Annotated in this window: 54 protein-coding genes, 1 tRNA gene and 1 pseudogene (2 of these 56 only partly in view); 23 read left to right on the plus strand and 33 right to left on the minus strand. The window is 63.4% G+C overall.

Annotated elements, in window-relative coordinates:
* Positions 1-701: the 3' portion of a dihydroorotase gene (locus G4G27_RS23025; protein WP_183110790.1), read on the plus strand. 637 nt of this gene lie to the left of the window's left edge; only the last 701 of its 1,338 coding nucleotides appear in the window; its start codon lies beyond the left edge, outside the window; the stop codon is at positions 699-701.
* On the plus strand, positions 702-1,232 hold the full coding sequence (locus G4G27_RS23030; RefSeq protein ID WP_183110791.1) for an NADAR family protein: 531 nt from the start codon (positions 702-704) through the stop codon (positions 1,230-1,232).
* A gap of 50 nt (positions 1,233-1,282) precedes the next feature.
* On the opposite strand, the gene G4G27_RS23035 is transcribed toward G4G27_RS23030, so the two are convergent.
* From G4G27_RS23035 to G4G27_RS23045, 3 genes are read right to left on the minus strand one after another with little or no spacing between them, the layout of a single operon-like run.
* On the minus strand, positions 1,283-1,438 hold the full coding sequence (locus G4G27_RS23035; protein ID WP_183110792.1) for a hypothetical protein: 156 nt from the start codon (positions 1,436-1,438) through the stop codon (positions 1,283-1,285).
* Positions 1,439-1,440: 2 nt separating this feature from the next.
* Entirely contained in the window at positions 1,441-1,866 is a 426-nt protein-coding gene (locus G4G27_RS23040; RefSeq protein WP_183113979.1) for a DoxX family protein, read from the minus strand.
* Positions 1,867-1,895: 29 nt separating this feature from the next.
* Positions 1,896-2,738 carry a DUF1134 domain-containing protein gene (locus G4G27_RS23045; RefSeq protein WP_183110793.1) on the minus strand — a complete coding sequence of 281 codons (843 nt, stop codon included), beginning with the start codon at positions 2,736-2,738 and terminating at the stop codon, positions 1,896-1,898.
* A 199-nt stretch (positions 2,739-2,937) separates the two neighbouring features.
* Here G4G27_RS23045 and G4G27_RS23050 point away from each other — a divergent pair.
* The 3 genes and pseudogenes from G4G27_RS23050 (at position 2,938) to G4G27_RS24380 (ending at position 3,916) form a co-directional block, all read left to right on the plus strand.
* A tRNA-Ser gene (locus G4G27_RS23050) sits at positions 2,938-3,030 on the plus strand.
* A 313-nt stretch (positions 3,031-3,343) separates the two neighbouring features.
* Positions 3,344-3,678 (plus strand): annotated as a pseudogene (locus G4G27_RS24375) (transposase).
* A 67-nt stretch (positions 3,679-3,745) separates the two neighbouring features.
* Positions 3,746-3,916, plus strand: a complete 171-nt coding sequence (locus G4G27_RS24380; protein WP_267134677.1) for a transposase — start codon at positions 3,746-3,748, stop codon at positions 3,914-3,916.
* Between the two features lie 2 nt (positions 3,917-3,918).
* On the opposite strand, the gene G4G27_RS23060 is transcribed toward G4G27_RS24380, so the two are convergent.
* Genes G4G27_RS23060 through G4G27_RS23070 form a run of 3 tightly spaced genes read right to left on the minus strand, consistent with a single transcriptional unit; the run spans position 3,919 to position 7,005 of the window.
* Positions 3,919-5,034: an amidohydrolase family protein gene (locus G4G27_RS23060; RefSeq protein ID WP_244624474.1), complete on the minus strand. Its 1,116-nt coding sequence runs from the start codon at positions 5,032-5,034 to the stop codon at positions 3,919-3,921.
* A 16-nt stretch (positions 5,035-5,050) separates the two neighbouring features.
* Positions 5,051-5,479, minus strand: coding sequence for a heme-binding protein (locus G4G27_RS23065; protein ID WP_183110794.1), 429 nt, complete (start codon positions 5,477-5,479; stop codon positions 5,051-5,053).
* A 26-nt stretch (positions 5,480-5,505) separates the two neighbouring features.
* On the minus strand, positions 5,506-7,005 hold the full coding sequence (locus G4G27_RS23070) for an FAD-dependent oxidoreductase (RefSeq protein WP_183110795.1): 1,500 nt from the start codon (positions 7,003-7,005) through the stop codon (positions 5,506-5,508).
* Between the two features lie 67 nt (positions 7,006-7,072).
* On the opposite strand from G4G27_RS23070, the gene G4G27_RS23075 reads away from it, so the two are divergent.
* Positions 7,073-8,350 carry a Rieske 2Fe-2S domain-containing protein gene (locus tag G4G27_RS23075; protein ID WP_183110796.1) on the plus strand — a complete coding sequence of 426 codons (1,278 nt, stop codon included), beginning with the start codon at positions 7,073-7,075 and terminating at the stop codon, positions 8,348-8,350.
* A 205-nt stretch (positions 8,351-8,555) separates the two neighbouring features.
* On the opposite strand, the gene G4G27_RS23080 is transcribed toward G4G27_RS23075, so the two are convergent.
* From G4G27_RS23080 to G4G27_RS23090, 3 genes are all read right to left on the minus strand, one after another.
* Positions 8,556-9,395, minus strand: a complete 840-nt coding sequence (locus tag G4G27_RS23080) for a p-hydroxycinnamoyl CoA hydratase/lyase (RefSeq protein WP_183110797.1) — start codon at positions 9,393-9,395, stop codon at positions 8,556-8,558.
* Between the two features lie 3 nt (positions 9,396-9,398).
* Complete coding sequence (locus G4G27_RS23085) at positions 9,399-9,758, minus strand: MarR family transcriptional regulator (RefSeq protein WP_183110798.1); 360 nt, start codon at positions 9,756-9,758, stop codon at positions 9,399-9,401.
* 213 nt (positions 9,759-9,971) lie between these two features.
* Positions 9,972-11,099, minus strand: a complete 1,128-nt coding sequence (locus G4G27_RS23090; protein WP_202049626.1) for a 5-methyltetrahydropteroyltriglutamate--homocysteine S-methyltransferase — start codon at positions 11,097-11,099, stop codon at positions 9,972-9,974.
* A 151-nt stretch (positions 11,100-11,250) separates the two neighbouring features.
* Here G4G27_RS23090 and G4G27_RS23095 point away from each other — a divergent pair, with 151 nt between their 5' ends.
* Complete coding sequence (locus G4G27_RS23095) at positions 11,251-12,960, plus strand: thiamine pyrophosphate-requiring protein (RefSeq protein WP_183110799.1); 1,710 nt, start codon at positions 11,251-11,253, stop codon at positions 12,958-12,960.
* 20 nt (positions 12,961-12,980) lie between these two features.
* On the opposite strand, the gene G4G27_RS23100 is transcribed toward G4G27_RS23095, so the two are convergent.
* Positions 12,981-14,432 (minus strand): aldehyde dehydrogenase family protein, encoded by a 1,452-nt coding sequence (locus G4G27_RS23100; RefSeq protein WP_183110800.1) that lies wholly within the window; start codon positions 14,430-14,432, stop codon positions 12,981-12,983.
* Positions 14,433-14,533: 101 nt separating this feature from the next.
* Complete coding sequence (locus G4G27_RS23105; protein WP_183110801.1) at positions 14,534-15,157, minus strand: MarR family winged helix-turn-helix transcriptional regulator; 624 nt, start codon at positions 15,155-15,157, stop codon at positions 14,534-14,536.
* 184 nt (positions 15,158-15,341) lie between these two features.
* Between G4G27_RS23105 and G4G27_RS23110 the strand changes: the two genes are divergently transcribed.
* The gene (locus tag G4G27_RS23110) at positions 15,342-16,616 is read left to right on the plus strand and encodes an aromatic ring-hydroxylating dioxygenase subunit alpha (protein ID WP_183110802.1); all 1,275 of its coding nucleotides are present in this window, start codon (positions 15,342-15,344) and stop codon (positions 16,614-16,616) included.
* A gap of 90 nt (positions 16,617-16,706) precedes the next feature.
* Here the strand turns inward: G4G27_RS23110 and G4G27_RS23115 are convergent, their stop codons facing one another.
* From G4G27_RS23115 to G4G27_RS23170, 12 genes are all read right to left on the minus strand, one after another.
* Complete coding sequence (locus G4G27_RS23115; RefSeq protein WP_183110803.1) at positions 16,707-17,705, minus strand: amidohydrolase family protein; 999 nt, start codon at positions 17,703-17,705, stop codon at positions 16,707-16,709.
* Between the two features lie 19 nt (positions 17,706-17,724).
* Positions 17,725-18,381 carry an RraA family protein gene (locus G4G27_RS23120; RefSeq protein WP_183110804.1) on the minus strand — a complete coding sequence of 219 codons (657 nt, stop codon included), beginning with the start codon at positions 18,379-18,381 and terminating at the stop codon, positions 17,725-17,727.
* Positions 18,381-19,049, minus strand: coding sequence for an RraA family protein (locus G4G27_RS23125; RefSeq protein WP_183110805.1), 669 nt, complete (start codon positions 19,047-19,049; stop codon positions 18,381-18,383). The genes G4G27_RS23120 and G4G27_RS23125 overlap by 1 nt, the downstream gene beginning before the upstream one ends.
* Positions 19,050-19,059: 10 nt before the next feature.
* Positions 19,060-20,070: a protocatechuate 3,4-dioxygenase gene (locus tag G4G27_RS23130; RefSeq protein ID WP_183110806.1), complete on the minus strand. Its 1,011-nt coding sequence runs from the start codon at positions 20,068-20,070 to the stop codon at positions 19,060-19,062.
* Positions 20,071-20,160: 90 nt separating this feature from the next.
* Positions 20,161-20,919 (minus strand): HD domain-containing protein, encoded by a 759-nt coding sequence (locus tag G4G27_RS23135; protein ID WP_244624475.1) that lies wholly within the window; start codon positions 20,917-20,919, stop codon positions 20,161-20,163.
* Entirely contained in the window at positions 20,916-22,217 is a 1,302-nt protein-coding gene (locus tag G4G27_RS23140; RefSeq protein ID WP_183110807.1) for an MFS transporter, read from the minus strand. The genes G4G27_RS23135 and G4G27_RS23140 overlap by 4 nt, the downstream gene beginning before the upstream one ends.
* A 130-nt stretch (positions 22,218-22,347) precedes the next feature.
* Positions 22,348-22,776 carry an OB-fold domain-containing protein gene (locus G4G27_RS23145; protein WP_183110808.1) on the minus strand — a complete coding sequence of 143 codons (429 nt, stop codon included), beginning with the start codon at positions 22,774-22,776 and terminating at the stop codon, positions 22,348-22,350.
* Positions 22,777-22,783: 7 nt separating this feature from the next.
* Positions 22,784-23,956, minus strand: a complete 1,173-nt coding sequence (locus tag G4G27_RS23150) for a thiolase family protein (RefSeq protein WP_183110809.1) — start codon at positions 23,954-23,956, stop codon at positions 22,784-22,786.
* A gap of 4 nt (positions 23,957-23,960) precedes the next feature.
* Positions 23,961-24,761 (minus strand): crotonase/enoyl-CoA hydratase family protein, encoded by an 801-nt coding sequence (locus tag G4G27_RS23155; RefSeq protein ID WP_183110810.1) that lies wholly within the window; start codon positions 24,759-24,761, stop codon positions 23,961-23,963.
* 28 nt (positions 24,762-24,789) lie between these two features.
* Entirely contained in the window at positions 24,790-26,949 is a 2,160-nt protein-coding gene (locus G4G27_RS23160) for an acetate--CoA ligase family protein (RefSeq protein ID WP_244624476.1), read from the minus strand.
* 100 nt (positions 26,950-27,049) lie between these two features.
* A complete protein-coding gene (locus tag G4G27_RS23165; RefSeq protein ID WP_183110811.1) occupies positions 27,050-29,983 on the minus strand; it encodes a TonB-dependent receptor in 2,934 nt (977 codons plus the stop codon).
* Positions 29,984-30,086: 103 nt separating this feature from the next.
* Positions 30,087-30,824, minus strand: a complete 738-nt coding sequence (locus G4G27_RS23170) for an SDR family oxidoreductase (RefSeq protein WP_183110812.1) — start codon at positions 30,822-30,824, stop codon at positions 30,087-30,089.
* Positions 30,825-30,972: 148 nt separating this feature from the next.
* Here G4G27_RS23170 and G4G27_RS23175 point away from each other — a divergent pair, with 148 nt between their 5' ends.
* Together G4G27_RS23175 and G4G27_RS23180 are read left to right on the plus strand one after the other, a co-directional pair.
* The gene (locus G4G27_RS23175; protein ID WP_183110813.1) at positions 30,973-32,136 is read left to right on the plus strand and encodes an acyl-CoA dehydrogenase family protein; all 1,164 of its coding nucleotides are present in this window, start codon (positions 30,973-30,975) and stop codon (positions 32,134-32,136) included.
* The gene (locus G4G27_RS23180) at positions 32,133-33,290 is read left to right on the plus strand and encodes an acyl-CoA dehydrogenase family protein (RefSeq protein WP_183110814.1); all 1,158 of its coding nucleotides are present in this window, start codon (positions 32,133-32,135) and stop codon (positions 33,288-33,290) included. The genes G4G27_RS23175 and G4G27_RS23180 overlap by 4 nt, the downstream gene beginning before the upstream one ends.
* A gap of 15 nt (positions 33,291-33,305) precedes the next feature.
* Here G4G27_RS23180 and G4G27_RS23185 read toward each other — a convergent pair whose 3' ends face one another.
* Positions 33,306-34,391, minus strand: coding sequence for an aldo/keto reductase (locus G4G27_RS23185; RefSeq protein ID WP_183110815.1), 1,086 nt, complete (start codon positions 34,389-34,391; stop codon positions 33,306-33,308).
* Positions 34,392-34,484: 93 nt separating this feature from the next.
* Here G4G27_RS23185 and G4G27_RS23190 point away from each other — a divergent pair, with 93 nt between their 5' ends.
* Positions 34,485-35,942 carry an aldehyde dehydrogenase family protein gene (locus G4G27_RS23190; protein ID WP_244624477.1) on the plus strand — a complete coding sequence of 486 codons (1,458 nt, stop codon included), beginning with the start codon at positions 34,485-34,487 and terminating at the stop codon, positions 35,940-35,942.
* A gap of 451 nt (positions 35,943-36,393) precedes the next feature.
* Here G4G27_RS23190 and G4G27_RS23195 read toward each other — a convergent pair whose 3' ends face one another.
* The gene (locus G4G27_RS23195) at positions 36,394-37,164 is read right to left on the minus strand and encodes a FadR/GntR family transcriptional regulator (RefSeq protein ID WP_183110816.1); all 771 of its coding nucleotides are present in this window, start codon (positions 37,162-37,164) and stop codon (positions 36,394-36,396) included.
* Between the two features lie 168 nt (positions 37,165-37,332).
* Between G4G27_RS23195 and G4G27_RS23200 the strand changes: the two genes are divergently transcribed.
* From G4G27_RS23200 to G4G27_RS23215, 4 genes are read left to right on the plus strand one after another with little or no spacing between them, the layout of a single operon-like run.
* Positions 37,333-38,682, plus strand: coding sequence for a Rieske 2Fe-2S domain-containing protein (locus G4G27_RS23200; protein WP_183110817.1), 1,350 nt, complete (start codon positions 37,333-37,335; stop codon positions 38,680-38,682).
* A gap of 3 nt (positions 38,683-38,685) precedes the next feature.
* Complete coding sequence (locus G4G27_RS23205) at positions 38,686-39,894, plus strand: aminotransferase class V-fold PLP-dependent enzyme (protein WP_183110818.1); 1,209 nt, start codon at positions 38,686-38,688, stop codon at positions 39,892-39,894.
* Positions 39,895-39,915: 21 nt separating this feature from the next.
* Positions 39,916-41,205, plus strand: a complete 1,290-nt coding sequence (locus G4G27_RS23210; RefSeq protein WP_183110819.1) for an MFS transporter — start codon at positions 39,916-39,918, stop codon at positions 41,203-41,205.
* 22 nt (positions 41,206-41,227) lie between these two features.
* Positions 41,228-42,187, plus strand: coding sequence for a PDR/VanB family oxidoreductase (locus G4G27_RS23215; RefSeq protein ID WP_183110820.1), 960 nt, complete (start codon positions 41,228-41,230; stop codon positions 42,185-42,187).
* Here the strand turns inward: G4G27_RS23215 and G4G27_RS23220 are convergent.
* Entirely contained in the window at positions 42,184-43,383 is a 1,200-nt protein-coding gene (locus G4G27_RS23220) for an FAD-dependent oxidoreductase (protein WP_183110821.1), read from the minus strand. The genes G4G27_RS23215 and G4G27_RS23220 overlap by 4 nt on opposite strands.
* Before the next feature lie 5 nt (positions 43,384-43,388).
* On the minus strand, positions 43,389-44,777 hold the full coding sequence (locus tag G4G27_RS23225; RefSeq protein ID WP_183110822.1) for an FAD-dependent oxidoreductase: 1,389 nt from the start codon (positions 44,775-44,777) through the stop codon (positions 43,389-43,391).
* Positions 44,778-44,854: 77 nt separating this feature from the next.
* Between G4G27_RS23225 and G4G27_RS23230 the strand changes: the two genes are divergently transcribed.
* Together G4G27_RS23230 and G4G27_RS23235 are read left to right on the plus strand one after the other, a co-directional pair.
* Positions 44,855-45,526 carry a 4-carboxy-4-hydroxy-2-oxoadipate aldolase/oxaloacetate decarboxylase gene (locus G4G27_RS23230; RefSeq protein WP_183110823.1) on the plus strand — a complete coding sequence of 224 codons (672 nt, stop codon included), beginning with the start codon at positions 44,855-44,857 and terminating at the stop codon, positions 45,524-45,526.
* A 233-nt stretch (positions 45,527-45,759) separates the two neighbouring features.
* Complete coding sequence (locus tag G4G27_RS23235; protein WP_183110824.1) at positions 45,760-45,948, plus strand: hypothetical protein; 189 nt, start codon at positions 45,760-45,762, stop codon at positions 45,946-45,948.
* Positions 45,949-46,161: 213 nt separating this feature from the next.
* Here the strand turns inward: G4G27_RS23235 and G4G27_RS23240 are convergent, their stop codons facing one another.
* From G4G27_RS23240 to G4G27_RS23255, 4 genes are all read right to left on the minus strand, one after another.
* Entirely contained in the window at positions 46,162-47,913 is a 1,752-nt protein-coding gene (locus G4G27_RS23240) for an amidohydrolase family protein (protein ID WP_183110825.1), read from the minus strand.
* Positions 47,914-48,663: 750 nt separating this feature from the next.
* Positions 48,664-49,914, minus strand: a complete 1,251-nt coding sequence (locus G4G27_RS23245; RefSeq protein WP_183113985.1) for an adenosylmethionine--8-amino-7-oxononanoate transaminase — start codon at positions 49,912-49,914, stop codon at positions 48,664-48,666.
* Entirely contained in the window at positions 49,911-50,540 is a 630-nt protein-coding gene (gene bioD / locus G4G27_RS23250) for a dethiobiotin synthase (RefSeq protein WP_183110826.1), read from the minus strand. The genes G4G27_RS23245 and bioD overlap by 4 nt, the downstream gene beginning before the upstream one ends.
* On the minus strand, positions 50,537-51,655 hold the full coding sequence (locus tag G4G27_RS23255; RefSeq protein ID WP_183113986.1) for an 8-amino-7-oxononanoate synthase: 1,119 nt from the start codon (positions 51,653-51,655) through the stop codon (positions 50,537-50,539). Before G4G27_RS23255 ends, bioD begins: the two co-directional genes overlap by 4 nt.
* A 171-nt stretch (positions 51,656-51,826) precedes the next feature.
* On the opposite strand from G4G27_RS23255, the gene G4G27_RS23260 reads away from it, so the two are divergent.
* The 6 genes from G4G27_RS23260 to G4G27_RS23285 all read left to right on the plus strand — a co-directional run bounded on the left by G4G27_RS23260 (position 51,827) and on the right by G4G27_RS23285 (position 55,742).
* The gene (locus G4G27_RS23260; RefSeq protein ID WP_183110827.1) at positions 51,827-52,783 is read left to right on the plus strand and encodes a hypothetical protein; all 957 of its coding nucleotides are present in this window, start codon (positions 51,827-51,829) and stop codon (positions 52,781-52,783) included.
* Between the two features lie 230 nt (positions 52,784-53,013).
* Positions 53,014-53,583 (plus strand): TetR/AcrR family transcriptional regulator, encoded by a 570-nt coding sequence (locus G4G27_RS23265; protein ID WP_183110828.1) that lies wholly within the window; start codon positions 53,014-53,016, stop codon positions 53,581-53,583.
* A 151-nt stretch (positions 53,584-53,734) separates the two neighbouring features.
* Positions 53,735-54,187: a MaoC family dehydratase gene (locus tag G4G27_RS23270; RefSeq protein WP_183113987.1), complete on the plus strand. Its 453-nt coding sequence runs from the start codon at positions 53,735-53,737 to the stop codon at positions 54,185-54,187.
* Between the two features lie 268 nt (positions 54,188-54,455).
* Positions 54,456-54,785, plus strand: a complete 330-nt coding sequence (locus G4G27_RS23275) for a metalloregulator ArsR/SmtB family transcription factor (protein ID WP_183110829.1) — start codon at positions 54,456-54,458, stop codon at positions 54,783-54,785.
* The gene (locus tag G4G27_RS23280) at positions 54,782-55,228 is read left to right on the plus strand and encodes an SRPBCC domain-containing protein (protein ID WP_183110830.1); all 447 of its coding nucleotides are present in this window, start codon (positions 54,782-54,784) and stop codon (positions 55,226-55,228) included. Before G4G27_RS23275 ends, G4G27_RS23280 begins: the two co-directional genes overlap by 4 nt.
* Positions 55,221-55,742 (plus strand): SRPBCC family protein, encoded by a 522-nt coding sequence (locus tag G4G27_RS23285; RefSeq protein WP_202049627.1) that lies wholly within the window; start codon positions 55,221-55,223, stop codon positions 55,740-55,742. The genes G4G27_RS23280 and G4G27_RS23285 overlap by 8 nt, the downstream gene beginning before the upstream one ends.
* 334 nt (positions 55,743-56,076) lie before the next feature.
* Here G4G27_RS23285 and G4G27_RS23290 read toward each other — a convergent pair whose 3' ends face one another.
* Complete coding sequence (locus G4G27_RS23290) at positions 56,077-57,273, minus strand: acetyl-CoA C-acyltransferase (protein WP_183110831.1); 1,197 nt, start codon at positions 57,271-57,273, stop codon at positions 56,077-56,079.
* Between the two features lie 93 nt (positions 57,274-57,366).
* Positions 57,367-57,451, minus strand: the end of a protein-coding gene (locus G4G27_RS23295; RefSeq protein WP_183110832.1) for a GH1 family beta-glucosidase. Its footprint extends 1,262 nt past the window's final position; the window shows 85 of its 1,347 coding nt (coding positions 1,263-1,347); its start codon lies beyond the right edge, outside the window; the stop codon is at positions 57,367-57,369.

The raw sequence follows: 57,451 nt of genomic DNA on the forward strand, positions 1-57,451 counted from the left end.
CCCTGCTTGCCACGCGGCGCATCCTGAACCTCGCGCGCGCGGCACGGCGACGTATCCATGTGTTGCATGTAACCACGCCGGCGGAACTGGAACTGCTCGGCCAGAACAAGGATATCGCGAGTTGCGAGGTGACGCCGCAGCATCTGACTCTGGCGGGCGAAGAAGCCTATCCCCGGCTCGGCACCTGGGCACAGATGAACCCGCCGATCCGCTCCGGCGTGCATCGCGACGGACTGTGGCACTGGCTCAACCAGGGCGTGCCCGACATTCTCGGTTCCGATCATGCGCCGCATACGCGTGAGGAAAAGGCCAAGCCCTATCCCGACAGCCCCAGCGGCATGCCCGGCGTCCAGACGATGCTGGCGTTGATGCTCGATCATGTCGCGCATGGCCGCACGACGTTACAGCGGGTGATCGATCTCACCAGCGCCGGACCGCAGCGTGTCTTCAATATCATTGGCAAGGGCCGGATCGCCGCCGGCTATGACGCGGATTTCTCGATCGTCGACCTGAAGGCGCGCTGGACGATCACCGACGATTGGCTTGCGTCACGATGCGGCTGGTCGCCCTTCACGGGCATGGAATTGACTGGCCGGCCGATCGGCACGATCGTGCGCGGCCGCCGGGCGATGTGGGACGGCGCGCTGGCCGCAGCGGCGATCGGCGAGCCGATCCGGTTCGAGGCGGTCGAGTTCGGATAGATGGGCGAGGCATTATGGGGGAGCAGGCTTTCACCGGCCGATCTTCCTGATCCAGCGCATTTCGCTACATTTTCGCCCTTCATCCGGGGCGTCTTCAGCCAGTGGCACGCGACTCCCTTTACGGTCGGAGAGCACCGGTTTGTGACCGCGGAGCAATGGATGATGTTCGCCAAGGCAATATTGTTCGACGACGTACAACGCGCGAAAGCGATAATGGCGACCGTCGATCCAGCACAGCAGAAACGGTACGGCCAATTGGTCGAAGGGTTTCGGCAGGATGTCTGGGACGAATGGAAAATTGCTATCGTCTACACCGGCAATCTCGAGAAATTCCGGCAGAACCTCGGTGCCGGGCGTCAACTCAAAGCTACTGCTTCCGCCATGCTTGTTGAAGCAAATGCCCGAGATTGGATTTGGGGCGCCGGATTGGGGATGGACGACCCAGCGGTGCGCAATCCCGCCGAGTGGCGCGGGGCGAATTTACTTGGGCGTATTCTCACCAAGGTTCGAGCCGACGTCGACGAAACCTGAGCGCCGCTCAGGGCACGCAAACCCCTCGCTACGCCTTCTCCGACCCGGCTTTATTTCTTCTCGGTGAAGCGCTTCACCTTGACCGGCAGGTCCTTGCCCTTGGTGCGCCGCGACGGGATTTGCACCGGGTTCTTCTTTTTCCACTCGGCCCAGGTCATCGGGCCTTCGGGTGTGTCGATGATAGTGTCGTCGATCGAATCGGTCATGGTCATACCCTTTCCGGATAAGCGCGCTGCCGGAACGGCCAGTCGATCACCCGGCCGGCGAACAGTGCCCACCAGATGATTACCGGCTGAAACGCAAGACGCGGGATATGGTACCATAAGCCGAGCGTCTTGCCGCCGATCTCGACGCTGTCGATCGCATGTTTGATATTGGCGGGGTACACGCACACCGCATAGGCGGCGAGCATCATGCCCGCGATCCAGCGCAGCTTCGCGGTCAGCAAGGCGAGCGCGCCGGCGATCTCGCATATCCCGGTGAGCAGGATCATCTCTTGCGGAAACGGAACCCAGTCCGGGGTGATCGCCAGGAACGCCTGGGGCGATCGCAGATGCGCGATGCCGGCGATCAGATATGCGGCGGCCAGCAGCCAGCGAAGAGCCGTTCGAGCGCGTTCAGCACCCTGCGACAGAGAAGGCCTGATGTCGGAGAAGACCGCTCTTACAGCGGGAACCACTTCGATTTGTGGCTGAATTTCATATAGCCGACATTGACGCCCTGGCGCCACCCGACGCCCAGACGGATCGGGATGACGACGATATTGCCGCGCCGCAGATAGGTCGCGGCAAGACCACCGACGAAGTAGAGCCGACCCTCGCCTGCGGGGAAGCGCTTGTAGAGATCTTCCGAGTCATGGAGATTGTAGACCAGCGCGAAGACCTTGTTGCCGTCGCCGCCCAGATCGAAGCCGATCGACGGTCCGGTCCAATAGACTTTTTGCTGCCCCTCGACCTTATGGAAGAGCTCGCCCTTGCCATAGCGCAGGCCGACGACGATCGCGCCGGATGCTTCGCTGCCGGCGATATAAGCGTTGGGTTCGCCCTGTTCCTTGAGCAGCTTTTCGAGCATCCCGGCGAGACCCGCGGAGCCCTTGCCGAAGGTGTGCTCGGCGGCGACCAGCAATTCTTCACGCTTGAAAGTAGTGGCAGTTGCAACCTCCGCTTCGGCGCTCGCCCGATTGGCGTCCTGTGCCGGATCCGCGGAGCGGGGCATGTCGGACTGCGGCATGTCGGATTGCTGCGCATTATACTGGGGCGCGCTGTTCTGGGGCGAACTATACTGCGCCTGAGGATTGGCCGAATTTGGATCGGCGGGCGGGGTATATTCCGGATAGGCTGGCGCCTGGTCGAGCGGGACCGGCGCGTCCTGCGGTTGCGCGGACGGGCGGGACAAATCGGAATCGATCGCCTGATTGGGATCAATCGTGCGGACCTGCGCGAATCCCGCAGGCCCGGTACCCAGCATCAGCGTCGCTGCAATGATCGTCGAAATAAACTTGCGCATGGTATCCACTCCCCCGACGCGCCCAATTACAAAGCCTAGCGCGTGTCCTGATTGACCCGCAATGAACGCAGCGGTGACATGAGTCGAATTCGCGCCCAATGGCGGAACTGCGACAATTTGATGCGCAACCATCTAACTTTCATCGCGCTGTTGATCGCCGGGCAGGCCCTCGCTATAGCCGCCGCTTGCCGCCGGGTCCGGAGACGTGGGTGAGTGGCTGAAACCAGCGGTTTGCTAAACCGCCGTACCGGGTTTACTGGTACCGAGGGTTCGAATCCCTCCGTCTCCGCCAAAACCTGTTGAAATCATTGGATTTTTTCTGGTTTTGTTTTGTCCGTCCCGGTCTCCGTCCGGGTTTCTGATACGGATTTCCGCGAACTGCGGCGACCAGCCGTGAACAGACTGCGACGGAACGAGCAGGGCTAGATCGGCGGGGCGGCTTCGCGGGTAGTCATCGGAGATCTTCGGATAAGGTTGGGTTGCGACATCCACCTTGAACGAGGACGCGCCAATGACCAACCACACGATGGACCTGCAGGCGCTTGTGGGAAAGAGCCCGGACCGATTCCCTGCGCGACATGATCGGCTTTGCCACGCAGCGGCTGATGGAGCTGGAAGTGGGCAGCCTGACCGGCGCTGCTTATGGTGAGAAGGACGTCGAGCGCCTCGCCCAGCGCAATGGCTACCGCGATCGCGACTGGGAGACCCGGGCGGGCACGGTTGAACTGCGCATCCCCAAGTTGCGCAAGGGCAGCTTACTTCCCCGGCTTTCCTCGAGCCCCGCCGGCTGGCCGAGAAGGCGCTGACCGCGGTCGTGCAGGAGGCCTATATCCATGGCATCTCGACCCGGTCGGCCGATGATCTGGTCAATGCGATGAGGATGAGCGGCATCTCCAAGAGCCAGGTGAGCCGGCTCCGCGAGGAGATCGAGTGCGCGTGAAGGCGTCCTCGATCGGTCGATCGAAGGCGACTGGCCGTATGTCTGGATCAACGCCACCTACCTCAGGGTGCGCCAGGCCGGCCGCATCGTCTCGGTCGCGGTGACCATCGCGGTCGGCGTCAACAGCGACGGCAGGCGGGAGGTGCTCGATGATTGGATCAGGATGATTCACACCCGATCCAACCCCTTAAATGCCGGGACTGAACATCTGGACTGGCAGTCCCACGCCACAAAGTGAAATCAGATCGCCAGCTTGAAGAGTTTGCGCGCATTGTCCTCAAAAAATGCCTTTTTCGCGGCGGGTTCGATCGTCATCGCGTCGAGCCGGGCGACTTCTTCCACGCTGTATTGGTATGGATAGTCCATCGCGTACATCACCCGGTCGACGCCCATCGTTTCCTGGAGGAAACGGATCGGAGGATCCCATGCCACGCCGCTATTAGTGTAATGGACATTGTCTCGCAGATAGTCGGAAATCGAGCGCTTGAGCGCCGGCATGCCTTCGTAGCGGCCCGATGCGGCACTGGCACGGTGCATGTAATCGAGCCGGTATAGCGTGAATGGCAGCGACTCTCCGACATGGCCGAGCACCAGTTGCAGCTTCGGGAAACGATCAAACACGCCGGCCACGATGATGCGCAATACGTGCAGCCCGGTTTCGACGCTGAATCCCCAAATCGCGCCGTCGAGACCGCGGCCGAGCATGGGCTTGATAAGTCCATCGCTCGGCGAGTTGGGATGAAGGTAGATGGGAACATCGAGCGCCTCGGCCGCCTCGAACACGGCCCAGAACTTCTGGTCGTCGAGATATTCGTGCTGGATGTGCGAGTTGACGATCACGCCCTTGAGACCCAGCTTCGTGACGCCGCGCTCGATCTCCTTCGCGGCTGCCACGGGGTCCTGCGGAGCGCAGGCGGCCAGGCCGTCAAACCGGTCGGGATTGCGCGCGATCGCATCGGCCAGCCAGTCGTTGGCATAGGTGGCGAAGGCGGTCCCGTCCGCCGTCGTCATGACCTGCACGCCTGGTGAAGTGAGCGCGAGCACGGCGAAGTCGATCCCCGCCTCATCCATATGAGACAGGCGCACGTCGCCGACATCGGTCAGGTGATCGCGGATGAATTGGCAACGGTCGCTGCTGGAATTGGCGTAGAAACCCCACATGCCGTTAAAGCCAATGTCGTCCACTGCATTGTCAGCAAGCAGACGACGATAGCGCTCCAACAATTCTGGCGGGCAAAAAGCTTCTTCGGTCGCGATCCGCTTATAGGCGCGTCCTTCGATCGCAGTATCTCCCAGCATGTCCGTCTCCCTTGTGTTGTCGTCAAGCGGCCTGAGCAACTGGCGGCCGCCGTCCATAAATGGCTATGATGGTCTAGATTCGTGCGACCAGTCCGGCCGCAACGACTCCCGCCATCGCGCATTCTTCGTCATTGTCCGACGTGTCACCGGTCACGCCAACTGCGCCCAGCACCGCGCCTGCGGCATCGGTGACGATCAAGCCGCCGGCCGCGGGGATTACGCCATGTTGTGACAACCCGCCGAGCGCCGCGACGAAGGCAGGACGCTCTGCCGCCATCGTGGCGATGATTCGCGAGGACGTGCCGAGTGCGAGTGCGCCGCCCGCCTTGCCACACGCGATCTGCGGTCGCATCGTCGATGCGCCGTCATCGCGCGCGAAAGTGACGAGATGCCCGCCGGGATCAAGCACGGCGACGCTCAGCGGATTGAGTTGCAACTCGGCACCCTTTGCGAGCGCTGCTGCGACGATTGCATTTGCCTGCTCCAGGGAGATGACGGTCATTTCCGATTCCTTATTCAAAGGCCGCGTCAGGCCATCACGACATTGAGGCCGCGGTCGGCGAGCGTTTGGCGAACCTCTTTCAGGCGCACCTGCAAGCGATCGAGGTTCATGCCGCCTTCAACCAGCAGCCGGCGCACCTCGCCGACGTCTACGGTGCGAGGGGATACGCCATCGCGTACCGCCACCGCCGCGGCGGTGCCCGCCGCCTCGCCCATTGCGATGCATTCGGGCATCAGCCGCACGCGCTGGTGCGCTTCGGCATCGAACGACACGGTCTTGCCGGCGACAAGCAGATTTTCCACCTCCGCGGGCAACAGGCAGCGATAGGGAATGCCGAGCAATGCAACCTCGATTGGCAGTTCGGCGAGATCATGGCCTTTGCCGCCCTCGCTGCCATCGGGCTTGTGGCGGACCCAGCCTTTCACATTGGGTCCCCGATGAACCTTGAGCGCAATTTCGTCGTCGAACACCGCGCCATCAAAGATGTCGTCGCGATTGAGCGTATAGTCGCCGACGATGCGGCGACTGTCGCGCACACCGATCTGCGGCGCCATGTCGATCAGGAAGGCATCTTCCATGCCCGGGATGCGTCGCAGAAACGGCAGAAAGTCGCGCGCGCGGCGGCGCCCCTCGATTTCTGCGCCGGACAGGTCGGCAGCGTCGGTCGGATCGCGACCGAGCACTTGCACCGCATAGACATAGCCGATTCCGTTGCGCAGGTTGGCGGATGTCGCGCCGAAGATCGAAATGTGATGGCCAAACGCACCGGGCAGGGCGCCCTCGCGCTTCCCTTCCTCGACCAGCGATTTCCAGCCTGTCAGGTGGACATACTGCGCCCCGTCCAGCGCATTGGCCGGCGTGCCCCATAGCTTGGAGAAGTCGTCAGGATTGGCGCGAGCATGGCCCTGCATCCGCTGCCAGTCGACACCACCCATGCGGCACAGCATCATCATCGGCTGCGGATCAGCCGGCGGATGCATTGCGACCCCGGCACGCGCCGCGACGTCCGCGTCGCCGCTGGCGTCGATCACCACATCGGCGAGGATAGCCTGCCGGCCGGACTTGTTCTCGACGATCACGCCGCGCACCGTGCGGCCGTCCATCACGACGTCGACGACCTGTGTGCCGAGCAGGATGCTGACGCCGGCCTCGACCAGCATGTCGAGCACCGCCAGCTTCATCATCTCTGGATCATAGGCGAGGTTGAAATATTCGGGCAAAAACTCGGACGGCCCGGCGTCGCAGGCCGCCAGCCGCTGCTGCAGTTCGCGCAGGATGCCGCTGATATTCTCGCAGCTGAGGAATTCGGTCACGAACGCCATCGGGCCGGTGCCACCGACCACCGTGTTTCGTTCGATCACCATCACTTCGGCGCCGTTGCGCGCAGCACGGATGGCCGCTGGGTAGCCGCCCGCTCCCGCGCCGACCACGAGCACCTCGACCCGGGCGACCACGGGCGTCTCGCGCGCTGCCTCCAAAAGCATTTCCGGCGTACTTGCACCGGACCGAATCTTGCCTGTATCCATATTACTATCATATAGTTTATTGCTCGGCGATCAACTGGCGTCGGCAGAAAAATCAGGAGGTGAGAAGATGTTGAGCAAGGTGGACAACGAGCTGCTAACGCGCGTCGGTCCCGGTACGCCGATGGGCGAGATGATGCGCGAATACTGGTTTCCGGTCGTACGGTCGGCTAAGCTGGAACCCGGCGGCGCACCGGAACGGGTGCGACTGCTTGGCGAGAACTTCGTCGCATTCCGATCACCGGACGGCAGCGTCGGCTTCATCGACGAAGCGTGTCCGCATCGCTGCGCCTCGATGGCGCTCGCGCGGAACGAGGATGGTGGGCTGCGCTGCATCTTCCACGGGTGGAAGGTCGATGCGACAGGACGGGTTGCGGACTGTCCGACAGAGCCGGAGGCGCGTCGGGACCTGTTCGCCAGCAAGGTGCCGACACGCCGATACCATGCGCGCGAAATGGCAGGAATGCTGTGGGTCCATATCGGCCGACATGAAACACCGCCACCGCTGCCCGACTTCGAATGGTCGGCGCTGCCCGACGACCATATTCAGCCGCAGCGCGGCATACTCCGCTGCAACTGGCTTCAGGCGCTGGAGGCGACGCTCGATTCAGCACATGTGGGTTTCCTCCATTCGCGCGACGGCGCGTTGCGCGGGTCGCAGGGGCAGCGGTCCGAATCCAGCTTCATGCGGACGTACAAGACACCCCGCTTTGAGTTCGAAGTGCGGCCCTATGGCTTTCGCGAAGCGGCGATCCGCGATCTGCCCGACGATGAATGCTATGCGCGCATCCGCGAGGTTGTGTTGCCCAACTACTCGCTGATCCCGCGCCTGCCTGGGCATATCGGCGTGACCGTCATCTCCGTGCCGATCGATGACGAGAACGTGATCCAATGGTATCTGCGCTTCGATCTCGACAGGCCGATCGATACGCAAGCCTATCTCGAATTCGGCACCGATTCGCTTGATCCTGACCATTTCAATTCCGACATGGGGGACGCGAGCAACATGTGGCATCAGGACCGGGCCGCGATGAAGGCCGGGCACTGGAGCGGCATTGTCGGACGGACCAATGCCTATGAGGATTTCGTCGTCCAGGAATCGATGGGACCGATCGTCGATCGCAGCCGCGAATTCCTGGGCGCCGCCGACGTTGTGATCGCGCTGGCACGGCGCCTGTTGTTGCAGGCGGTGAAGGCGCACCGCGACGACAGGACGGTGCCGTTCCTGGGCACCGAGTCCCGATTGACCGCGCTGCGCGCGCTGTCGGCAACTTATCCTCAAGGCGAGAGCTGGAAGTGCATTGATGCGTTCAATCCGCCCGAAATGGCCTGGGCGAGTAGCGGCTGAGCGCGATATTCCAAACTCAGTGAACATCGGCATACGGCTCGACCGGTTATATCTCGCGGCATCAGGCGCCTTCGCGACCATCCCGCTTCCCCGCTGCTGATCGATGCATCGGACCGGTGTTCTGGAAGCAGCGCGCTCCGGTGCCGTCGTTGTCGCAGCTTGACGGCCCGTCCCGATACATCGCCGGGGCGGGCCGGACCGCGGATCAGGCGGTCTCTATCCGACGATAGCCTTCGAGGCCGGGGCGGTAGGATTTCTCGTCAAGGAATTGCGCCATGCCCTTGGCGCGCCCGCGCTCCGGATCGGCCGCGGCGGATGACGCGGCCATCGCGCCGAGCATCGCTTCGGACGTGTCCCAGTCCAGGCTCTCGACGAACTTGAATGCCGACTTGGCATGGCGCAGCACGGTCGGGTTCTTGCCCAGCAGCGTGCGCGCCAGCGTCTCGGTGGCGGCCCGCAGTTCGGCGAGCGGAACCGATCGGTTGACCAGGCCCATCTCCGCCGCCTTGCGCCCGTCGAACGGCTCGCCCGTCATGATGTACCAGAGTGAATCGCGGTGATTCATTACCTGCGCCACGGCACGCGTGACATTGCCGGCCGGGATGATGCCCCAGTTGATTTCCGACAAACCGAAAGTGGCTTCGTCAGCGGCGATCGCCAGGTCGCACGCGACTAGCGGCGTGAACGCACCGCCGAAGCACCAGCCGTTGACCATAGCGATGGTCGGTTTGGGATAATGCATCAGCCGGCGCCACATCCAGTCGGTCGCGGCGCGACGATAGCGCGCCTGAACGACGGGCGACAAATTCTGCGTTTCGCGGAAATATTCCTTCAGATCCATACCGGCAGAAAAGGCTTCGCCCTCGCCTGACAGCACCATGACGCCGATGTCGTCGCGCAGCTCAATCATATCGAGCACCTGCATCATCTCACGATTGACGGTCGGGCTCATCGCGTTGCGCTTGGCCGGCCGGTTCAGCAAGACCCAGGCGATACCGTCTTCGACATCGACCTTCACGGTCTCAAAGGAGAAATCATCGGCCATCAGCTAGGCTCCCTTTCTTTCGAGGATCGCGGCCGAGCGGGCAAGGAAATCGAGGATGACGTCCTGTTCCTTGGGGCTCAGCCCGGCAAGCATTTCGGTTTCGATCTGTCGCGCCTGCGCGCTGATTTCCGCCAGGCCGGTATGACCGAGCGACGTCATGGAGAGCATAGCGATGCGACGGTTCTCGTCGCTTTCGCGGCGGGTCACCAACCCTTTGACGAGCAATGACGCAACCTGTTGCGTCACCGCTTGCGGCGTCACCTTCTGCGCACGCGCCAGATCCGCCGCCGAGCAGGGTTCGAGCCGGCGCAGGAACGACAACATCGTATAGTCGCTCGTCGTTATGCCGTGCGCGCGAGTCATGTCATCAAGCACGACCTTCGCGGCGGCATATGAGCGTTTGATAAGATAGAGGAGGCGCGGGCGCGACGGTGACGAATTTTTTGCCGGCGCTTCATCAGTCGGGGACACTATTTGACCCATAATCAAACCCTATGAAAACCTTATTTATATAAAGCTACTTGATATAGGCAGCGCACAATGTCAATCCGCCGCTGCGGCCGAATCCGGCGCGGATCAGGAAATCGCGCGGGCGGCGCCCCAAACCTCTTCAGCAACCTTGACGACAAGTGAAAGCTTTGCCTTCTCATCCTCGATGCCCATGGTGTTGCCACCGATCCCGCTGGAAAAGCCGCATTGGGGAGATAGCGCCAGCTGCTCGATATCGACGAATTTCGCCGCTTCCTCGATGCGGCGCTTGAGTTCATCCGCGCTTTCCATCTGGCCATGCTTCGTCGTGACAAGGCCAAGCACAACGCGCTTGCCCTTGGGCACGAAGCGCAACGGCTCGAATCCGCCGGCGCGCTCCGAATCATATTCCAGAAAATAGCCGTCGATGTTCAGTTCGTTGAACATCACGTCGGCGACGGGCTCGTAACCGCCCTCCGCTACCCAGCGACCGGCGAAGTTACCGCGGCAGACATGCATGCATACTGCCATATCATCGGGGCGCCCGGCGATTGCCGCGTTGATCAGGCGGGCATAGATGTGTGGCAGTTCTTCCGGATCCTCGCCGATGCTGGTCTGCACCTGCGCCCGCAACGCCGGATCGCACAGATAGGCGAAATTGGTTTCGTCGATCTGAAGGTAACGACAGCCTGCATCGGCCAGGTCGCCGATCTCCTGTGCATAGACCGATGCCAGGTCGGCGTAGAATTCGTCCATCGTCGGGTAGGCCACAGTGTCGATCGCCTCGCGACCACCGCGGAAGTGCATGATCGAGGGCGACGGAATGGTGATTTTCGGCGTTTCGCGAGTGACCGATTTCAGGAATTTGAAATCATCGACGAAGATCTGGTTTGGCCGGCCGAGCTTACCAGTGACGCGCACAGTGTGCGGCTTGTTCTCGATCGTACCCTCGGCGTTGCGAAACGTGCTTTTGTGCGCCGACTGGTGCGGCTCGACATTCTCGAAGCGCAGCAGGAAATCGGTGTGCCAGCTTCCGCGATTATATTCGCCATCGGTGACCGAACATAGTCCGATCGCCTCCTGTAGCGCGACGACCTCACGGATCGCCTCCTCTTGCACGGACTTGAGCTCGTCCGCACCGATCTCGCCCGCCGCACACTGCTGCCGCGCTTCGATCAGATAATCGGGACGGATCAGGCTGCCGACATGGTCCGCACGAAAGGGCGCTGGCTTCAAGTCATCTCTCCTTGATTGATTCTTGGAACGATTTTTGTAGCTTACGACAACTATTTTCAAGCAAAAAGGATATCGAGCACGGCGATCGTCGCGATCGCGCGATGTCGACCGGCACCGGGACCAAAAGGGCGCCGCCAGCGAGGAGAGCAGCATGACCATCACCGCGACAATCGCATCATCGGACGCCACCCCAACCGAAGCGACTGCTGGTGAAATATTCCTCCGCCGTCTTGCCGCGAACGGCGTCGATTATCTCTTTGCGAATGGCGGCACCGATTTCGCACCGGTGATCGAAGGATTTGCGCGCGCCCAGATCGCGCGCTTCGCCGTGCCGACGCCGGTGCTCGTCCCTCATGAGACCGCTGCGCTCGGCATGGCGCATGGCTATTACCTCGCCACCGGCCGGATGCAGGCGGTGATGGTGCACACCAATGTCGGGCTGGCGAACTGCGTGATGGGTGTGCTGAACGCTGCGTCGGATCAGGTTCCCATCATCGTCGCCAGCGGCATTACGCCGGCTACCGAAGCTGGTACCTTCGGGCATCGCAACTCGCCGATCAATTGGGGTCAGAACATGCGCGACCAGACGGCGATGATTCGCGAGCCGGTGAAATGGGATGCGACGCTGACGCATCCGGAACAGATGGCCGACCTGGTCGATCGCGCCGCGGCGGTCGCAACGTCCGCGCCGCGCGGTCCGGTCTATCTCGGATTGCCGCGCGAAACGCTTTGCGGCGTCACCGCATATCAGGATTCGCCGCCGCGCAACGCACCAGCGCGACCCGCACCTCACCCTGATGCGCTGGCGCGAGCTGCGAAGCTGCTCGACGGAGCCGACCGGCCGTTGATCCTCGCCGTCCGGGCCGGCGCGCACCATGGCGCGTTCGACCGGCTGACCGCATTCGCCGAGCGCCATGCCGTTGCGGTGGTCGAGTTCTGGCCGTCACAATTGTCGATCGCCGGGGTGTCGCCGATGCATGCCGGGTTCGATCCGGCCGAGGATCTGGCCGCTGCCGACGTGGTGCTGGTGCTGGATGCGATCGTGCCATGGCTGCCACATCGTCACGCGCTGGCGGAAGATGCGGTGGTGATCCAAACGGGACCTGACCCGCTCCAGTTGGAGGTGCCGTTGCGAGGTTTCGCGTGCGACGTCGCGCTGACCGGATCGACCGCCGACATAGTCGCCGCCCTGGATGGTGCGATGCCGTCGCGTGACCGGACAGCGCGCTTCGACCAGCTTGCAAAGCGTCATCGTCAGCGTCGGGCGACGCTCGACGCGCAGGCCGCCGATCCGGGCCAACCACTCTCGTCGGCCTATGTCTCCCGCATGCTTGCTCAGCTCGTCGGCGCGGAGGGCTGCATCGTGAGCGAGTTGGGCACGAAGCCGGAATATATGCCCGAACTGCGCGCCGACCAGTTTTTCCAGAACCCCATCTCCGGTGGGCTGGGCTGGGGGCTGCCCGCCGCGCTGGGCGTGCAGCTGGCCGACCGGGAACGGCTGGTCCTCGCGACGCTGGGCGATGGCAGCTACATGTTCGCCAATCCGGTCGCTTGCCACCAGATCGCCGAGGCGCATGGCCTGCCGATCCTGACGGTGGTGTTCAACAATGGCATCTGGGGCGCGGTGCGCGGATCGACGCTTGGGCTCTATCCGCAAGGCCACGCTGCGCGCGCCAATGTGATGCCGCTCACCTCGCTCGAGCCTTTACCCGATTTCTGCAAGATCGCCGAGGCGTCGCGCGGTTGGGCAGCGCGTGTCGAGACCGCCGAACAGCTGGACCGCGCGCTCGCGGAGGCCGTCCGGGTCATTCGAGAGGAACGGCGCCAAGCGCTGGTCGAGGTCAGGGTCGCGCGGCGCTGAAGGCCATTGAGCCGGCCGGTTCAGTTCGCGGGCCGGCTGACCACCTGCAGTTCCTGATAGGAACGGATGCCGAGCACGCCGTGCTCGCGCCCATAGCCGGATTCCTTCATCCCGCCGAACGGTACGTCCGATTCGTTCAGGCCGTGGCGGTTGATCCAAACCGTACCTGCCATCAGCCGGTCGGCCACCGCCTTGGCGCGTGCCTCGTCCCGGCTCCACACCGACGCGCCCAGACCAAAGCGTGAATCGTTCGCCCGTGTCACGGCGTCGTCGACGGATGCGAAGGACAGCACCGGCAGGACGGGCCCGAACTGTTCCTCGCAGACCAACGGCGCGTCGTCCGCCAGACCGGCGATCAGTGTCGGTTGGATGAAGTAGCCGTCGCCCTCGGGCACTTGCCCGCCGAGCAATACCTGCGCGCCGGGCCGCGCAACCGCGTCGGTCAAATAGGCCCTGACCTTGTCGTACTGCACACGGTTCTGAATCGGACCCATGTCCATGCCCGGCTGGCTGCCGGGTCCGACCTTAAGTTTGCCGACCGCAATCACCAGCTTGTCCAACAATGCGTCATGAACCGCATCGGCCACGTAAACCCGCTTGATCGCCATGCAGATCTGGCCGCAATTGTAGAAACCACTACGCGCGATCCCTGCTGCGGCGGCATCCAGGTCGGCATCGTCAAGCACCAGCGTGGCGTCGTTGCCGCCGAGTTCGAGCGTGATGCGCTTCAATGTGGCGGCTGCGCTCGCCATCACTTTCTTGCCCGTTGCCACTGATCCGGTGAAAGTGATCTTGTCGATGCCGGGATGGGCGGTCATCCACGCGCCGAGATCGTTTCCACCGGCAACGACATTGAGGACCCCGGCAGGAAGGAGGTTGGCGGCGAGGCGGCCAATCGCCAGCGTCGTCAGCGGCGTGTAGGGTGACGGCTTAAGGACAAGCGTATTCCCGGTATAGAGCGCCTGGGCGACCTTGTGCATCGCCAACGCGACGGGGAAATTCCATGGAGCGATCGCGCCGACTACACCCAAGGGATGGTAGCGCAGTTCGACCCGTCCCTTTTCATCGTCACGCAACACTTCATCCGACAATCCCAGCGCGGCGAGTTGCTTGATGTGATGACCGGAGAGCGACAGTTCCATTCGCGCCTGCTCGATCGGCTTGCCGTGTTCGCGCGTCAGCAGCGGAGCCAATTCATCGGCTGCTGCGGTGATCGCGTCCGCCAGCACATGGAGGTATTCACGCCGCCGCGCGAAACCCAATGCCGCCCAAGCGGGAAATGCACGCCGCGCGGCGGCGACTGCAGCGTCGAGTTGTTCGGCATCGGCGTCCGGACAGGTCGAGAAAGGCTGACCGGTGGCGGGGTCGATGACCTCGAAACTGCGCGTGCTTGCCACGATCCGCCCGTCAATGAGGTGGCCGTCGATCACGTCTTCCGGGTTCGGCCGGTCCTGCACCAAAATGTCGCTCATGCCACGCTCTCCCCGAAATCCTCGGCGGAAAGAATATATGAAATTTGTTGTCTGAGTCTACAACCAAGCTCTCCGGCAGAAGTCGCTCGTCATTCGGGCCGTTAATCCGAGGCGAGGTAACGACCCAGCATATCGTGAAGCTGTCGGGCGAAATGCCTGTCGAGATCAAAGGTTTGACCGAAGGTTTCCTCTCCCGATTCGGGCGGCGGCGGAGCCCCAACACGCGCTGCGGCCGCAATATCCTCCCATTCGATCGATCCAGCCGCTCTGTCGAGCTGTTGCTCGAAGGTCGCCAGGAAAGCGAGAAAGTCGCCCACCTGGGCTTGAGTGAAGGGAAGTTGCAGCAAGTTGTTGAGGGCCAGCGCTAGTTCATAGGTTTGACCATGAATGACATTGCCGTGAGCTGTCAGTTGCAACAGCACGGAGCGGCTGTCCGACGGATTGACCAGCTTCTCCACAATCTTGCGGTCCACAAGAGCGGAAACCACACGGCTGGCGTAGCTTTTTTCCAGATTGGCGGCGGCGGCCACGCGCTTGAACGACACCGATCCATAGCCCGCGGTAATGCCGATCACACGACATTCGGGCAACGAAAGGTCGAGATGCTTTCGGTAAAATTGCTCAGAAATGCGTTCCGATATCCGCGCAACACGGTGCAGGCGAAAGGTCAGCAGGTTTCGAAAGCTCGGCTGCTCAGCCGTCCGCTCGCCGCTCGTTTTAGGCACACGCGTTTTCCCGCTCCGACATCAAAGCACCATAGCGCAGACTGCGCCGCGCACAAGCAAACCGCAGCGGATATCGATGCTCGCATCAACCTCCCTTGACGATAATCGTTGTCTATGACAATCAAATTCCTAATGATCGGACCGTAAGGGTCGGTTTCCTTGACTCCGGAGAGGCGAACCAGGGATGCTTTCGCAGGAACAGAATGATCGGCTGACACGCGTCGGGCCCGGCACACCGATGGGCGAGCTGCTGCGCCGCTACTGGCATCCGATCGCGGGCGTCAGCGAATTCGACGACAAGGCGACCAAGACCGTGCGCCTGATGGGTGAGAACCTGGTTCTGTATAAGGACCTGTCAGGCAATTTCGGGCTGGTGGATCGCCATTGTCCGCATCGTCGCGCCGACATGGCGTACGGCATGGTCGAGGATTGCGGGCTGCGGTGCAGCTACCATGGCTGGATGTTCGACAAGGATGGGCGGTGCGTCGACCAGCCCTATGAGGAGACCGCCAATCCGAGCGGTCGCTACAAGGACCGTGTGACGATCAAGGCCTATCCGGTGCGCGCGCTCGCCGGGTTGCTCTGGGCCTATCTCGGTCCCGCCCCGGCACCCGAATTGCCCGACTGGGAGCCGTTTTCGTGGAAAAACGGCTTCTGCCAGATCGTGATTTCCGAGCTGCCGTGCAACTGGCTGCAGGGCCAGGAAAATTCGATCGACCCGATCCATTTCGAATGGATGCATGCCAATTGGAGCATGCGCCTGCGCGGGGAGACCGGGCCTTATGGTCCGAAACACCTGAAGATCGACTTCCGCGAATACGACTATGGCTTTACCTACAACCGAATTCGCGAGGACACCGACGAAACTCACCCGCTATGGACGATCGGCCGCGCATGCCTGTGGCCAAACGGCATGTTCACCGGTGACCATTTCGAGTTCCGCGTGCCGGTCGATGACGAGAATATGCTGAGCGTCGGCTGGTTCTTCACGCGGGTGCCCAGGGATGCCGAACCATATGTGCAGGAGAGCATTCCCGTGTGGTACGGCCCGACCAAGGACGAGCGCGGCGAATGGATCATCAGCCATGTGATGAACCAGGATTTCGTCGCCTGGATCGGCCAGGGCGCAATCTCGGACCGCACCGAGGAGCATCTGGGACTGAGCGACAAGGGCGTCGGCATGATGCGTCGGCAGTTTCTGCGCGACATGGAAAAGGTCCAGCTCGGCGAAGATCCCAAGGCGATCATCCGCAATCCTGCGATCAACAAGGCCATCCCGCTGCCGACGATCGACCGCGACGCCGTGACCGAAGGAATGACCGCCGAGGAGATCAAGGCCGGTGGCGCGCTGCACCTGAAGCGTTTCATCTTCCAATATGGCCAACCCGAACATGTCCGGCAATTGCAGGAACAGGCGACGGGGATCGCGCAGGACACAAAGGGTTATGTCGACACCTGAGCAATCGGGCGGCGTCGGGAGCAACGGGCCGGCCGAAGCGATCGGCCGGCCTTTTGCGATAAGATTTGTCAGACTATCGGCTGGCGTGCGCTACACGTCCAGGTTGAACACCTTGCGCGCATTGTCTTCGAAGATCAGTTTCTTGTCGGCGTCGGTCAGGAAGTCGAACTTTTGGATGTAAGGCGCGATGTGGTCCATCTGCCGGCCCGTCTGGGGGTCGACGGTCGAGCCGACGCCCGGGCATTCGGACCCGAACAGGCAGCGTTCCGGCCCTACTGTCTCGATCAGCAGACGCAACGCGCCTTCGGTATAGAGCACGGTATCGAAATAGAGCTTCGCCATCCGTTCGGAAAACAGGTGCTTGGTGCGCCGCGACTGCGATTCGAAGCGACCGAACTGATACGGGATCGCGCCGCCGCCGTGACTCACCACCACCTTCAGGTCGGGGAAATCATCGAACACCTGCGAGGTGCACAAATTGTAGGTGGCGATCGTCTCTTCGTTGATGAAGTGCAGCGAATAGGGAGTCCGCTCGGACTGCGATCCTGTCGCGTGGATGTGGGCAGGAAGATCCAGGTCGCACAGCTTCTCATAAAGCGGATACCAGTAGCGATCGCCGAGCGACGGTGCTTCCTCCGCGCCATTCTCGTATGGATCGGGGTTGAGCAGGAAGCCCTTGAACCCCATCGAGACGCAGCGATCCATCTCCGGGAAGACCGCCTCGATCGCTTCGCCCGCGGCCTGCGGCAATCCGGCGACCGGAATGAAGAGATCGGGCAGCAGCGTGCACTGGCGATGGATCAGCGTGTTCACTTCCTCGCAGAACCAATGAACCACCCGGGCGGGTTTTGCCGAATTCATCATCTGAAACGGGCGTGGCGAGATCAGCTGCATGTCGGTGCCATGATTGTGCAGCAGTTCGATATGCCCGTCGGGCCAGGTTTCCTTGTGGTGAGCCGCGGCGACAATCTGTTCGTCAGTGACCTTCACGCTGCCCCGGCCGTGCGATCCGCGATGAGCGAGCAGGGTGGCCTTGTAAGCCCATAGTTCCACCGGCGCGCTCACATGGCCATGGCAATCGATAATCATGCGCAAGATCCCTTGTTCGTTACTTCTGCCGCGTCTGCAGCTGGTGATATTTGAACCGGGCGCGCGCTTCGTCGAGCCGCATGCCGCCTCGGCATGCTTCGCGAATGCGGCCCTCCACTGCATGAATCTCTTCGGCCGCAGCGAGTACCGCTTCTTCGTGCGCCTGCGGGATCACGACGACGCCATCGGCATCGCCGTGCAGGATGTCTCCCGGCGCCACACGTGCGCCGCCGATGTTGACCGGGCAATTGGTCGCTTCGACCTGCACTCGGTCCTTGCCGGTGCGCATCCAGTGGCCGCGGCTGAACACTGGATAACCAAGGCTGCGGCATAGCGCGACGTCGCGGCTGATCCCGTCGATCACCGTTCCCGCCAGACGCCGGCGATGGGCGATCTCGGTCAGGATATCGCCCCAGATCGTCGCGTCGTCGCGCCCGCCATTGTCGATCACGACTACATGCCCCTCCTGCACGTCGTCGATATAGTCGCCGACCGTCCCCGGCGGCGTCGATGCCGGGCCGCACAGCATGGTGAAGGCGCGGCCCGCCATCCGGAAGGACGGGTCACGCCCAGCGATCCGATAACATTGCCCGACGATGCCGAGGCGGTCGAGCGCGTCGCTGATCGTCGCGGTATCCATCGCGCCCGCGCGTGCCACGTTGCGGTCATCGCTCATCACGCCTCGCTTCTCAGCATATATTCGTAGTTCGCGCCCAACACCGCGCTGGCCAGTTCGCCGGTCCCGAGGCGACGCGTCATCTCCGCCTCGCGGCGAGCGATGTCTTCAGCGGCATCGAGAACGCGGTCGATGTCGGTCGGCGCAACGAACACCGCCGCGCTGGAATCGCAGATGACGTAGTAGCCCGCCTCCACCGTGAAGCCGCCCACTGCCACCGGCACGTCGGTCGCATCCTCATAGACGCGGTTGCGCGCGGTGCGGGCGGTGTAACCGCGGCAGAAAACTGGAAAACCGATCTCACGCGCCTCATCCACATCGCGGACCAGCCCCTCGGCGATCACGCCCGCGATCCCCTTGATCAACGCGCCGCGAGACAGGATGCCGCCCCAGCAGCCCGCGTCGATCCCCGTGGACTGTTCGACCACGATCACGTCGTCCGGCCCGCTCGCGTCGATCGCAGCTGCGCCGAGATGGACTGGCGGACGACCGGCGGGCGGGTTGCCGGACTTCAGCTTCACCGTATGCACCCGCCCCGCGATCCGGGATCCGGGAGAGGCCGAGCGCAGCCCGGTGACGCACCCTGTCAAGCCGAGCTTGTCCAGCGCGTCCGAAACCGCGCAGGCATCGAGAGCCCTCAGGCGGACCACCTTCACATCTTCCGTCATGGAATCCTCGTCATTGCCAGGCGACGAAACCGTTCGCCGTTCCGGTGCCGGCTTCCGAGCGGTAACACGCCTCATAGCCGACGACGTCACCGGTCAGGTCCGTATCGAACAACACGCCCGCGGCCGCGATCCAGGTCTTCAGTTCGGATGTGCCGGACTGGAGATGACGGTCCTCGATCGCGCACAGCGTCTCGATGTCCCGCGTGCGCAATGCTTCGAAGAACTTTCGATCGAAAGCCTCATCGATGACGAAATGGCTCATCCCGCCCGATCCGAACACCGCGACGCGCAGGTCCTTGTCCCAGCCGCGGATGACCTGCCCGATCGCCCGTCCCAGATCGAAGCAGCGGCGCGCGGTCGGCTGGTTGGGCGGGAAGAAGGTATTGATGATGACCGGCAGGTTCGGGACGACGCGGTCGCGCATGATTTGGCGGTAGATGAAGCCGAGCGAATGTGGCGCGCCGCTGGACCAATGCCCCACTGGTTCGGGCAGACGCTTCGAGACTGCGAGATCCCAGCCCTGCGGGACAAGCTGGCGGCAGACCTCCGTGCCGAGTTCGGGCAGGGCGGGATATTCGCGACGCTCGGGCGGGCTGTGCCCCCATTCCGCTTCATGGATGCCAGGCGGCATCCGTGCGGCTTGTTCCTCGGTGGCCGGTTGATCCCAGATCGTATCGCCAAGGTAGATCGTCACGGCCGGCGTCACGTCTTCCAGGAATAGTTCGCGCTGGTCGTTGCCCATGATGACGGCGATATCGACCTTGGCCGCTGCGAAGCGATCCGCCATCTCGGCGATGGCGCGTTGGCATGATGCCGAGCGTCGTTCGCGTTCCGCAAGCGACGACGCCTCGGCAAGTCCTTCGTCCTTGCGCAACGTCACCAACGCATCGAAGTCATAAATCTCGCCGCGGAACGGATGCGCGTTGCGCTTGTCGGCGGCGACCCGCAGCAGCCACTGCTCGGGCGTGGTGGATAAAGTCGGCCCATGCGACGTCCACATTCCTAGCACGATCTCGGCCATGTTCTCTTTCCACCTTTCCAGCTGTGACTGCATCGGATTTTGTAGACTCAGTAAACAATATGAACGCCACTTACAACATTGTATCGCTTGTTATAGGAAGCGGGTCGGCATCATGATCGTGCGCCACATATGTGCCGAAGGGCTGTCGTCGAAGCCGAGTCCTTCGGCCGGCTGGCGGAAATTACGGCCGATGAGGTCGGTGAAATCCTCGATATCGACGATCACGTCGGCATCGAATGCGTAAAGGTCGTTCATCGTCACAAGCCGCGCGCTCATGTACCACCGGTGGGCGCGCGCCGCTTGATAGGCGCGGTCGATATGCGGGTCGGGCCGGTAATCCGCACCGAGCATGCGCAGATAGGCCTCGGGATATTCATACCCGACCGATTCATCGGGATAGAAGCGTAGCGCCTGATGCTGGCGAACCGCCCAGGCGACTTCCGGATCGACATAGGGTTCGATCAGCTGCGCGCCCCAATATCCGTGATCGGCGCGGATGAAGCCGATCACCGAAATGTCGTGCAGGAGGCAAGCCAGAACGATCTTTTCATCGTGCCCCGCCCGCAGCGCCAGGCGCGCGCTTTGCAGCAGGTGCGCCGATGGGCCGAACCGACAGCGGAAAAAGTCGATCAGCGTCGGCCGCGCGGGCATCGTCGAAAGGCGCGGGTCGGGGCCCATGAGATATGGGCGCCCGGCTGGATTGGCTGCTACCGGACGCTCCTTCACCGGATCGATCTCGCCCGACACATAGATCACCGACTTGACCGCCAGCGCTTCGAGCTGGCGGCTCATCTCCTCCTCCAACGCGTCGGCACGCTGGTGGAGGTCGTCGAGCCGGTTCATGCTCATCCGGCCCTCGTCGCGGAGTGAAGGCGGTCGCGATACAGCGGGCGGACGCGCGACAGCATCAGCGCCGCCAGCAGTGCCAGCCCGACGAACAGCGCGAAGCCCATCGCGTAGCTGCCGTTCCGGTCGTAGAAGAACGCAAGCAGCGCAGGCCCCGATGCGGACCCAAGCGAAAAGAAGCCGGTGATCACCGGCAGCACCCGGTTCATGTGCTTTGGCCCGTAGACATGCTTGGCGAGCACCGGGCCTTCGCAGACGAGCCCGCCATGCGCGACGCCGAGCGAGAAGCTGAACAACAGTGCCGTCGCATAATTGTCGACCGGAAAGGCCAGGATCACCATCAGCGCGATGAGCAGATACCAGAGCGTCACCCCGCGCACGGAATATTTGTCGAAGAACCAGCCCGCCACGAACTTGGAAAGCATGCCGACCAGGAAGGTGACCGACAGCGCGCTGACTGCGAGTGCCGGGCTCAAGCCCGCCTCACGCGTGAAATAGAGCTGGGAGTTCTGGAATAGTCCCTGATCGACGCCAGCGATGATCATCACGCTGAGCACGATGCCCCAGAACATCGGCCGGCGGATCAGTTGGCCAAAGCTGAGGTCGAGTTCCGCCGCACGCGCCGCGCCAGCCACGCCCGGTGAGGACGCTGCGGCATTGCTGCTCCCGATCTCCGGCAAAAGCTCCTCTTCAGTCGGCTCCGGCCTGGCGGCGAGGATCAGCGGAATCGCGACCACGAAGATGCCGATGCCGATCAACGCGAAAGTGAGCCGCCAGCCGAGCGCCGGCATCGTCGCCAGAATATACCAGGGAAAGACGATACCGCCGATGCTCGATCCGGCCAATGCCATCGCACCGGCCAGCCCGACATTGCGGACGAACCAGCGCGACACCATCAGCTTGATGCACAACAACACCGCGCCTTGGCCAAGTCCGATCAGGAAGCCTGTCAGATAATAGGTCCAGACCGAATGCACCGCGAGGAATGCCGCGAATCCGATCGCCTGAAGCGTGACAACGGTGAGGAATACAGGCTTGAGCCCGAAGCGTTCGACCAGGGGGCCGATCAGGAAGATCGCGACAACCGCCCCGGTGATGCCCTTCCACGTATAGATCAGCGTCGCGGTGGTGCGCGACCAGCCGAATTCGTGGATGACCTCGTTGTACAACAGCGGCATGCTGGCGGTCGGGCCGCCGAATGCGAAGAAGAAGATGAGGAAGCCCGCGGCCACCACCCTCCACCCCGGATAGTCGAGGTTCACACCGAACAGGCTTTTTTGAACAAGCGCCCCGGTCGCCATGTCAGCTCCCTATCCTACGCGCCGCCGCGCATGGCGGCGCCCATATGTTATGGCCGCCGGTATCTGACTGCGTAGTGTGCGAGTCAATCATTCTGTTGCTTATGACAACATCTTCGTTGCATTTCCCCGGTCATCGATCGGGTTCGAACAGGAGGAGGTGACGACCGTCGGGGAGCGGGTGCCAATAGGGCTTCAGCGGGAGATCCGCAGCCAGGTCTTCCTCGGCGCACCCGATGAGATTGCTCATGACGTTGACGCCCTCGTCGAGCGTCACCATCGCGACAACATAGGGTTCATGGTCGCGGAACGGCGGTCGTGCGCGGCGCACGATCGTGTAGCTGAACAGCTTCCCGCGGCCCGAGACTTCGCGCCATTCGAGCGTGTCGCGCCGGCCGGTGAAGATGCTCGTCGGGCGAGGGTAGAATTGAAATGCGTCCGCGATGCGATCATATTGGATCACAAGCCGCTTCTCGCGCGTCGCATCCCAGAAAGGCGCGGAAAAGCTGCGCGCGGGCGGCAGCGGCCGTTCGATGTCGAGCAAGTCGTTCAGTCGGGTCATGCCGCCCTCAAGCGTTAGGTGTGAGGATCAGGACGGTGCTGGTGTTCCAGTTGCGGCCGTAGGGAATACCGCCGATCCCGGTCACCAGTGCGCTGGCGCTGTTCCGCACCTGTCGTGGCCCGCCGTCCCCGAATAGCTGGCGCACCGCCTCTACCAGGTTGGTGCCGCCACCCGCCAAACCGCATTGGCCCGCGGAAATCTGGCCGCCGCCGGTGTTGAGCGGCAGATCGCCGGAGAACTGAAAATCGGTCTCGTGGATGAAGGCGGCACCTTGGCCATGCGGACAGAAGTCCAGCATCTCCAACTGCATCATGATCGCGATGATGAAGTCGTCATAGGGATGGAAGGAACCGATGTCGGCCGGCGTTAGCCCGGCTTGGGCGAAGGCGCGTTCGCCGGCGACGCGGTGGCCGGTCAAGGTCGGATCGACGATCGAACTGCGCGCGCCGACATTGGTGCGCTCACCATAACCGACCGGCACGACGCAGCGGGTGAGACCACGCTTCTCCGCCGCCTTGCGTCCCGTCACGAGTACGCCACTCGCGCCGTCGCATGGCATCACGCAGTCGAGCAAGCGGATCGGATCGTTTATCATCCGCGAGTTGACATAATCGTCGACGGTGATCGGCGTGCGCAGCTTTTCGCAGGCATTGTCGTTTCGCAGGGCGTGCTCACGTTGCGCCACCGCCAGCTTGCCGAGCGCATGAGGATCGAGTCCGAAGCGATCGTCATAATAACGGCTGAGCATGCCAAAGGCAGCCGGCGCGCCGAGATAGCCGAACGGCGTCGTCCATTCCGCGCCATAGGATCGCGGCCGGCCGTTATTCTCCGCCACCGCCGTGTCGGCGAACAGGCACAGCACCGTCGCCGCCAGCCCTGCATCGATCGCGGCGCAGGCGCGCGCGACCGCGCCGAGCGGCGAGCTGCCGCCGATATCAACCGTCTGGCAGAAGTTGAGCTCCAGCCCCAGCTGATCGGCCATGGTCTGCGACCAGAAATTGTTGCCCGCCCCGGTCGAGGACGACGACAGGATCAGCCCGTCGATCTCGTCATTGGCGATCCCGGTCTGCCCGATGATGTCGTCAAGGATTTCAGCGGCGAGCTCCCATATGTCGACCTCGCTGCGCGGGACGATCTTGGTCTCCGCATAACCGATGATGGCATTGTCGCTGAGCGCCATGATCTCAATCCTCTCGCGTAATTTCGTCCGGGGCGACCACCTTGTTCTCGCCGCGCTCGATAAAGGCCGCGATGCGGCTGGTGTCCGTTGCGCCCCGCGAGGCGCCCCCGATCAGGCCTTCGAAGAACAGTCCATCGCCGTGGCCCATCTCGGCGATGCGGGGCAGCGCCGCGCAGATCGCCCAGTTGGTGGTCGGCGCATTGCTCGCGATCGACAGCGCCAGGTCCTTCGCCTTGCTCAGCGCCTCGCCGGCGGGGACGACATATTGGCACAGGTTGGCGCGTTCGCCCTCAGCCGCGCTCAGGACACGACCCGTCAGCATCATGTCGGACATGCGGGCATAACCGATCAGCCGTTGAATCCGCACCGCGCCACCGCCGCCGACGAAGATGCCGCGTTTGGCTTCGGGCAGCGCGAAGAAGCCGGTTTCGTCGGCCACGCGGATTTGACACGCTGCGGCGATTTCCAGCCCACCGCCGATACAAGCACCTTGGATTGCGGCGATCCACGGTATGGGGCCGCGTGCGACAAGTTCGAGTGGCACCGTCCAGCGCCCTCGCTCCCAGGGCTTGAAGGGCGCGCCGCCGCTCATCCGCGCTGCCGCTTCCGTCAAATCAAGACCGGCGGAGAAATTGCCGCCATGGCCGAACAGCACGCCTACCCGTGCCTCGCCCGCCGCCCGCTCGAACGCGGCGTGCATCTGCTCCATTACGGCGATGTTGACGGCGTTGCGCTTGGCGGGGCGATCGATGCCGACGATCGCGATGTCGCCTTCCAGCTCGTAGGTCACCAGGGTCTCGCTCATCTCGACTTCCTTTCGATGGGCGCGTCGCTCAACCCTGGCCTGTAATGACTAGCGCATCCACCGCGGTGAGGCCCTGTCCTTCGGCATGAACGAAGACGGGATTGAGATCGATCTCCTCGATCTCGGGCACGGTCATCATCAGCCTGCCGATCAGCGACGCCGTCGCCGCGACGGACTGTATGTCGACCGGGGGTGCACCACGCACGCCATGCAACAATTTGGCGCTGCGCAGCTTGTCGAGTTCGGCAATGATATCCTTGACCGCCATGTCCGCCGGCACCAGCCGCACGTCTCCCAACGCTTCCACCCAGATGCCGCCGAGACCGATCAGCACCACCGGACCCCATTTCGGATCGCGCTTCGCACCGATCATCAGCTCCAGCCCCTTGTCAGCCATGCGTTCGATCAGCACGCCATCGAGCATGAGACCCGGCGCCGCGCGCGCGATATTGTCGTGCAGCGTCTGCCAGGCGGTGCGCAGGGCGTCGGCGTTGCGGATGCTCAGCATCACGCCACCCGCCTCCGTCTTGTGCGCGAGCGCGCCCGCCTGCGCCTTGATCGCGACCGGGAAACCAACACGTTCAGCGATCGCTACTCCCTCGTCCAGCGTGCGGGCAAGGTCGCCATCGGGGATCCGGATACCGATCGCCGAAAGCAAACGCTTGCCCACCCATTCAGGCTGCGGGCCGCGGCCCAGCACGCCCAGATCTTCGAACGGCGCGTGGATGACCGAACGAGCATTGCGTTCCAGCGCGCGTCCATAGTGCGTGACGCGAGAGATCGCCCGCATCGACCGCTCAATCGACCGGCTGAGTATCAGCCCGTTGTCGAGCACTGCCTGCGCGAAATCTGGATCGAGCTCCGGGGCAGGAAAACTGAGGATCGCGGGCTTGGAGCGGCCCTTCAGCGCCTCGACGAAATAAGGACCATAGGTGTGCTGCGACCGCGCGGTGCCGCTGTTGATCGCAACGATCACGCTGCCCAGGTTCGGATCGCTCATCAACGCTTCGGTGCCGATCTGCGTCAGCTCGGGCTGCCAGATAGCCTGGGTGCCGAGATCCAGCGGGTTCTTGGGCGGAATATATGACGGCAGCTTAGGCTCCAGAGCAGCGCGGACGTCCTCGGTCAGCGCCGGCATCTCCAGCCCTTCTTCCTCCAGGAAATCGTGCGCGATCGCACAGAAGCCCCCCGAAAATGTCAATATGCCCGGTCCGGCCACCGGCGGCTGCGGATAGCGCGCGAGGATTTCGGCGACATCGACCAGCTCTTCCAATGTCTCGACAAGCGTCACGCCCGCGCGGGAAAGATGGACTTGCATAGACACATAGTCGCCGGCGAGCGCACCGGTATGCGACTGGATCGCCGCTTTGCCCTTCTCGCCGCGTCCGGGGTGGATCGCGATGACGGGCTTGCCGGCAGCACGCGCCCGACGGGCGGCGGCGAGGAACTCCTGGGGTTTGCGCACCTCCTCCAGATAGAGCGCGATGACCGTGGTGGCGGGGTCGAGCGTGAAGAAATTGATGAAGTCGGCGAGCCCGATGCCGGCCTCGTTGCCGGTCGAGACCGTGTACGACATCGGCAGTCCGCGAGAAGCTAGTGTCGAACTGACATATGCCATCAGTCCTCCGCTTTGCGACACCATCGCGACCGCTGGCCGGGTGCCGTCGGATGGCGTGCGCGCGACCTTGCGCGCATTGGCGAAGCCGACCGGCATGCCGTCGACCAGGTTGGTATAGCCGAGACAATTGGGGCCGAGCATCGCGATGCCGCCGTCGTGGGCGATGGCCGCCAGTTCCTCCTGCGCGGAATGGTTGCCGATCTCCGCGAAGCCCGAGGAAAATACGGTCACCGCCCGCACGCCGCGCCGCACGCACGCCTCCATTGCATCTTTCACCGCCACGGCGGGGAGGGCGAACACGGCAAGATCGACGCCCTTGGGCAGATCGTCGATGCTTTGCGAAACCGGGACGCCATCGATCTCGCCGTCGGCGCGGCCGACGATATGCACGTCGCCCGCAAATTCGTTGAGCTTCAGGTTGGTCAGCACGGTGCGCCCAGCGGTTGCCGCCTTCGACGACACGCCGACGATCGCGACCGAACGGGGCCGCATGAACAACTCGACCGCTGCGGCGCTGGCGCCGGCTGCGATCAACGATTCATGGGTGTCGGGCACAATCGTGGTGTTCATGTCGTTTCCGTTCGCGAAATTATGGCTCCGGCAATGCCGAAAGCCAGTATGGCATGGTCAGGACCGGATCGGCCGGCGCATAGGCCGGCCGATCCGGCGATCAGAATTCGAACCGCATGCCGATTTTATAGCTGCGTCCGATACGGTCGTAGAACCCTGCGAGCTGGGTTGCCGGGAACGGCGGATCGACACCCAGCAGGTTGTTGACCACACCGTACAGCTGGACGCGCTTTTTGCCGTCGTTGATGATGTTCACCGACCCGCTCCAATTGAGATAGAAGCGCGAGTCGACGTTCATCGGGCCCACCGAGATCGGCGACGCCGCATTATAGTCGGGATCGCCCGGCTGGACGAGTGTGGCATCGACGATACCGCCCTGGATCCAGCGCGCGGTCAGCGTCGTTGCGAAGCGGTCGTTCGAATAACCGACACTGCCGTTGAGCTGCCAGTGCGGCACGCTCGTCGCCCCGGTATTGAGGCCCGAAGCGAAGCCGCCCAACTGGCCGGCACGATCGATCACGCTGCCGCGAGTCTGGATAATGCCGGCAGCATTGAAGGTCGGCGCGACGCCCAGGCCATCATCCGAGATGAGATGGGCGACATAGGATCCGTAGACCCGCGTCGAGACATTGCCGGCGAGCGCGTTGAAACGATACGAGAGCTCGAAATCGACGCCACTGGTCTTGAGCGACGCGAGGTTGAGCAGCGCTTGAGTGACCGACACGATTTCGGTGTTGGTGCCGGTGCCCGACCGTGCCACGTTCGCACAAAAGGCGCCCGGTCCGCTCCCCTGTATCTCGGCATAGCAATTGTCGAGGATCTGTTGTGCCGGATAATTGGAGATCGCTCCGTTGATCTTGATGTTGTAATAGTCGGCCGAGATCGACAGGCCGGGGATGAAGCGCGGCTCGAAAACCGCTCCCAATGTCAGCGTGTCGGCCCTTTCCGGGGCAAGCGCCGGGCTGGGTTCGAACACCACGGTGTAGGAACGTGAGACGCCGTTAAACGGATTGCGCAGCGTCGATTGGGTGCTCGTCGTTGCGAAGAGTTCCGAACTGTTCGGCGCGCGGATGTCGCGCGAACGCGTGCCGCGCAGACGCACTCCCTTGATCGGTTCCCAGGTGAGACCCGCCTTCCAGGTCGTCACGCCGCCGGAAGACTGATAATCGGTATAGCGAATGGCGGCGTTGAAATCGAGCGACTGAAACCCGGGTATATCCTTGGCGAGCGGGACTACGACCTCGGCATAGCCTTCCTTGGTATTGAACGATCCCGAATAGGGCTGGGGGTTTGAGAAGTTGAAGCCGCGCGCCTCGGCGATCGCGTCGACAACGCTCTCCGCCTTGTCCTGGCGATATTCGCCGCCGAACGCGAGCGACACCGGCCCCGCCCAGGTCGAGAAGGGCTCACCACGCAAATTGGCCGCGACGACGGTCTGCGAGATGGTGATCTGCTGGAACTGATTGCCGTTCACATAGTCGATGGCCGCTTGGCTCATCGCATTCTCGCCGAACAGGTTGAGCGGCGCGCAGCCCGCCGCACGCGCGGTTTCATTGCGGCATACCACCTGACCGCTCGGCAGCCGGATCGCATCGTAGGCGTACAGGAAATTCTGCTGGATACGATTATTGTGAATCTGCGATTCCAGCGTGTTCTTGCCGTACTGGGCATAGGCGTCCCAGCCCCAGCCGCCGCCAAGATCGCCCGACAGCCCACCGACGATGCGATAGGTGGTGTTGGTGTTCTCGATCCGCGTGCGCGAGAAATCGGGATTGGCGCGGCCGAGGTAAAACTGCCCGATCCCGTTCGCATCCATGATCGCGCCGACCTGCGTCGGCAGGAATGCGTTGTCGCGCCGGATCAGGATGGCATTGGCGCCCGAGACCGCGGTATCGCGCGGCACTGGCCCTGAATAGTCCGAGCCGGACGTGGCATAGCTGCCCTGCGCGAAGATCTTTATCGAATCGCTGAGTTCATAGTCGAACTTGGCCACCACCGAGTGACGGTTGATTGGCAGGACGAGCGTGTGCCCAAGTCGAGTGATGACGCCGGCCGAACTGGAGAAGCCGATCGATGAACCGCCCGTTTCGTTACCATAGGTGAAGTTGCCGACCGCGCCCGGCGTTGGAAAGTAGATTCCGCGCAGCGCGTCGACGCCATTACCCGGATTGGTGTCGGCATTGACCCCAAGGATCACGCCGCCAACCAGCGAATTCACATATTGCACGCCAGAGGCGAAAATGCGCGAAGGCGTGCCGGCCGGACGGTTGGTGGCGTAGGACACGATCTCGTCGCCGCGGCGCGCCCAATCGCGATCGAGGAAGCTGTGAACGCCATTGGACTTCATATATTCGCCGCCAATGATGAAATTGCCGCGGCCGCCAGCGAAGCTCGTGCCCCATGCCAGGCTGGCGCGGCGCTCGAAATTGTCGCCGTCCTCAGCAATCCCCATCGACAAGTCGGCCTTCAGCCCCTCCAGCTTGCGCTTCAGGATCACATTGACCACGCCCGAAATCGCGTCCGAGCCATAAGCCGCCGAGGCACCGCCCGTCACGACATCGACGCGGTCGATCATCACTGTCGGGATCAGGTTGAGATCGACCTGCCCGGTCGACGCGGTCGGCACGTGCCGGCGGCCGTCGACCAGCGTCAGCGTGCGGATATTGCCCAGCGCGCGCAGATCCGCAAATGTTGCACCCGAAAGGCTGGATGCCTGGGTGTTGGTCTGGGCCGACACGCTGGCCCGGAACGATGGGATTTCGTTGAGATAGTCGCCGACATTGCTCAGACCGCGGGTCTCGAGCGCTTGGGACGTGACGACCGTCGTCGGCGTCGGCGCGTCGAAGCCGTCGCGGGCGACGCGCGAGCCGGTGACGATGATGTCGCCTTCGGTTCGCGCTTCGCGCGATGCCGGTGGCGCGTCGGGCTGCGGATCAGCATCCTGCGCTAGAGCCGGCGAGGCTGAAGCAAGGATCGCCACCGAGGCGACCGATGCAAACAGCCAGGTACGTTGATTCCAAGTGCGTTGAGTCACAGCCCTCTCCCATCGTGCGCGAGGTTATCCCCGCTTGTTTAGACTTGTGAGGCAACCTGACGGCCACCGATCCAGCATCATTGTATAACTATAATATCTTTCATCAGCCGCGACCGAGGAACGGCATGGGAAGCGGCAACATCGTCCCTTCGAGAAAATTCACATGGTCTGGAAGGTCGATCATCGCGAGAATTGCCCGCGCCGCGACATCCGCGCCGATACGCTGACCAGACGCGGCGCCCGGCGCAGATTGCGGGCGCCCCTCCAGCTCCGTCCCGATCACGCCCGGATGGAAAATCGACGACGCGATACCGAACGCACGGCCGTCGAGCGCCAGCGAATGGTTAAGTCCGGTCAGCGCGAACTTGCTCGCGGCATAGGCGGCAGTGTTCTCCCGAGGCACGAGCGCGGAAAGACTGCCGACATGGATCATGCGGCCACCTCCTTGGCGCTTCATCACGCGCAACGCTTCGCGCGCGCAGTAGAATGCACCGGTAAGGTTTGTGTCGATGACCTCGCTCCATCGAGCAGACGACAATTCGTCCGTGGGCGAATGATCTGCGAGACCAGCATTGTTGATGAGGACATCTATCCGCCCGAATCTATCGAGCGCCGCAGTAAACATGGCCTCGACCTGCGCCTCGTCGCGCACATCGCATTCAACCGCGAGCGCCTCCGCGCCATCGGCCGTCACTTCCGTGACGAGCGAGTCGAGCCGATCCTTCCGCCGGGCGCCGACGACAATCCGCATTCCGGCACCGGCGAGAGCGAGCGCCAGGGCACGGCCGAGTCCCGAACTGGCCCCCGTCACGATCGCGACCTTGCCCAGGATGTGTGTCACTCCTTCTCCTCTCCGCTGCGGTTTCAACGGCCCATTCAGTGGAAGCCTGTTGCCGACACCAGGTCGATTCGTGGTTGCAAATCGATGCTACAGACAACTATATACCAATGTAAAGCAGCTTGTCATAGAATCCCGGTTTGGAGAGAATATGTTGACACCAGACGAACTGGCGTTCGCGGAAGAGGTCAGGGCCTTCGTCCGGGCCGAATGCCCGGAAAAGACCCGCGCCAAGGTCTTCGATGCCGTGCGCATCACCTCGGATGAGCGGCGATCCTGGCATAGCGCGCTGCACGCTCGCGGATGGGCCGCACCGCACTGGCCCGTCGAACATGGCGGCACGGGCTGGGGCGCGGTGCAGACCTACATATTCGCCGAAACGCTCGCGGAAGAAGGCGCGCCGGATTTAGGGTCGTTTGGGCTCAAGATGCTCGGCCCGACGCTGATCCGATATGGCAGCGACGCCCAGAAAGCACGCTATCTGCCCCGCATCCTGTCCGGCGAGGATTTCTGGTGTCAGGGCTTTTCGGAACCCGGAGCGGGCTCCGACCTCGCATCGCTGAAGACCCGCGCGGAACTGGTTGACGATCACTGGATCGTGAACGGGCAGAAGATGTGGACGACGATGGCGCATGAGGCGAACATGATGTTCGCCCTGGTGCGCACCGATCCTCAGTCGGCGAAACCGCAGACGGGGATCTCGATGCTGCTGATCGACCTGGCGACGCCGGGCATAGACATCCGCCCGATCCTGCTTCTGAATGGAGAGCGTTCCACCAACGAGGTGTTCTTCGACAATGTTCGCGTGCCGGCTGCCAACCTGGTCGGCGAACCTCACCAGGGCTGGACTTATTCGCGCGTCGTGTTGGGAAACGAGCGACTGAGCATCGCGCGCATCGGCCTGAACCGCCGCCAGCTCGCCAAGCTGAAGTCGCTCGCACAAGCCGAGGGCCTTCTGGATGCGCCTCTGTTCCGTGCCCGCGTCGCCAGTGCGGAGATAGAGCTGGCGGCACTGGAGGCAATGGCCATCGGCATGCTGGACCGGGCGCGTGCCGGCGTCGCGCCCGGCATCGAGGCCAACATGCTCAAGATCAAGGGCTCGGAACTGCAGCAGACGCTCGCCGAACTGCTCGTCGATACGCTGGGTCGGCGCGCTGCGCCTTTTGGTCCTGATGCGGCCGATCCGGCGCAGCCGCGATCGGCGTCCTTGTTCAAAAGCCATTTCGATACGCGAGTGGTCACCATCTATGGCGGCTCGAACGAGATACAGCGCAATATAATCGCCAAGTCGCTTGGCCTGGGGGCAACACGATGAGCATCTCCTCCACCGCGCAGAACCCTGCAAGCCTCGACGACGGCGCGGATATGCGCGCGTTGTTGAGTCAATCTCTGGCGACGCTGCTGGGTCGCCTTTATTCGTTCGAGCAGCGGAATGTCGGCCGATCCGTAACCGGGCGCGGAGTCGATGGCGCCTGGCAGGCCTATGCGGACCTCGGCTTGCTGGCGCTTGGCTTGCCGGAGGCGCATGGCGGTTTCCCCGGAGGTCTTGCCGACATCGCCATGGCGGCCGAATTGATGGGCGGCGCCATGACGCTGGAGCCCTATCTTCCGACCATGCTCGCGGCGCGGATGATTGCGGCGGCGGGCACAGCGGAGCAACAGGCGGCGTGGCTTCCAGGCATCGTGTCGGGCAAGGTCCATGCTGCCATCGCGCATCGGGAGGGTGGTGGCCGCCTCGGACATCCGGTAGAGACCATGGCGAACCCCGAGGGCACCGGCTGGCGGCTGAACGGCAGAAAGTCGGTTGTCGCCGGCGGTGATGAGGCAGACATCTTCATCGTCTCGGCGCTCCTTGATGGCGAAGTCGAACTGTTCCTCGTTCCGGCAGCCGATGTCCGACGCCGGAGCTATCGCTGTTTCGACTGGACCGGCGCCGCTAATCTCGATCTCGACGGAACGGTCGTATCTTGCGCAATGAGGATTCCAGGCGGAGAGCGCGTGCTGGCCCGCGCGCTTGACGAATCCGTCGCGCTTGCCTGCGCCGAGGCGGTGGGAGCAATCCGCGCGGCAAACAGGCTGGTCCGCGAACACACCGGCACACGTCGCCAATTCGGCCGGTCACTCGACAGCTTTCAGGTGCTGCAACACCGTATGGTCGACATGGCCATCGCGGAGGAGCTGGCGGCGCCGATCGCTCAGGCCTCGATCACGGCATGCGAAACCGCCACGGCTGATGCCCGAGCGCAAGCTGTTTCGGCTGCCCAGGTCAAGGTCGGCGACGCCGCGCGGCTGGTTGGCCAGCAATGCGTTCAGTTGCACGGCGGCATGGGGCTGACACAGGAATACCCAGCCTCGCACCTGTTCGCGCGATTGGGTCTGTTCGAGCGCCTGCATGGCAATCGTGACGAGCACCTCGAACGCTACGCAGCCTTGATGGTGCGAACGCTCGAGGAGAAGGTCGGCCAGTAAAGAAGGGGGTCGCGATCAGCCTTTGGCGGCGCCCTGGCTGGGCGACCCCGCGCCGGGAGGCGCCGTTATCCCATTGATCCGCGTCCCGCCGCTCACCGTGCCGATCGCGCGGCGGGCGAAGTCGCCAGGATATGGTATGTTCGGCTCACTGATCCTGTCGAGCGTCGCGATATCCTCAGGCGGCAAGTGGAGCGTCGCGGCGGCGGCATTTTCCGACAATTGCTCGACGGTGTGCGCGCCGAGCAGGATCATCGCCAGCGCCGGCTGTACGCGCAGCCAGGCGAGCGCCGCTTGCGACGGCGTGACGCCGTTACGCGCCGCGATCGCGATCAGCGCGTCGAGGATCGCATCGCTGCGATCATTCAATGCGCGTCCGACGAAGACTGCCCGCCCCTCCGCATCATGGCCGTCCGGACGGGCCTTGCGGTAGCGTCCGCTGAGCGCGCCGTTGCGCAACGGCGACCAAGCCGCGATGCCCATGCCGTACGCCTGCGCCATCGGTACATGTTCGATCTCGATACTGCGCTCCATCAGCGAATATTGCAGCTGCAGCCCCGCGATCGGCATGTGATTGCGCGCTTGCGCGACCCAGTGCGCCTCGGCGACCTTCCATGCGGGCGTGTTCGACAGGCCGACATGGAGGATCTTTCCGGCGCGCACGAGGTCGTCCAGCGCGCGTAGCGTTTCGTCCATCGGCGTGAATGGATCCCACAGATGCATCCAATAAAGGTCGATCCGGTCGGTACGTAGCCGCCGAAGCGACTCCTCGCAGGTCTGCATGATCGCTTTTCGCCCGGCTCCGCCGGCATTTGGATCGCCGGGCCGGGTGTTCGACCCGAACTTGCTCGCGATCACGAGCCGGTCGCGCGCGTGCGGTTCGGCGGCGAGATAGTCGCCGATGATGGCCTCTGCTTCACCTCCGCCATAGCTGTTGGCGGCATCGAGGAAGTTGCCGCCGAGTTCGCGGTACCGGGCGATCAGCCGGTGGGCCGAGGCGGGATCGAGGCTCCATCCCTGGCTGCCGCCGAAGTTGAACGCGCCCAGCGCAAAGCGGCTGACGCGCAGGCCCGAACGACCAAAAGTGACGAAGTCGTCGAGCATGATGGCTCCCTGCATTGCTTGCACAAACTATCGTACTGTCATACTCTTTGGTTCTGTTGCGCGAAAGCGCGAGCTAATGCAAGGACGATAGTCGTGCACGACAAAACCGCAATTGCCGCTCCGGCACTTGCCACGCCCGAGAGCGGATACGGCATGTTGATCGATGGCGAGATCGTCGTCGGCGAAGCGTTCATCGAGGTGGTCAATCCGGCGACGGGCGAGCCTTTCGCGTTCGCACCCGATGCGACGCGAGCGCAACTGGACCGTGCTGTCGCTGCCGCTGCTCGCACCTTTCCGGCGTGGAGCGCGACACCGATCGATGAGCGCCGCACCGTCGTACATCGCATCGCCACGCGCTTGCGCGAACATGCCGAGGCGATCGGGGCGTTGCTGACCGCCGAGCAGGGCAAGCCGCTACGCGACGCGATCGGCGAGGTGCGTCGCGCTGCCGACCACGTTGAGGCGCTGGTCGCGCTCGACATCTCGGGCCGCTTGCTGCGCGATGATGGGCGCGAGCGCGTATGGATCCTGCACCGCCCGCTGGGCGTGGTCGGCGGCATCACCCCATGGAACGTGCCGATAATGCTGGCGATGGTGAAAGTCGCGCAAGCGTTGTACACCGGCAACACGCTGGTGCTGAAGCCGTCGCCGTTTACACCGCTCTCAACGCTGGCGGTCGGCCAGGTGATCGCCGATGTCGTGCCGCCCGGCGTGGTCAATTTCGTCAGCGGCGGAAACGATCTGGGCGCGTGGATCGCCAGTCATCCCGATATCGCCAAGATCAGCTTCACGGGATCGGTCGCGACCGGGCGGCGCGTGATGGAGAGCGCGGCCGGCACGTTCAAGCGGCTGACGCTGGAACTGGGCGGCAACGACCCCGCGATCGTGCTGCCCGATGTAGATATCGCCGCCGCGGCGGAAGGGATCGTTCGCAGCACTTTCGCCAATTGCGGCCAGGTTTGCATGGCGATCAAGCGGGTCTATCTTCATGCCTCGATCCGCGATGCGATGATCGCGGCGATGGCAGAACGCGTGCGCGCGATCCGGATCGGGCCGGGCGACGATCCCGCCACCACGATGGGTCCCATCCAGAACCGCATGCAGTTCGAAAAGATTGCCGCATTGCTCGACCAGGTGCGCGACACGGCCGGCGTGCAATTCGTGACCGGCGGCACCGTGTACCGCGGCGGCGGTTATTTCGTCGAGCCGACGATCGTAACTGGCCTCACCGACGATTCCCCGCTGGTACGCGACGAGCAATTCGGCCCGGTGATGCCGGTGCTGGTGTACGACGATATCGAGGACGCGATCACGCGCGCCAACGCGACCGAATTCGGGCTCGGCGCATCGGTGTGGACTCGCGACATCGACGCCGGCCTGGCCATTGCCACGCGGCTGGAAGCGGGATCGGTGTGGGTCAACCGCCACCTCGGCAACGCCAAGGACGTTCCGTTCGGCGGCGCCAAACATTCGGGATACGGCCGCGAGCAAGGCGTCGCCGGAATGCTTTCCTACACCGAAATGCAGGCGGTTTCGGCGCCTGCGGCCTGAGCGGCGAACACGTGCGCGGGCCTGCGCGGCGTCCTGTTGCGACGATAAGAAAGAGCGAGCCGGCATAGGTCCGGCAAAAGATGCCCTGACCACATCCAGCGCAATGGTTGAATCACGGCGCGAGACCGAGCCAAAGGTCGAACGGGGAGATATGTTACACCAGAGATGTTCCATTTCTCAGGTCACCGTTGCACGACGAAATCAATATAGTTCGTTATACATCAGATGTTTAGTACGGAACGAGCGAGCTTGGGCGGTGCCGGCATTCGGGGAGATATGGGGCATCAAGCGTATCGTGCTCTTGCGCGAATGTCATTCTCTGCGTGTTTTTCGATGTCGCTTTGCCCAAGTGGGTGTCGTCGGCGTCTTCATCGGCAAGCCACCGCGCTCCGGCGCGCGCGCCCTTTATGCCGTAAAACTAGATACGATGTGATAGTCAGCGGGCAGCGGCTCAGTCCGGCTTCTGTCCGAACGGCACCGTCTTCTTGCGCGACTTGCCGCTTCCCACCTGCTTGAGCCGATACAGCATCGACTGGCGGCGATTCAGCAAATGCTTGCGCATCATCGTGAACGCTCCCTCCGGATCGCGCGCCTCGATCCGCTCGAAGATGGCGTGCAAGCCCTCATAGCGAAACTCATTCGACGCATCGGAATCGATCGCGATGTACAGGTTGAGCAGGGCATGTTCGAGCGCGTGCATCAGGGTGACGAGCGTCCGCGAGCGTGAAGCCTCGACGATCGCGGCATGGAAATCGAGAATCCGTTCGACAGATGCGCGGCGGCTGAGGTTTGGCGACTTAACCGCGTCGAGCAGGCGGCGGAGTTCCGCAATCTCTTCATCGGTGACATGTTCGGCGGCGAGTTCGGCCGCGCGGCATTCGACACCGATCCGCGCGTCGAAGATTTCCTCGGGCGTCACCTGAACCAGCATGAACTGAACCGCCAGTGCGGTGGCGAACTGGTCGGGCCGTCCCTCCGCGATCGTCGCACCGCCGCCCAGTCCCGTCTTGATCGTGACGACGCCAAGCGCCTCTAGGCGTCCAAGCGCCTCGCGGATCGGCACGCGGCTGGTGTTGAACATTTGCGTCAGTTGGGCCTCGGTGCCCAGGAACTGCCCGGCCTCTAGCTGTCCGGAGAACAACGCGTCGATGACCTGATCGACGATCCGTGTCGCGAGCGACTGCGTACGGATCGAGCTGAAGACGGAGCGTGGGACGGGCACGGGCAGCGGAGATCCTGAGCGTTCGAGGAACGAAACGGTGTGACAGTACGACGGATACGCCGACAAGAGCAACGCCACCCCTCGCTTGACACCATCGCCTTTCGTCACTTACACATAAGTATAATACACTTATACTGTTGTAATGCCCTTTAACGGGATCGGGATGCGATGCGCGCTGAAGAAAACGACTTGCTGACCCGTGTCGGGCCCGGCACTCCGATGGGGGCATTGCTGCGGCAATATTGGATCCCCGCGCTGATACCCGTAGAGCTGGTGGCGGGGGGCGCACCGGTGCGCCTGCGGCTGCTGGGCGAAAACTTCCTGGCGTTCCGGTCGCCGGACGGCGAGGTCGGTGTTGTCGACCACCAGTGCGCGCATCGCTGCGCGTCGCTATTCTATGGCCGCAATGAAGACGGTGGCATCCGCTGCGTCTACCATGGCTGGAAGTTCGCGCGGAACGGCCAGTGCATCGAGATGCCGAGCGAGCCAACGGAAACCGACTACAAGGCACGGGTGAAGATCAGGGCGCTTCGCGTCTCCGAGAAATACGGCGTGGTCTGGGTCTATATGGGCGACCGCGCGACGCCGCCGCTGCTGCCCCATTTCGACTGGGACGAGCTGGAGGACGGCCATACGCTGTCGGTCAGCTTCATGATGCGCGAATGCAATTGGGTGCAGGCGATGGAAGGCGACGTCGATACCTGCCATGTCGGCTTCCTACACCTGGGCGCTGCCTCCCCCGACGATTTCGAGGAAGGTACGATCAACTATTACCGCCAGCTGCCTGAAAACCTCGCGCCCAAATACGAGGTGATCGAGACCGCCTATGGCAATATCTACTGCGCCTATCGCCATGCCGGACCCGATCAATTCTATCATCGCATCGGCCAGTTCGCGATGCCGTTCTGGACGATGGCGCCGTCGGAGCCGATTGACCACATCCGCGCGCGCGCCTGGGTGCCGATCGACGATCACCATTCGATGCTGATCGTGATCGGCGGCCCGCGTTCAGCCACGACGCTGACCAAGGAGGGCAGGGCGTTGCCCGGCACCAGCGCCCCGATCCGGTTCTTGCCCAACACGACCGACTGGCTGGGCCGCTTCCGCGTCGAGGAGAACCCACGCAACGACCACCTGATCTCGCGCGATGTCCAGCGCGAGGGCAGCTACACCGGCATCCAGGGCATCCCGATCCAGGACCAGGCGATCACTGAGAGCATGGGACCGATCGTCGATCGGGCGAAAGAACATCTGGGCACCAGCGACCGGATGATCGTACTGACGCGGCGCCGGCTGATGCACGCCGCGACCGCGCTGCGCGATCACGGCAGCGTCCCACCGGAGGTCGACGACGTCGAGGCCTATCATCATGTGCGCGCGGGCTTCACCGTGCTGCCGCGGGACTGCGACTGGCTCGACTATTACAACCAACGCCGGGCCATCTGGAGCGACGGCACCGCCGAACCAATCGCGCGCAAGCATCGTGGCAGCCGCCAAATGCCCGGACAGGTGGCCTGAACGATGACACGAGTCCGCTACCAGCCCGGCCGTCATTTCCTGCAGCTGCCGGGGCCGACCAATACGCCGCTGCGTGTGTCGGAAGCCATCGCCCGGCCGACGATCGACCACCGCGGACCCGATTTTCAGGCGCTCGGCCACGAAGTGTTGTCGCGCATCCGATCGGTCTTCAGGACGGCCGCGCCGGTCATCATCTATCCGTCGTCGGGCACCGGGGCCTGGGAAGCTGCGCTGGTGAACACGCTGTCGCCCGGCGACCATGTGCTGATGTACGAGACCGGCTGGTTCGCGACGCTGTGGAGCCGGCTGGCGGCGAGGATCGGACTGATCCCCGAAATGATCCATAGCGGCTGGCGGGCTCCGGTCGACGCCGATGCGATCGAGGCGCGGCTGCGGGCGGACGTGCGACATGAAATCAAAGCCGTGTGCGTCGTCCACAACGAGACTTCGACCGGCGTCACCTCCGACATCGCGGCTGTACGAAGGGCGATAGATGCCGCCGGCCACCCAGCGCTGTTGATCGTCGATGCGGTCTCGTCGCTGGGATCGGTCGATTATCGCCACGACGCCTGGGGCGTCGATGTGACGGTCAGCGGATCGCAGAAGGGGCTGATGCTGCCGCCGGGCCTGTCTTTCAACGCCATTTCCGAAAAGGCGCAGCACGCGGCGGAGCGGGCCGGTTTCGTGCGGTCCTATTGGGACTGGCGAGAGATGCTGGCGTTCAACCGTGACGGCTTTTTCCCCTACACGCCGGCCACCAACCTTTTGCAGGGGCTGAAGGTGGCAATGGACATGCTCGACGAAGAAGGACCGGACATGGTGTTCGAGCGACACGAACGCGCCGCCCGCGCGACTCGTGCCGCCGTTCAACATTGGGGCTTCGAGCTGCAGTGCACCGACCCCGCCGCGCACTCGCCCGTGTTGAGCGCAGTACGCCTGCCCGAGGATCATTCGGCCGACACGCTACGCGCCGGGATACTGGAACGCGGCAATATGAGCCTCGGCAGTGGACTGGGCCAGCTCGCCGACCGCGTCTTCCGCATCGGGCATATCGGCGATTTCTGCGATCCGGAAACGCTCGGGACGATCGCCACGATTGAATGCGGGCTGCGCGCGGCAAAGGTGCCGTATCGCTCTGGCGGCACCGAGGCGGCGATCGCGGTTCTGGCGGACACGCCGCGAACCGGATCGACCAGGCGCGGCGCCGCGTGAGGTGAACAGGGAGGGGTCCCGATGCCGAAATACCTGACGACGGGCCGTCTGCGGAAGGTGATCGTTGCGCTTCGCTATCCCGGCTGGCGCGCCGTCGCGACCGCCATCTGCATCTTCTTCTTCGCGTTCGGCGCCCCGATGACGATGCCGCTGATCTATCCGGAGGTGATGGCGGAATTCGGCTGGACGCTGACCCAGGCCACGCTGATCTATACCTATAAGAGCCTGACCGGCGCGGTTATGGCGATCTTCATCATCGGACCGCTGGTCGACCGGATCGGGCTAAAGCCCGTGATGGTCGGCGCGATGCTGGCCGAGGCGATCGGCCTGTCATCCTTTCTCTGGGTCGATTCGCTGTGGCACTATTATCTTTCGGGGTTTCTGATCGGTATCGGCCAGGCCGCAGTGATCATCACGCTGCGACTGTTCGTCTCACGCTGGTTTGTCTCCAATATCGGGCTGGCCAACGGCATCGCGATGATCGGGACGAGCTTCGGCGGGATCGCGTTCCCACTGATCGCCAGCCAGTTGATCCCACTCTATGGCTGGCGCATTGCCTTTGCGGGGCTGAGTCTGGGCGTCTTCTTCGTGTCGATCCCGCTGGCGCTGTTCGCGCGGACCAACCCCGGCGAGGCCGACATCCTGCCCGAGGCCGCGCTGGTGATGGTCAATGCTGGTCCCGAAAAGCTGCGCGCGGTCGAACTCGACATCAGCTATCGCCAGGTGTTCACCCAGCGTACCTTCTGGCTGATCGCGCTCGCCACGTTGCTGTCGGCGGGCGTCGATCAAGCGATCTTCCAGCACAGCATATATTATCTGACCAAGGAAGCAGGGCTGGCGCGTACCGTCGCAGCAAGCGCGCTGTCATTCACCTTCCTGATCGGCATATTCGCCAAGTTCGGGGCGGGTGCGGTCTACGACCGCTTCTCCGTCCGCGGCGTTTCCGGCTGGACGCTCCTGCTGGTCGCGGCGCTGCTGATGCTGCTGCCGGTGCAGGGGTTCTCCACCGCGCTGATGTTCGCGGTCGTCATGGGGGTGGCGCATGGCGGCCTGGTGGTCGATGGCCCAGTCGTCTCCAAGCATGTCTATGGCCCGCGCTACATGAATCGCGTGCTGCCGATCTTCGCCGGGTTCAACACGATGGGATCCGCGACAGGACCGGTCGTGCTGGCGATGATATATGACAGCCAAGGCAGTTACGTGCCCGGCATCCTGTTGTTCGCGGGCCTGGTGGTTATCGCCGTGGCGATGCTGTGGACGGTCCGCCCTTTCTATCGCGAGCGGCTGCGCGCCGCCGCCCTCTCTGCCTAACGCCAGTCCGGAGACGCAGGCCATGCAGCAACACTGGCTTAAGCTGTGCATCGTGTCGCGCGGTGTCGAAGCGGAAGGCATCATAGCGATAGTGCTGGCCGCGCCTGATGGCGGCCCGCTGCCGCATTTCAGCGCCGGATCGCATGTCGATGTCGAGATAGCCCCCGATCTTGTCCGCCAATATTCGCTTTGCAGCACGCCGGCGGCACGCGACCGTTACGAGATCGCGGTCTTGCGCGATCCGGCGTCGCGCGGCGGATCAACCGAGATTCACGAGCGCTTTGCCGAAGGCGACACGCTTCGCGTGAGCGAGCCGCGCAACCATTTCCCGCTCTATCCCGTGCGTGGAGAGGCGCTGCTGATCGCGGGCGGAATCGGCGTGACGCCGCTATTGTGCATGGCGGAACGGCTGAGTGCGATCGGCGCACCATTCGCGCTGCATTATTGCACGCGCAGCGCGGCGCGGACGGCGTTCCGCGATCGCATCGCCGCATCCGGGTTCGCCGACCGGGTGCAATATCATTTCGACGACGGACCGGATGCGCAACGCCTCGACCCGGCGTCGCTGTTCTCCGGCGCGATCGCGGAGGTCGATGTCTATGTCTGCGGTCCAGCCGGTTTCATCGACTGGATTTGCGCCGCAGCCGGCAGTGCCGGCATCGCCCCGCAGCACCTGCACCGTGAGTATTTCTCGGCCGCGCCGATCGAGCCCGCCCCGGGCGGCGACAGACCCTTCCTGCTGCGTCTCGCCAGCAACGGCCAAATGATCGAGGTCGCAGCCGAAGAAAGCGCGGCGGCTGCGCTGGCACGGCACGGTATCGAGGTTTCGGTCTCGTGCGAGCAGGGCATTTGCGGCACCTGCATCACGCGGGTTATCGAAGGCCAGCCCGATCATCGCGACATGCTGATGATCGACGGCAACGCGGAATTCACGCCGTGCTGCTCGCGGTCGCACAGCCCGGTGCTCGTGATCGACCTCTAGGCGCCTTGTTCGCGGGCGATCAAGTTTCCAGCCACGCCCACCTGGATCCTCGACCGATCCGCCGCAGTATCGGCAGCGGTCTTTCCCGCGATTTCGCCCAACGCCGCGTGGTTTATGTGCAGGCCCGGCGCAATCGATGCCGCACGCCCGGCCACGAGCAGTCCATCGACGCCGTGCGGTTTGAGACAGGCTATTGGCACGGCCATCTCCGACCCTGTGTTTGCCCCGACCATGATCGGAACCGCCTCTTCCGCCGTCAGCACATGCTCGCCGACCGTCTGCCGGGCGCCGGCGATCGCCAGCGTTCCCGCGACATCGACCACGAAGCTGCTCTCGAAACCGGGAACGGTCTTCAGAAACGCGATGAATTGGCGCATCAATTTTCGCCCGGTGCCCTCGCTCTCGCTCAAGTCCCGCGCGTTCCAGCCCCGCCGACCCGCGAAACGCGATCCCGCGACAAAGGCGATTCCGCGCCGCCGCGCCGTCGGCGTGACGCCAAACAGCGCGATAGTATCGGGTTGCGCCGGATCCAGCTGGCCGGTCTGCTTGGCAGCAGCGACAAGAGCGGGCCAGCTATCGCGCGCGGCCAAGGCGCCTTCGATGTCGATCCCGCCGATACGGGCATTCAGGGAAAGCGAGCAGGCGTCGGGCTCGCGGAAAGCGGCCCCCGCGCGACCGGCAAGCTCGCCATCGCCCGTCGCGTCGATCACGACCCCGGCCAGGATGGCGAAACGCCCGGACTTGTTCTCGACCATCGCCCCCCGCACGACGCCATTCTCGACGATCGGGTCCGAAGCCAGGCTGGACAATAGCAGGGAAACGCCGGCATCGCGGACCAAGTCGAGGCACGCATATTTCAGCGCCTCGGGATCATACGCCGAGGATCCCCCGACCGCCTCGTCGGATTCCACATGCCCGCCGGCGCGAAGACGTTCGAACATCTCCACAGAGATGCCGCGCCCGCAGCTTTCCAGCCCGATCTCGAATGCCAGCGGACCATTGCCGCCGAGCACGACGTTGCGTTCGACCAGCAGCGTCTCCGCACCGTCGCGCGCCGCAGCGACCGCCGCCGCGACGCCCGCGAGACCGCCGCCGCAGACGAGCACGTCAACCTGGCGATAGACCGGCGTCTGCCGCGCGCGCAGGAGGAATTGGGAAGGGACCGCTTCGACGGCGGGCGAGCATGTGTCGGTCATCGCGTTCAGTCTCGCACCATGTTGTGGATCTTCGCCTTGGCGATATCGATCGCGCCGTCAGCCAAGTTCTGACCTTGCTCGATCAGCAGGTCGCGCAATTCTTCAATATCCACCTGACGCGGTGTCACACCATGGCGACAGGCTAGCGCGGCGGCGGTGCCCGCAGCCTGGCCGAACGCCATGCAATCGGGGATCTGCCGGCAGCGCGAATGCGCCTCATAGCTCATCGACACGGTCTTGCCCGCGACAAGCAGGTTCTCGATGCCCTGCGGCAACAGGCAACCATAGGGGACGCCAAACACCGATGTGACCATCTTCGCGTTCGCCAGTTGCTCGCGAAAAGCCTTTGTCGTCTCGCTGCCGTCGGTCGGGTGGCGGACGAAACCCATCGTGTCGGGCAGGCGGTGATAGCGTTTGAAGATGTCGGCGGGATGGAAGGTGCCATCCAATATATCCTCGCGGGTCAATGTGTAATCACCCATGATCCGCCGCGAATCGCGCACGCCGATCATCGGCGCGGCCTTGATCAGAAAGGCGTCCTCGAACCCCGGCACCGTGCGCAGGAAGGGCATGAATTCGCGCACGCCCAGTCGCGTACGTACCTCCGCGTCGGTCAGATCGTCGGCGTCGTACGGGTCGCGACGCAAGATGCGGATACCGTAGATATAGCCCATCTCGCCCTCGCGAGTCGAAGGCGCGATGCCGAAGTTCGAGAAATTGTCGAGATAGACATCTTCGGCGAGCCGCCCGTCGGCCTTCGCGGCGCGCACCATGTCAGCGCGGCCGGTGCGATTCTGGCTCATCGCGTAATCGACTCCGCCGATCTGAAATAGCATCACCATCGGCTGAGGGTGGGTATATTCCTGCATCGGCGCTTCCGCTCGCGCGGCCACGTCGGCGTCGCCGGTGCAGTCAATCACCACGTCGGCGAGCACGACCTGCCGACCGGACTTGTTCTCGACGACCACGCCCCGTACCGCTCCGTCTTCGACGATGGCGTCGGTAACCCAGCTGTGAGCGAGCAGGCCGGCGCCCGATTCCTCAAACATCTCAGACAGGACGAACTTCAGGATCTCGGGATCGAACGGGACCGCGAACAGGCCGTCCTCCAGCATGGGATCAGACCCGCCAGCGGCGCGCAGCCGTTCGATGACTTCCTTCATGATCCCGCCGGTGAAGAACGCCTGATGATATTCCGTGACGAACGATCGCGGCCCGGTGCCACCCAGCGTCGTGTCGCGCTCGATGACCAGGACCTCGACCCCGTTACGCGCCGCGCTCACCGCCGCTGCGACACCCGCCGCGCCACCGCCGCAGACGAGGACGCCGACCTTGGCAAGGACCGGCAACGGGCGCGCAGGTTCCTCAAGATATTCGATCGCTTCAGCTTCCATTGGCCGCACCACCCCGTTGCAAAGGAGGTCCATACAATATAACTATATTATCCTTTAGCAAGTGGGGGAGAGATGGTATGGGTGTGGTGGTTCGGCGCATCGAGCGCGCGGAATCGTACGTCATCGATGGTCTCGCCGCAGCCGGTGTGGCCACGGTCCACGAGGCGCAGGGGCGGACCGGCTTGCTCGCGCACTATATGCGACCGATCTTTTCGGGCGCGCGGATCGCGGGCAGCGCAGTCACTATTGCCGCCCCGCCCGGCGACAATTGGATGGTCCATGTGGCGATCGAGCAACTGAAGGATGGCGATATTCTGGTCCTCGCCCCCACCTCGCCTTGCGTGGATGGCTATTTCGGCGATCTGCTGGCGACCAGCGCTATGGCGCGGGGCTGCCGCGGACTTGCGATCGATGCGGGCGTGCGCGACGTGCATGATCTGACGCAAATGGGTTTTCCCGTTTGGTCGAAAGCGGTCTTCGCGCAAGGCACGGTCAAGAATACGCTCGGCTCCGTAAATGTGCCGATCGTCTGCGCCGGCGCCGCGATCGAGGCCGGGGACGTGATCGTCGCCGACGACGATGGCGTATGCGTGGTCAGGCGCGCCGATGCGCCGCGCGTGCTTGCGGCAGCGCAGGCTCGCGAAGCCGATGAAGCTGTGAAGCGCGAGCGCTTGGCCAGGGGCGAAAGCAGCCTCGACATATATGATCTGCGCCGACGTCTGGATGATCAGGGTCTCAAATATATTTGATCTGCTCGGCCGTCTTTCGGCGTCAGTCCCCGAGCGTTCTTGCGAGCGGTAGCTGGTGGTGGCGGCGCGGACCCGTACTTCCAGAACCGTTTCTGGAGTGCCTTAAACGGTAGTTGCTGGTGCAGTCGCGGAGATCGCCGCTCGCTTGCTGCACCGAATCTGACGCCGCCCCGTCTCCCGGACGCCGAACTCATAGTCGTATCTGTTGGTCGCGAAGCCTGTTAAGGGGGTGCATGACATCGATCGAGACTTACCGAGCAAACGCCACCGCCCAGCGCGACGCCGCAGAAAAGACCAACCTGCCGAATCGTCGCGAGATGCATGAGCGTTCGGCACTGACCTGGGAAACGATGGCGATCAGCGCCGAAGCCACGGTAGGGCGGGCGTTAGTCAACCAGGCTGCAAAGGCTGAGCGCGGCTGATCCGGCCACTTGAGCTGATCCTGTTCCGCAATCAGCAAACGGGCCATCGCTTCCCGGTCCGGCGTCCTGGTGTTGAACTGCGATTTAGAACATCACCAGCCATCGCCGATCTCGCGCTTGCGCTCTCAGGTTCATGTCGCATTGTCGGTCGTCGGCGGACCCATCTTCGGGGCGCAGCTTGGAAGATGGCACGATTACGTGCCGTCAAAACCCTTATGGCGAGCCTGTCTTGTTTTCCCGGCGGGCACCGCCGCCGTCAATGAACCAGACGCGAGAGATCAGGCCGTTGCGAACCTCATAGATCGCTGTCGCACTTATCGTGCGACCCTCGGGCAAGCCGGTCACGACCTCCTCGTCGATGACATAGTCGCCCATGACAATCCGGCGCGGAACGTGCGCGTGGAGGCTGGGAAGTTGCGTGAACATGCGGCCATAGACCTGGCGGAGTGCCACATGGCCCTGACGCACCGGCGTGTCCGGGAAATCGTAGAGGCGAACGTCAGGGTGATAGGTGGCGATGAACGCCTCGAGATCGCGTGCATTATAGGCGTTGAGCTGACGCTGGACAATATCGGCGGCCGTCGCCGGCACGAGTTCCGCCTGGGTCCAGGCGCGGCCGCCCCGGATCACGGACGAGATTTTGGAAAGATTGGCGACGTCCGCCAATGGATCCGCATTCAGCACCACCATGTCGGCATATCGGCCGCGGGTAATCGTGCCGATCTCGTCCGCCCGGCCCATAAGCCGCGCGCCGTTGATCGTGGCGCTCGTCAGCACTTCGCGTGGGCTGAGACCGGCGCGCGCCATTAGCGCGAACTCCCGATAGATTGAGGGGCCGGGCAGCGTGCCGATATTGCCCGCATCCGTGCCCATCGCAATGGTGACGCCGGCGTCGCGAACCGCGCGCAGGTTACGCAGTTGCATGTCGAGCGGGGCCTCCGGCAACGTCGTTCCGATGACCCGCCGGATTCGTTCGGGCACAATGGTCGCCGGCAGGTGACGAAGGTCACTAAGCGTGCCCATGACGCGCGGATCGGCGAGAGCATATTCGCGCTCGGTGAATCCCGGCTGCTGGCTGTACGTGCGCCGGTAGCCGCCATAGACGTCCAGTGTCGTGGTGTAGATGATGCCGCGTTGGCGGAGCAACGCGAGAAACGCCGCGTCGACCGCCACGTCCTCGACGCCATGCACCAGGATATCCGCCCCGGCTTTCACTGCCGCGCGCGCGGTCTCCAACCCTGTCGCATGGACCGCCACCCGGATTCCCGCCGCATGAGCTTCTTCGATGACGGCGCGGACCACTGGCAGGAACTGCTCCGGCGTTTCGCCGCGTCGCACCACGTACCAGATCTTCACAAAGTCGGGCCGGCGCGGGATCTGGGCGCGAACAAGTGCGCGGGCATTTTCCGGCGTCGTCGCGGCGATGATCGGTGGGTCGGCCGCATCGCTCAGGACCGGCGGTCGCCAGGTTGAGATGAGCGGTCCTGCCGCTACAACGTGCGGGGCCTTCGGGTTGGTCGCGCTGCGCGCGCGTACATCGAAATTCCACATCGGCCCACCGACATCGGCAACCGCCGTGACGCCGCTTGCCAGATAGCGCGCGAACACGTCGTCGACCCGGCGTTGGATAGTCGCAACCTCCTCCTCATAAGGGGTTGCGCTGCGTAGATCGATGGAGTCGGGCCGGGTGTAGAGCCCGCCCGATTGGAAGAAATGGACATGCGCATCGACATAGCCCGGTACGATCCATTTTCCGGTCGCGTCGATCACCTTGACCCCGGCCGGCACGCGAACTTGACCAGCGCGGCCGACCTGGGCGATCCGTCCGTCGCGGACCACCACGACGGCATCGGCCAGCGGCGCGCTGCCCGGATTGACCAGCGTGCCGCCGCGCAGCACCAAATCCTGCGCCGAGGCCGCCGATGCGGCGAGAAAGGCGAGCATGAAGACGAATGACTTAACCACGGACGTTCCCTGCTGCCGAGTATAATCTCAACGAGGTACGGAACGGCATAAACCGCCATTTGCCGCCAAAAGAATTCCGGGGGCACAAGGCAGGCGTGCACTGGCGGGAAAGATCAGGAACACCGTGCACGGCATGGTGCATCAAATCGGATCACTAATCTGTTGTTTAGTGGCGTGTCGCTATTGAGCCCGATGCTCGGCGCGGTTGCGTCGTTCGGACGGCCAACCGCGGCGCCGCAGTAGAGCCTGGCGCCGCACTACGGCGGGTCTGCCTCTTGCTCGGACAAATCTCTTACCCGCTTTATGTGCTTCATAGTCCGGCCGCAGTGATTGTAGAATCAGCATTGGCCAAGGCCGGTTTCGGTCACCCAAATGCCATCACGGGTTTGGCGTTTCTCGGCTCGATGATGGTGATCGCGCTACTGATGGATCGTCTTTCCAAAGCGCTCGTCGGTGATAGATTTCGAACCGAAGTCGCACGAATCTTTCCGGCAAGAAATCTCCACGACATGCCTGACCGATCGCCCGGTGCCGCGCCGGGAAACGGTCTTTAGCGAATGGCACCGCCCGCAATTTCGCCCATAGCGTGGCGCAGTTTTGTCCTCGGATTCAAGGCCCAGGCGCAGCCAGCGATCGATCATCACGGCTTCGAACGCCGCAAGTTCGAGACGGTGCCGATCTCGCGGGACAATAAGGTGCGCGACCCCGCCCCAACACTCCATCAGATAGACGAGGCCAGCCGCGAAGCCTCTATGCGTCCTCGATCGCCGCGACGATGCCGGTGTAGATCAACGCGAGATCCGCATCCTCGATGCAATAGGGCGGCATGACATAGATGGTGTTGCCGAGTGGGCGGAGCAGGAGGTCGTGCCGGCTGAAACTGGCCAGAAGCAATGGCCCGAGGCTGGACAGATATTCGCCCTTGTCGGCCTCGACCTCGATCGCGGTGATCGTGCCGAGCGCCCGCGCATTGCGCACCGAAGCATGGCTGGACAAGGCGGCGAGCAGCTTTCCCTGACGCGCCGTCAGACTGGCGACCCGCTCAAGCACCGGCTCCTCCCGCCAGATGGCGAGATTGGCGTTGGCCGCCGCACAAGCGATCGGATTGGCGGTGTAGCTCGATGAATGGAAGAACATCCGGGCGCGATCGGTCGACAGATGCGCGGCATAGATCGGCTCGGTCGCCATCGTCACCGCGAGCGGCACCGCACCGCCGGTCAGCCCCTTGGACAGGCAAAGGATATCCGGCACCACGCCCGCTTGTTCGCATGCGAGCAATGTGCCGGTCCGGCCCCATCCTGTCATCACTTCATCGGCGATGAACAGCACGCCTTGGCGTGCGCAAATCTCGCGCATCGCCGCCAGAACCCATGCCGGATAGATCAGCATGCCGCCCGCGCCCAGGATCAGTGGTTCGACGATCAGCGCGGCGGGTCGGTCACGACAGGCCGCCTCCAGCGCGTCGAGCGTCTCCTGCTCGCGGCCGGCGCCTGGGAAGGGCAGCGTGCCGACCTCGAACAGCAACGGGCTATAGGCCTGGTTGAACACGCCGCGCGCGCCGACCGACATCGCGCCGATCGTATCGCCATGATAGCTGTGTTCCAGCACCAGCAACCGGTGACGCGGTTCGCCGCGATTGGCCCAATAGCCAAGCGCCATTTTCAGCGCGACCTCGACACTGGTCGATCCGGAATCGGAAAAGAACACGCGAGTCAGTGCCTCGGGCATCATCTCGATCAGGCCGTGTGCCAGGGTTTCGGCCGGCTCGTGCGTCCAGCCGGCGAAGATGATCTGGTCGAGCCGTTCGGTCTGCGCCGCGATCGCCGCCATGATCCGGGGGTGACAATGCCCGTGCGTCGTCACCCACCATGACGAGATGCCGTCGACGATCCGGCGACCATCGGCGGTGAAGATCGCCGCACCCTCGGCATGAGTGACGAGCGGGATCGCTTCGCCCAGTCCGTGCTGAGTGAACGGATGCCAGATCGGTGATGCTCTCAGCGGAAATCCTCCAGGTCGAAGTTCGCCGCGAAGGCGGTGCGGAGCGCTTCCGGATCGAGCGTCGCCAGATGCGGCAGGCGACCGAGCCGCCGCACCTGGCCGATCCGCGCGATCGTCGCTTCGCTATGCTCGGCCGCGTCGCCGCTAAACGCGATACCCAGGATCGGCACACCGCGACTGCGTAGCGCTTCGATCGACAACAGGCTGTGATTGATCGTGCCGAGCGCGGTGCGTGCGACCAATATGACGGGCACTTGCCAGCGCGCGAACAGGTCGGCGAAAACCATCTCGCCGGTGAGCGGCACGAGCGCCCCGCCCGCGCCTTCGATCACCAACGGCCCGTCGACCTTCGGCGGGATCAGGCGCTGCGGGTCGATCGCGATGCCGTCACGTTCAGCGGCAAGGTCGGGTGAGCAGGGCGTCGCCAGCCGATAGGCTTCGCTCAGGATATGCTCCCTGGGCAGGCCGGACAGACGTGAGATGGTCGCCGAATCCCCGCCGTCATCCAGCCCTGCCTGCACCGGCTTCCAGTAGAAACCGCCAAGCGCGCCGACCAGTGCGGCGGCGAAGATCGTCTTGCCGACATCCGTGTCGGTGCCGGTGACGACGAAGCGGGGGCTCGTCATCGCAGCGCCTGCTCGATCGCGTCGGCGAGCCGGTCGATATCCGTCATGGTCAGGTTGAGCGTCAGCGAGATGCGCAGCCGCGCGGTCCCCTGCGGCACGGTCGGCGGGCGAATGCCGCGCACGTCGAAACCGGCCGCCTGCACCGCCGCTGCGACCCGCATCGCTCGCGCATCGTCACCCAGCACCAGCGGCAGAATCTGCGATCCGGTTGGCGCGACGCCACACCGCGCCAGGGCATTTTCGGCGGCAGCGATCAATCGCCAGAGATCGGCGCGCCGTTCCGGTTCGTCGGCGAGGATGCGCAGACTTTCGCGCACCGCGCTGGCCATCAACGGCGATGGTGCGGTCGAGAAGATGAAAGCGCGGCCGCGATTGATCAGAAAGTCGCGGACGACGGCCGGGCCACAGACCAGCGCGCCCTCGCAACCAAGCGCCTTGCCGCAGGTGTGCAAGGTGATGAGATTGTCGCGTCCATGGAGCGCATGGGCAAGGCCGCGGCCCTGTTCGCCGAACACCCCGGTCGCATGCGCCTCATCGATCAGCAGCATCCCGTCATGCCGTTCGGCAACCGCCGCCAGCGCCGCGAGCGGCGCCCGGTCGCCGTCCATGCTGTACAGGCTTTCGACCGCGATCCATGGCCGCCCGGTGCCACCCGCCTGCCGCCAGCGAGCGATCGCACCGTCAAAGGCGGTCGCGTCATTATGCGCGACGGACCGGCATTCGGCGCGGCCGAGCCGCATACCCTCATGCGCGCTGGCATGGATCAGCGCGTCGTGCACGACCAGGTCGTCACGTTGCGGCAACGTCGCGAACAGTGCCGCATTCGCGGCAAAACCGCTGGAGAAGAACAGCGCCGCTTCGGCTGCGAAGAAGATCGCTGCCTCCGCCTCTAGTGCTTCATGCTCCTCATGGTTGCCGCGTAGCAGCCGCGATCCGCCCGACCCGATCGGCACGCCGCGCTCGATCGCCAAGGCGACCGCGTCGCGCAACCGCTGCGACGCGCCGAGCGCCAGATAGTCGTTGGAAGAGACATCGATTCCCTGTCGCGGGATCAGCCGCCGCAAGCGGTCCTGAGTCTCGAGGCGCACGAGATCGGCTTGGAGGTCGTCGAGAATCACGAGCGTGGCGTAGCGGCGCGATCGGGCAATGACGACCCCCAGAATCGCGGCTCATATCGAGCGCCACGCTGAATCATTATCCTTACGGATAGTGAAACTTGATTTCGCTCTATGCCTGTGTGACGCTCGGTCACCGCCCGATAGTCGGCGGACCAAGAGGAGAGACCGATGAAGGCCCTTTCTAAAGGATTGATTGGCGCTGTCGCGCTGGCATGGAGCGCGGCGGCCTTGTCCGCGCCGAACTTGCCGACAAAGCCGATCGAGCAGAAATATTACGCCGATGGTTCGTGGACGGTCGCCCAGACCTCGACCGCCGCCGGCTGCGATTCGAAGGGTAACCCTTGCGATATCTTCTATCCGTCCAGTCTCGGCGCGGGTGGAATGAAGCATCCGATCATCGTGTGGGGCAATGGATCGGGCACAACACCGATCGCATCGACCACCTATGCCTATCTGCTGCGCCATCTCGCATCCTGGGGTTTTGTGGTGATCGCCACGCGCGACGGGACGACCGGTCTCGGCCAGACGATGATCGACAGCGCGAACTATATGGTCGCCCGCAACACGGATGCCGGCAGCATCTTCAACGGCAAGCTCGACACGACGAAGATCGGGGCGATGGGCCATTCGCAAGGAGCGTCCGGCGCGGTCAACGCGATGCTGAAGTCGAGCGGCCTGATCCGCACCGCGGTGACGTTCCACATCGCGCAGCAGGCGTATTGCAACCCGCCGACTCTTTGCCTGCTGACCGCAGACCTGCAGGCGGCGACAAGCGGCTCGATCTTCTATGTCAGCGGGACCGCCGACTGGCTGATTTCGCCGGATACGCAGCTGTTCGGGAGTCAGCTCAATTCGAACACCGCTTATTACAATGCGACACCTGCACCATTGCTCAAGGCCAAGGCGATCCTGAAGGGGCCGAACCATAATGACGTTCAGGGCACGCCCAACTGCGTCTCCGGAATGTGCGCCAACGGCGTTCATGGTTATCTCGGTTATCCGACTGCCTGGATGATGTGGCAGTTGCAGGGGGCGACGGATGGCCGCGACGCGATCAAGGCGTCGGGCGGAGAAATCTTCACCGAAACGACCAACTGGCAAAGCGTGCTGAGCAACGTTCCCTGATCATGGTCCCGATCATGGCGTGAACGGGATGGCGGGCGATGCACGATCGCCCGCCATCCTGTCGATCCAATACGGGAACCGCTTTGGCCTTCCGCATCGATCATGGGGTGGTTACGACGCGATCTTGACCCAATGGGTGAGGACACGGATTGCTCGACCGATGACGAAATCGACGAAGCCGACACTGCGTCAACAGCAATTGCGCAGCACCGGACAGGCGATCCTCGCCAGTGCTCAATCACTTCTCTCGTCGCGGGTTCGAAGGCGCGTCGTTGCGCGACATCGCGCAGGAGGCCGGCGTGCAGCATGGCATGATCCGGCATATCTACCAGACCAAGAGCGAGCTCTGGCGCCAGGCGATCGTCTTCCTGTTCGACCGGATGGAAGGCGAAATGCCCGCCGCGATCGAGCGGGGCAGCCGCGACGATATCACCACCTTCAAGGCTTTTATCCACTGGTATGTCGGCTATTGCGCGCGCCATCCCGAACATGCCCGGATCATGATCCAGCAATCGATCCTCGAGGGGCCGGAACTGCAATGGGCCGCCGAACGCTATATCCGCGAGGGGCATGACTGGTGCCGTCCGGTGATCGAACGGCTTCAGGCGTCCGGCGCCTTGCCCGATGTCGATCCGATGTCGCTGTTCATGATGCTCACCGCCGCCAGTCAGATGCCGTTCCTGCTCGCGCCCGAGATTCTCGCGGTGTCCGGGCGCGACCTTTATGTGCCCGATGAGATCGAGCGCCACGCCGATTCGATCATCCGCGTCTTCCTGCGCGAACCGGCGCCGGGCAAATAATCTCGATCACCGGGTCATTGATGCCGTCATTTCAGATCGCGCGCCGCCGCGGAGAACAGGCGCGACTGGCTTGGCGGATATGGTGGCCATGTTGATCTTGGCCGCCAAATCGGCTCAACCCCGCGCTGACGAATTGCGAGAGGGCATGACGATGGCGGGATTATATTTCGAGCAATTCGAGATCGGGCGGAAATTCGTCCATGAGATTCGCCGCACGGTGACCGACATGGACAATATGCTGTTCTCGTCGCTGACCTATAATCCGGCGGCGATCCATATCGACCACGCCTATGCCGCGACGACGGAATTCGGCAAGCCGCTGATGAACTCGCTCTTCACGCTCGGGCTGGTGATCGGACTGTCGGTGCAGGACACGACGTTCGGTACGACGGTCGCCAATCTCGGCATGAGTGAGACCGTCTTTCCGAAACCCGTGTTCGCCGGCGACACGATCCGCGCCGAGACCGAGGTCAAGGAACTGCGCCCGAGCAAGTCGCGGCCAGGGCAGGGCATCGTCACCTTCGAACATATCGGCCTCAACCAGCGCGACGAGGTCATCCTGCGCACGATGCGCGCCGCGCTGATGATGAGCAAACCCGCTTAGCGCGACGTCGGCAGGGCGGAATCACCCTCTTCCGCTCGCCCTGAGCTTGTCGAAGCCTGTCCTGAGCGCCTGCCTTGGCAGGCAGTCGAAGGGGGCCGTTCTTCTCCTACCTCTGCCGCAAGAGAGAACGGGGCTTCGACAAGCTCAGCCCGAACGGAACGACGCGGATCAACTCAACTCGAAACCGCTCCAGTGCTTTCCTGACCTGCACAGAAATTATTAAACCAATCGGTTGACAATCATCAGCGCGACACCGATACGCAACCACATGGTTGAACGACTCGACGCCACTTTCGCCGCGCTTTCGGATCCGACGCGCCGCGCCATGCTTGCCAGCCTGTCGGGTGGTGAGCGCAGCATTGGTGAGCTCGCTGCGCCGCACGCGATGAGCTTCGCCGGCGCTTCCAAACATGTGAAGGCGCTCGAACGCGCCGGACTGGTCGAACGGCGCAAGGCTGGGCGGACGCAGCTCTGCCGGTTGCGCGCCGAGCCCTTGCAAGAGGCTCAGGTCTGGCTGCGGCAATGGGAGCAGTTCTGGACCAACCGTCTCGACTTGCTCGAGACGCTCATCGCCAACGATATGGAGAAAAAGCCATGACGGCACCGATCATCCTGATCGTGAAGCGCGATTTCGCCGCGTCGGCCGAACGCGTGTTCGATGCCTGGCTCGACCCCGCCCAGGCCGGCAAGTTCCTGTTCGCCACGCCTGATGGGGAAATGCGGACGGTCGAGATCGACGCGCGCGTTGGCGGTCATGCGCTGATCGTCGAACGGCGTGCCACTGGCGATGCCGGCCACCGGCTGAAATATGAAGTGATCGATCGGCCGCACCGGCTCGTCTTCCTGTTCGCCGCTGATCCGGCAGAGGAGGACGAATGGACCCGGGTGACGATCGAGATCGTCGCCACCGGCGCCGGATCGGCCCTGACGCTCACTCACGAAATGGACCCGCAATGGGCGGCCTATGAGGATCGTACCCGTCAGGGCTGGACGATGATCCTCGCTGGCCTCGCTACCTTAATGGAGAAGATCGATGATTGATCTGGAACGTATCGCCGCCGACAAGATCCGCATGGAGCGTATACTCGACGCGCCGATCGAGACGGTTTGGCGCTGGCTGGTCGAACCAGAATTGCGCAAACAATGGTTCGCCGGTGGCGCAACCGACGATCGCGAAGGCGGTGAGATCGAACTGGTCTTCGATCACGATAATCTATCGAGCGACGACGTACCTTATCCGGAGAAATACAAGAGCGGAAAAGGCCATATCGCCCATGAGAAGATCATCGCTTACGATCCGCCGCACCGTCTCGCCTTTAGCTGGGATGGCGGCAAGGAAGGCGTTGCCACGTTCGACCTGTCGCCCGATGGCGACCGCACCAGGCTGGTGCTGACGCACAGCGGCATTAGCGGCCCGGTCGCGATGGCCAATTTCGGCGGCGGCTGGTACTCGCATCTCGCAGTGCTGCAGACCAAGCTGGCCGGCGGCACAGTGCGCGATTTCTGGGCGCTGCATAAGGACTCGGAAGCCAAGGTCCGGGAGGCGCTGGGCTGACGCAAAAAGCCCCTCCCTTGAAAGGGAGGGGCTTGAGTTTGCGGTCTCAAACCATCTCAAGTCCCGCACCGGGGCTACTCGTTCATTCTAATCGTTCATTCTAAGCACTTGATATACAAAGAAATAATATCTAAACTGCTCATCCGGCAGACGGCCTGAGATAAAACACAACCGGTGTCCCATATCTCCCCCGCTCGTCCGCACGGCACTGTCTCCGGCGGCGATTCAACCACGGCACAGAATCTGGAATTCATCGCTTGCCGGACCAAACCGGCTCGCTCTTTCTTATTGTCGACATAGCGTAGCCACAGGGGAGGGGCTTTGTTCGCGAACCTCAAACGATCTCGAACAGCCCCGCTGCGCCCATGCCGCCCGCGGTGCACATTGACACCACGACATAACGCACGCCACGCTTGCGCCCTTCGATCAGCGCATGCCCGACGAGCCGCGACCCGGTCATGCCGAACGGATGCCCGACTGCGATCGCGCCGCCATTGACGTTATACTTCTCGGGGTCGATGCCGAGATGGTCGCGGCAGTAAAGGCATTGCGACGCGAACGCCTCGTTCAGCTCCCACAGTCCGATATCCGCCACGGAAAGCCCGGCACGGTCGAGCAGTTTGGGAATCGCGAAGACTGGCCCGATGCCCATTTCCTCAGGCCCGCAGCCGGCCGCCTGGAACCCGCGATAGATGCCAAGGACCTGCTTGCCTTCAGCCTCGGCGGTCGCGCGGTCCATCAGGATCTGCGCAGCGGCGCCATCCGATAACTGGCTGGCATTGCCTGCGGTCACGTTGCGGCCTGGGCCGGTGAACTGACCGCCCGGCCAGACCGTCTTCAGCCCCTGCAACGCCTCCAGTGTCGTGCCGGCGCGAATGCCTTCGTCCTGCGACACGGTGATGGTCTCGCTGCCGGTGCGATTGCCTTCCTTGTCGAACAGGCCTTTCTCGACCGTGATCGGGGCGATCTCTTCGACGAACGCGCCGGTCTCGATCCCGCGTGCCGCGCGTTGCTGGCTCTTTGCGGCATAGTCGTCCTGTGCCGCGCGGCTGATGCCGTAGCGCTCGGCGACGATCTCGGCGGTCTCGATCATCGCGATATAGGCCGCGGGTTCCTTGTCGAGCACCGACTGGTTGACGTAGCGCGGCGCGTCCTTGGTCACGGTGAAGCTGATCGATTCCATGCCGCCGGCCAGCGCGACATCGATGTCGCCGGCGATGATCGAGCGGGCGGCCAGCGCCACCGCGGTCAGGCCGGAGCCGCATTTGCGATCGAGCGTGAAGGCCGGCACGCTTTGCGGCAGGCCGCCGGCGAAGATCGCCATACGCCCGGCATTGCCGCCTTGCGTGCCCCATTGTCCGCCGACGCCCCAGAACACATCGTCGATCCGCGCCGGATCGATCCCGGCGCGTTCGACCGCCGCGTTCATCACATGACCCGCCAGCACCGGCGCTTCGGTGATGTTGAACGCGCCGCGATAGGCTTTGCCGATCGGAGTACGGGCGGTGGCAACGATCGCGGCTTCACGCATGTCAATGACCTTTCGAGACTCGGGTATGGTGGCGGATTAAGGCCAGCAGCCCGATTTGGAAAGGCCGTTTGGTGGAATGTCGGCTTCACTCAATCAGTAAAGCGTCTCTCCATTGGTTGCGATCACCTGGGAATAGAGACGCGCGGAATTCTTCGGCGTGCGCTTCAGCGTGTCGAAA

The organism is Sphingomonas sp. So64.6b (assembly GCF_014171475.1).
Lineage (GTDB): Bacteria > Pseudomonadota > Alphaproteobacteria > Sphingomonadales > Sphingomonadaceae > Sphingomonas > Sphingomonas alpina_A.

Bases quoted from the DNA above. Each gene is read 5' to 3' on its own strand.
- G4G27_RS23290 (WP_183110831.1), bottom strand. From the start codon at position 57,273: ATGCGTGAAGCCGCGATCGTTGCCACCGCCCGTACTCCGATCGGCAAA.
- G4G27_RS23140 (WP_183110807.1), bottom strand. From the start codon at position 22,217: ATGGCGACCGGGGCGCTTGTTCAAAAAAGCCTGTTCGGTGTGAACCTC.
- G4G27_RS23150 (WP_183110809.1), bottom strand. From the start codon at position 23,956: ATGGCGCTCAGCGACAATGCCATCATCGGTTATGCGGAGACCAAGATC.
- G4G27_RS23030 (WP_183110791.1), top strand. From the start codon at position 702: ATGGGCGAGGCATTATGGGGGAGCAGGCTTTCACCGGCCGATCTTCCT.
- G4G27_RS23125 (WP_183110805.1), bottom strand. From the start codon at position 19,049: ATGACGGAAGATGTGAAGGTGGTCCGCCTGAGGGCTCTCGATGCCTGC.
- G4G27_RS23185 (WP_183110815.1), bottom strand. From the start codon at position 34,391: ATGCTCGACGACTTCGTCACTTTTGGTCGTTCGGGCCTGCGCGTCAGC.
- G4G27_RS23095 (WP_183110799.1), top strand. From the start codon at position 11,251: ATGACCATCACCGCGACAATCGCATCATCGGACGCCACCCCAACCGAA.
- G4G27_RS23235 (WP_183110824.1), top strand. From the start codon at position 45,760: ATGACATCGATCGAGACTTACCGAGCAAACGCCACCGCCCAGCGCGAC.
- G4G27_RS23275 (WP_183110829.1), top strand. From the start codon at position 54,456: ATGGTTGAACGACTCGACGCCACTTTCGCCGCGCTTTCGGATCCGACG.
- G4G27_RS23155 (WP_183110810.1), bottom strand. From the start codon at position 24,761: ATGAGCGAGACCCTGGTGACCTACGAGCTGGAAGGCGACATCGCGATC.
- G4G27_RS23230 (WP_183110823.1), top strand. From the start codon at position 44,855: ATGGGTGTGGTGGTTCGGCGCATCGAGCGCGCGGAATCGTACGTCATC.
- G4G27_RS23075 (WP_183110796.1), top strand. From the start codon at position 7,073: ATGTTGAGCAAGGTGGACAACGAGCTGCTAACGCGCGTCGGTCCCGGT.
- G4G27_RS23070 (WP_183110795.1), bottom strand. From the start codon at position 7,005: ATGGATACAGGCAAGATTCGGTCCGGTGCAAGTACGCCGGAAATGCTT.
- G4G27_RS23260 (WP_183110827.1), top strand. From the start codon at position 51,827: ATGAAGGCCCTTTCTAAAGGATTGATTGGCGCTGTCGCGCTGGCATGG.
- G4G27_RS23085 (WP_183110798.1), bottom strand. From the start codon at position 9,758: ATGACTCGCGCGCACGGCATAACGACGAGCGACTATACGATGTTGTCG.
- G4G27_RS23280 (WP_183110830.1), top strand. From the start codon at position 54,782: ATGACGGCACCGATCATCCTGATCGTGAAGCGCGATTTCGCCGCGTCG.
- G4G27_RS23120 (WP_183110804.1), bottom strand. From the start codon at position 18,381: ATGAGCGATGACCGCAACGTGGCACGCGCGGGCGCGATGGATACCGCG.
- G4G27_RS23270 (WP_183113987.1), top strand. From the start codon at position 53,735: ATGGCGGGATTATATTTCGAGCAATTCGAGATCGGGCGGAAATTCGTC.
- G4G27_RS23080 (WP_183110797.1), bottom strand. From the start codon at position 9,395: ATGGCCGATGATTTCTCCTTTGAGACCGTGAAGGTCGATGTCGAAGAC.
- G4G27_RS23215 (WP_183110820.1), top strand. From the start codon at position 41,228: ATGCAGCAACACTGGCTTAAGCTGTGCATCGTGTCGCGCGGTGTCGAA.
- G4G27_RS23035 (WP_183110792.1), bottom strand. From the start codon at position 1,438: ATGACCGATTCGATCGACGACACTATCATCGACACACCCGAAGGCCCG.
- G4G27_RS23045 (WP_183110793.1), bottom strand. From the start codon at position 2,738: ATGCGCAAGTTTATTTCGACGATCATTGCAGCGACGCTGATGCTGGGT.
- G4G27_RS23180 (WP_183110814.1), top strand. From the start codon at position 32,133: ATGAGCATCTCCTCCACCGCGCAGAACCCTGCAAGCCTCGACGACGGC.
- G4G27_RS23145 (WP_183110808.1), bottom strand. From the start codon at position 22,776: ATGACCCGACTGAACGACTTGCTCGACATCGAACGGCCGCTGCCGCCC.
- G4G27_RS23220 (WP_183110821.1), bottom strand. From the start codon at position 43,383: ATGACCGACACATGCTCGCCCGCCGTCGAAGCGGTCCCTTCCCAATTC.
- G4G27_RS23110 (WP_183110802.1), top strand. From the start codon at position 15,342: ATGCTTTCGCAGGAACAGAATGATCGGCTGACACGCGTCGGGCCCGGC.
- G4G27_RS23135 (WP_244624475.1), bottom strand. From the start codon at position 20,919: ATGAGCATGAACCGGCTCGACGACCTCCACCAGCGTGCCGACGCGTTG.
- G4G27_RS23285 (WP_202049627.1), top strand. From the start codon at position 55,221: ATGATTGATCTGGAACGTATCGCCGCCGACAAGATCCGCATGGAGCGT.
- G4G27_RS23210 (WP_183110819.1), top strand. From the start codon at position 39,916: ATGCCGAAATACCTGACGACGGGCCGTCTGCGGAAGGTGATCGTTGCG.
- G4G27_RS23115 (WP_183110803.1), bottom strand. From the start codon at position 17,705: ATGATTATCGATTGCCATGGCCATGTGAGCGCGCCGGTGGAACTATGG.
- G4G27_RS23130 (WP_183110806.1), bottom strand. From the start codon at position 20,070: ATGGCCGAGATCGTGCTAGGAATGTGGACGTCGCATGGGCCGACTTTA.
- G4G27_RS23160 (WP_244624476.1), bottom strand. From the start codon at position 26,949: ATGAACACCACGATTGTGCCCGACACCCATGAATCGTTGATCGCAGCC.
- G4G27_RS23225 (WP_183110822.1), bottom strand. From the start codon at position 44,777: ATGGAAGCTGAAGCGATCGAATATCTTGAGGAACCTGCGCGCCCGTTG.
- G4G27_RS23060 (WP_244624474.1), bottom strand. From the start codon at position 5,034: ATGGACGGCGGCCGCCAGTTGCTCAGGCCGCTTGACGACAACACAAGG.
- G4G27_RS23065 (WP_183110794.1), bottom strand. From the start codon at position 5,479: ATGACCGTCATCTCCCTGGAGCAGGCAAATGCAATCGTCGCAGCAGCG.
- G4G27_RS23200 (WP_183110817.1), top strand. From the start codon at position 37,333: ATGCGCGCTGAAGAAAACGACTTGCTGACCCGTGTCGGGCCCGGCACT.
- G4G27_RS23100 (WP_183110800.1), bottom strand. From the start codon at position 14,432: ATGAGCGACATTTTGGTGCAGGACCGGCCGAACCCGGAAGACGTGATC.
- G4G27_RS23175 (WP_183110813.1), top strand. From the start codon at position 30,973: ATGTTGACACCAGACGAACTGGCGTTCGCGGAAGAGGTCAGGGCCTTC.
- bioD (WP_183110826.1), bottom strand. From the start codon at position 50,540: ATGACGAGCCCCCGCTTCGTCGTCACCGGCACCGACACGGATGTCGGC.
- G4G27_RS23205 (WP_183110818.1), top strand. From the start codon at position 38,686: ATGACACGAGTCCGCTACCAGCCCGGCCGTCATTTCCTGCAGCTGCCG.